Source organism: Mucilaginibacter flavidus (assembly GCF_024055575.1).
GTDB classification, from domain to species: domain Bacteria; phylum Bacteroidota; class Bacteroidia; order Sphingobacteriales; family Sphingobacteriaceae; genus Mucilaginibacter; species Mucilaginibacter flavidus.
The window spans coordinates 56,708-114,378 of sequence record NZ_JAMXOE010000013.1 but is presented as its reverse complement, the minus strand read 5'-3'; the positions used below and the strand labels follow the sequence as shown (position 1 = coordinate 114,378).

Sequence of the window (57,671 nt, the reverse complement as noted above, 5' to 3'; positions counted from 1 at the left end):
GCCCCTCGAATATCTTTTTATCGCCGCCGCCATCGGCTGTAGGAAGCTGCCTTACGGTTACGGTTATTGATTTGGTATCGTCATTACAGCCATCGTTGCTCACGTTTACAGCGTATGTAGCAGTCTCTAACGGACTGGCAACCGGGTTGGGGATATCGTCATGGTCGAGCCCGGTTGATGGCGTCCATTTGTAATATAAGCCGCCTGATGCGGTTAATTGCGTTTTATCGCCTGCACAAATGGGGACAGGGCCGCTTACTACTGCCACGACTTTGGGCACAACTTTAACCTGCACCTGCACGGGCGCTGCGGGGCAGCCTTTGTCGGACGTGGCAACAACGGTATAGGTACCCTGGTTTGCCGGTGTAGCGCTGTTTATTACCAATGGATTTTGCGTAGTAGGCTGCATGCCCGGCCCCGTCCATAAGTAAGTTGCCCCGCCGGTAGCCTCCAGCGTAAGGGGGTATCCCTCGCAAAAGGTCTTAGGCGGTATGGCCGCGACGACCGGCAGCGGGTTAACCGTGACCGTCAACGGCGTTGAATAAACCCGGCACCCAACCGATGCAATGTCAGACCCGTTGGCAACACCGATGCGGTACTGGTAAATGCCTTTTACAGCATTCTGAAAATCAAGGTCGAGGGTGTTGGTGTTTTTACCCTGGATATCTCCCCAACCTTGTCCGTTGTAATTTGCCTGCCATTGCAATACGGGACTTGGGCCGGTTACGTCAGCTTTCAGCGAATATTTGGCACTGCCGCCCTCGCACAACTCCTGCGTGCCTTGCCCTGTAGATGCCCCAAATCCCGATTGGATAAGCGGCCCGCAGGCGCGAAAGGTGATATCATCCAACGCCAAATCGTTACCGCAGCCGCCGGGGGCATTGTTTATCATTTTTACCACAACGGTGGTAACATTTGCCGGGGTGGTAAAATAGGTGCCGTATTCCTTCCATGTAAATTCGGGCGAGGTATCGATATCCCCGGTATTATAGGGCTGGTTCAGTTTTAGACCCTCCGGGGTTTCAATAGAAAAGGTAATGTTTGGTTTTGTCGCTGCGCCGCCGCAGGCCGAAGAGAGAATCAGATTACCTATAAATGCAGAGAAGTAATAAGTAGTGTTAGGGCATAATTGCCCGGCTTCGGCGGTTTGCGTGTAAAAAAGCCCGGGGTCGTTTGAGGCATTAACAATCATCATGTACCCGTTGGGGTTGCCGGTATGGTCGCTTGATACGGTGTGCCAGCTGCGGCCAAAACAGGCATTGGTGCTGGTGGCAATGGTATAGCTGCCGTCGTTGGGGCAATCGGCGTTATAATAATTATAGTTGGTTACACTGGTTGATAATGGCGCACCGGGGTTTACGCCCGAGCCAAAATCCTGGTTAATAACCGGGTCGCCAAGGCTGCCAGTACATACCTGTGCGTAGCTTTGCATAGCCAACAGGATACCAATTGCCGGTAAAAATAACTTAAGCCAAAACGGTTTCATCAATAACTAAAAGGCGCGAAGCATTGGTTTGAACCTCAAATGTAATTTAATTAGCTAACGCTTAAGGGTTAAATTACAAAAACAAACGGTTTTTTGGCCTTATTGCGCCGTTTGTTCAAACTTGTATCAAATTGTACTGCCTGTATAGCGTAAAGCCCCCTCTAAATCTCCCCCGGTAGGGGAGACTTTAGCTTCGCGCACTTTCATTTTTTCAAGTCCTCCCTACCGGGGAGGATTTAGGTGGGGCTTAAAATTTGCCCCGGAAAATTTAAATTTGTACTATGATTACATCCACCCAAAATGCCGAACATTATACCTGGGGCAACCAGTGCGACGGCTGGCACCTGTTAAAATCAAACACGCTAAGCGTTATACAGGAACGCATGCCACCCGGCACCGGCGAGCAGTTGCATTACCACCATAATGCACAGCAGGTATTCTATATTTTATCCGGAACCGCGACATTCGAGGTTGGAGGGGAAAGCAAAACAGTACAGGCAAATGAATCGATCCACATAGCCCCAAACACAAAGCACCGCATATTAAACAATAGCGATGCCGATTTGCATTTTTTAGTAATATCCGAGCCGAAGTCCCATGGGGACAGGGTGAACGTGGATGTTGTAACGTTGTAAAGTTGAAAGGTTGTAATGTTGGTGTTTTTAACCTTTCAACTTTACAACATTCCAACTTTTCAACAGTCCGTTCCAACCTTTCAACAATCCTTTAAAACCCTAAAGTAAATCCAAAGGATAAATTCTTTAACCCTTTTTGGTCGGGGCTGTTTTCAAACATATCGTTGAAGTAGTATTTGGCAAAGATGCCCATGTCGCCGTAACCAAAGCGTACAAAGCCACCATAACGGAATTTTGTGAAATGATAGTCGTCATCTATCTTTTGCTTCCCGTTTTCCTTGCTTATTTGCTTCACCCGGCCACCCAGCAGCAGGCCACCATCCGGACCGAACACGATATGCGCGCGTTTTCCTTCGTTATTCTCGTTGGTGCGAAAATCAAACGATAGCGGTATACGCAGGTAGGTTGATGAAAAGCGGTTTTTGCTGTAGTCGATATTATCGCGGCGATAAGTCAGCACCGGCTGGTTAGGCAGTATGGTGATATCTTCACGCAGGCGTATCAGCGTCCAGTCGAACCCGCCAGAAAGGTATATCTTAAAGTTGGGGCTAAACCTTACACCCATCTGCACCAGGTCGAAACCTACGTTGCTGGTTTTCCACGAGCGGTAGCGCAAAAAGTCGTTTTTAGGCGAGAGGGTAAAGCTGCCGTTATCAATCAAGGTAGCCAGTCCCAAATCAAACCTCGAGAACGTGATACCGAATGAGAACCGTGGGTACGACCTGTCGTTATAAGTAGTGGTATCTTTCCACCGGTGGGAGTCGTCGTCGCCAACACTTAGCGAGATGTTAACGCTTTTTCTTTTTACAGAATCGGGCACAGCCATGCTGCTGTCCTTTTTAGTTTGTGCAAAAGCACCGAAGATTGCTATACTTAATATTGTAGTAATTATTATGCGTTTCATTTTGTCTGTTGTTAATTTTAGTTGATTTGTTGATTCAGTTGGATTAGGTTGGTTGAGTTAGAAAAAGCAACATGTACACTATGCTTTAACCCAATCAACCTCTCATTTAGCCAAACTACTCACTTCTGCTTTATCCTTTTTAAATTTTAGTATCCCCAGGTTAACCGCTGTAATGTTCGACTCATCGTCATCATCCGAATCAGTAAACTCAATTATTTTATCTTTTCGCTTATCAACCGCAGCAATTACGGTGTTAAGGAAGCCGCCTATGCCATGTGCTTTATGTTTTGGCCTTGCCGACGCAATACTTTGTTTATCTACAATATTTGGCATCGCTGCGGCTATTACCGGTTTAATGGCAGCGGCCACGGGCATATCTACCGTTTGCGGGGCAACTACCTGCGTTTGCGAGCCCGGAGCTTCGGGCGAAATTACTTCTTTTGGCTGTACTGCTGCTATTATTTGTTGTTCGTGCGGTTGCGCTGCATTTACATTCGCCGGCACGGTTTCAGGTGCTGTGTTTGTAACAGGTGCTTGCACATTTGTTTTTACAGGTCTTACCTGTGCCATCCGGTTAACCGGTGCAGTTGCAACTGCAGGTATTTGCGCTATACTTTGTTGTTGTGGTATTGCCGGGCTTGGTTTAATAACCTGCGGCGTTACCTGTGTTTTAGCAATTTCGTGGCTAGCAGAAGGCTTAACGGCTGTTTTCTGCGGGATAAACAATACCCCTGAAGCTACCAAAACAAGTACGCTTGCGGCTATACTTAACCATGGCAACAATACAGCATAACGGCGTTTGCCATGCAGGCCCTCAACAATACCGTCCCATACCTGGCTGGTAGGTGCGGCCTCAAAGTTTTCAAGCTTCGAGCGAAACAGCGTATCAAATTCTTTATCCTGCATATCCATATCGTTTACCTTCCATTTTTACTATTTGTTCTTTTAATACCGACCGCGCCCTTGATAGTTGCGATTTTGATGCCCCCTCGCTTATCCCGGTTATTTCAGCTATTTCGCGGTGCGAGTAGCCTTCAATGGCGTATAAGTTAAATACTATGCGGTAACCCGGAGCCAGTTGCTGTATCAAAGCCATCAACTCATTAGCGGCCAGCGTTGACGTGGCCTGTGCATCAACCGATGTATGCCCGGCAGCATCCTCAATATCAACCAGCTGCACCATTTTATGATATTTGCGGTAGTACTCTATCGAACTGTGTACCATTATCCGCCGTATCCATCCTTCAAACGAGCCTTCTCCACGGTAGTCTTCTATCTTGTTAAAAACCTTGATAAACCCATTTTGCAGCATATCCTCGGCTTCCATACGGTCGGTTGCGTAGCGTAAACAAACCCCAAGCATTTTCGAAGCAAATTGTTTGTACAGCATTTCCTGGGCTTTACGCTCATTTGCCTTACATCTTTTTACCAGTTCGTCAATAGTATATTTTGGCTCCAAAAACATCATTTAAAGGTAAGATGAAAAGGGTTGCGAAATGGTTGCACGGGATTAAAAATAAATTTAATAACTTGCTTTACAACTACAAATACAATTATGAAAACTGTAAACCTAACCTTCACCTTAATCTTATCGCTAATAACGTCCATCATCGCGCAGCAAAAAACATTTGACAACTACATCCTGCTAAAGCCCGACCGCGTTTTTGACGGGCAACAAATGCATGCAGGCTGGTGGGTTTTAATAAAAGGCAGCCGCATTGAGGCCGCCGGCGAGCCCAACAGCATAACAGTGCCTTCATCAGTAAAAATTATCGAACTAAAGGGCCAAACAGTAATGCCGGGCATGATTGAGGGGCATTCCCATTTATTCCTGCACCCTTATAATCAAACTTCGTGGAACAACCAGGTGCTGAACGAAAGCCGGGCCGAACGTACGGCACGCGCGGTTAACCACGCAAAAGCTACGCTGATGGCCGGCTTTACAACCGTACGGGATTTAGGCACCGAAGGCGCAGCTTATGATGATGTAGGCTTAAGGGAGGCTATCAAAAAGGGCGTTATTCCGGGTCCGCGTATGTTGGTTGCCACCCGCGCCATTGTAGCTACCGGCAGCTATGGGCCTAAAAGCAACGTTGCCGAAGCAAGCGTAATTACAGGCGGCGAGGAAGCAGATGGCATTGATGGCATCACCCGTGTGGTGCGGTCGCAGATTGGCCATGGGGCCGATGTGGTAAAGCTTTATGCCGATTACCGTTGGGGCGAAAACGGCACCACCCAGCCCACTTTTACCGAAGCCGAATTGAAAATAGCAGTTGAGGTTGCCAAAAGCAGCGGCCGGATAGTGGCCGTGCATTCGGGAACGGAAGAAGGTATGCGACGTTCCATTGCCGCCGGCGTAACAACAATTGAGCACGGCGATGGCGGCACACCGCTACTATTTAAGCTGATGAAGGAAAAAGGCATAGCGCTGTGCCCCACACTTGCAGCAACTGAAGCCATATTTACCTATGCAGGCTGGAAAAAAGGAACCGACCCTGAGCCCGAAAGCGTTACCCATAAGCGCGAGATATTTAAAGAGGCGATGCAAGCCGGCGTAACTATTTGCATGGGTGGCGACGTGGGCGTGTTTGACCACGGCGATAATGCACGCGAAATGTTGCTAATGGTTGACTACGGCATGAAGCCAATTGACGTGCTAAAATCGGCTACAAGTGTAAATGCGACAGTTTTTCAATTAAATGACCTCGGGAATATAAAATCCACCTATATTGCGGATATTATTGCCGTTGAAGGTAACCCTGCCGAAGATATAAAAGCAGTGAAACAGGTGAAGATGGTGATGAAGGACGGGGTGATTTATTGAGAGAAGAGCCAAGAACCAAGAACCAAGAACAAGAAATTAACAGGCGACTGTCTGCTTTAAATCTGTTTGTGTCCGATAAATAGCATAGCGCCTTGTGGCTAAAGCCGGCCTTTTACTGTTGGCAATCCGTCGGTTAAAACCGACGGCAATGAATTTAGATTAACAACCCATCATTGCCGTCACTTTTAAGTGACGGACAATAATATAAGTTGACAAGGGCTTTAGCCGAAAAATAGACGCGCGACAATTTGATTTGCTGGATTAATATCATCCGCTATAATAAACCAATTATGAATAAATCATACTTAAACACTCTCCTCACTGGTGCATTTTTGTGCCTGTTTACTGTTATTAGTGCAAAAGCACAGGACGTAGTTATCCCCGTTGAAACAAAAGACAATGCCCTTGTTTTGCAGGTAACCCCGGATAAGCTGCTGAACATGGTTTATTTTGGCAGCAAGCTTACCGATAAAAACGAATACGGCTCGATTGCCAAAATGTACAACTTTAGTGGGACTATTGGCAGCTATAACAACGCTTACACTTCTTCCGGCACGCGCAACCTGTTGGAGCCGGCCATCGCAGTAACTCATGCTGATGGCAATAAATCGTTAGATCTGAAATACGTTAATCATACTGTTACTAAAATTAATGACGATGTAAGCCTGCTGAGCATTAAGCTGAAGGATTCGGTTTACGATTTTGAGGTTACGCTTAATTATCAGACCTATTATAACGAGGATGTAACCGAGCAATGGAGCGTTATTACCCATCACGAAAAAAAGGATGTGGTGCTTAATAAGTACGCGTCAGCCAACCTTTGCATAAAAGCAGGCGGATATTGGCTTAAACATTACCATGGCGACTGGGCGCAGGAAATGCAGCCCGAGGAAGAGGCCCTTAACCATGGCATAAAAACCATCGACTCGAAACTTGGTACCCGCGCAGATTTGTTTGAACCGCCCGTATTCATGGTATCATTGAACAAGCCCGCCGGCGAGGATGAAGGCGAAGTAATGTATGGCAACCTTGAATGGAGCGGTAACTTCCGCATTGATTTTGAAGTCGACCCGGCGAATAACCTGCGGTTGATAGCTGGTATAAATAACTTTGCTGCCGATTATGTACTGAAACCCGGTGTTGAATTTACAACGCCAAAATTTGTTTATACGCTAAGCAATAAAGGCAAAGGCGAAGCCAGCCGCAACCTGCAAAGCTGGGCACGTAATTATAAAATTGTCGACGGCAACGGCCCGCGGCTAACCCTGCTGAATAACTGGGAGTCTACCTATTTTGATTTTAACGAACCGAAGCTGGCCGGGCTTTTAAAGGACACCAAAAAGCTTGGTGTTGATATGTTTTTGCTGGATGACGGCTGGTTTGGCAACAAATACCCCCGCAACGGCGACCATGCCGGCCTGGGCGACTGGCAGGTAAACAAAGCCAAACTGCCTAATGATATTGCCTATCTGGTTAAAGAAGCAAAAGCAAATGATGTAAAATTCGGGATATGGATTGAGCCGGAAATGGTGAACCCCAAAAGCGAATTATACGAAAAACATCCGGATTGGGTAATAAAACAACCGCAACGCCCCGAACTTTACATGCGCAACCAGCTGGTGCTCGATTTAACCAACCCAAAGGTGCAGGATTTTGTATTCGGTGTGGTTGATGATTTGTTTACCAAAAATCCGGAACTGGCTTATATTAAATGGGATTGTAACTCGATTATTTTCAACGCTTACTCGGCGTATGAAAAAAACCAATCGAATTTTTATACCGACTACGTTTTCGCCTTGTATAAAGTACTCGACCGTGTGCGGGCCAAATATCCTAAGGTGCCATTGATGCTATGCTCGGGTGGCGGTGGCCGGGTTGATTATGGCGTACTAAAATACTTTACCGAATACTGGCCAAGCGATGATACTGAACCTGTGGAAAGGATATTCATCCAGTGGGAAAATTCTTATTTCTACCCGGCCCTAACCAGCTCAAACCATGTTACCGACTGGGGCAAACAGCCCATTAAATTCAGGGTTGATGTGGCCATGATGGGCAAGCTGGGCTTCGACATTGTGATAGGCAAGTTAAAACCTGATGAGCTGGCATTTTGTCAGAACGCAGTTGCCACCTACAAACAATTCAGCGATGAGATATGGCACGGCGACCAATACCGCCTGCAAAATCCGCGCGAAAATGATGTGGCGTCCATCATGTATGTAAACCCTGCAAAAACATCGGCGATAATGTTTAACTACCTGGTAAGCACAAGATACCATGCTGGCTCAAGCGCTATAAAACTTAAGGGGCTAAACCCGGATAAAATGTACACAATTAGCGAGTTGAATGTTTTCCCGGGCAGAAGATCAACCATTGCCGAGGCTAATTACTCCGGTAAGTTTTTGATGACGGTTGGGGTGAATCCTGATGTGCGGGATGGCAGGGCAAGCGTGCTGATTGCGGTTAAAGAAACTAAGTGATATAGACACAATTACAAACCTTATGTAACGTGCCCTGCTTAATCAACCATCATGAAAACAACATGTGGTTTTTCGACCGTTTTTTTTAGCTAAAATAGAAGCCGCTATTATAAATGCGCTGGTTATTTTATATTAAAATTCCTTGTGCAACAAATGTTACCAAACATCCATTTTGTTGTACCCACCTTTGTATTATCAAATATTCAAAAAGGAAAAAATGGACGACATATCGCAATTAATAACATTACCCGGAACGGTAATAGTAGATGTAAGAACGCCGGCAGAATTCAGCACCGGACACGCGGCAAAAAGTGTAAACATTCCGTTATTCGATTTAAGCAGTCATCTTGATGAACTTAAGCAAGCGAAACAAATTATAGTATGCTGTGCCTCGGGCGTGCGAAGCTTAAAGGCCGGCCAACTACTAAAACAACACAATATTGGTTGTTATGATGGTGGCACCTGGGTAAACATTGATAAATTTTTAAACAACTAAGTATGGGCCTGGTAGAAAAAATAAAACAGTTTTTTAAGATTGGCAATAGCATTAACATTGGCGAAATATTAGCTGCCGGCGCCAAGGTTATTGACGTACGCAGCCCCGGTGAATTTGCCGGTGGGCACCTCAGGGGCTCGATAAATATTCCCTTGAATATGTTGCACGACAAAATGGGTAAATTAAAAAAAGAGGACGTAATTGTAACCTGTTGCGCCTCGGGCATGCGGAGCCGCTCAGCAAAAGCAATATTGCAGTCAAAAGGGTATAAGCACGTTTACAATGGCGGCAGCTGGCACAATTTAACCACCTACGTAAAATGAATACGATAAAACAACGGCTTTTTACAAACTGGCACTTTGCCCGCGTTTTGCGCCTGGCATTAGGCTTATTTATGGTTTTTTGGGCGATACAAGCCCATGACTGGAGCCTCGGCGCAATTAGCGGCTTGTTTGTTTTTATGGCCCTTTCAAACACAGCCTGCTGCGGTGCGCAGGGATGTAAAATTTAAAATAGCGATAAGCGTCAACTGCCTGACGCATTAACAATAAAATATTAACATTTATAACTAATAATATGAACACAGAACACCTATACGAGGTTGAGTTGGAATGGACCGGCACCCGCCTGGGCACACTTAGCTCACCCGAACTTACAGATAAACTGGATGTGGCAACACCGCCGCAATTTGCAAATGGGATAGAAAAAGTATGGTCGCCCGAGCATTTATTTACCGCGGCAGTAAACAGTTGCCTGATGACTACATTTTTGGCGATTGCAGAAAATTCAAAGCTTGAGTTTGAAAGCTTCACTTCCACTGCCCTTGGTAAACTGGAGATGGTTGAAGGGAAATACCTGATGACCGAAGTAACCTTAAAACCAAGGCTTACCATCATTAACGAAGACATGAGGGACAGGGCAATACGCGTACTTCAAAAGGCGGAAGCAGCGTGCCTGGTATCAAATTCGATAAAATCTAAAATTGTTTTTGAACCCGAGGTGACGGTCAAAGTACCGGTGGCGGCGTAATGTACTATTTCGGGGCTAACTTTAAAGGATGATAGTTATCTGCAACAGAACTATTGTCCTTTTTTTGTGCGGGAATGTTTGTACAGTTTAACAGCAAACATTAACACAACCGCCAGGCCAACAAGCCCAATAAGGCCATAGATCCAGTTCACAGCATCCTTTAATACGACCAAAAACACTATTGCAAACAAGAACAGCGTAGCCACTTCGTTCCATAAACGGAGCTGGGTTGATGTCCATTTATAAGTCCCGGCCGCCATCTCTTTCATTTTGTGCTGGCAGATGTAGTGATATATTATTAAACCCACAACAAAGCCCAGTTTTATGTGCATCCATGGCTGTTGCAGCCAGACTGGCGCGAGGCATAGCATGGTTATACCCGCAGCCAAAACAATAAACATTGATGGTACCGTGATAATGTACCACAGCTTGCGCTCCATTATTTCAAACTGTTTTGACAGGATGGTGCGATCAGGCTCGGGCCTTTCCTGCGCCTCGGTATGGTAAATAAACAGGCGCACCATGTAAAACAGCCCCGCCATCCAGCAGACTACAAAAATGATATGTATGGAAAGAATGTATGGATACATAACGTCGAGCCCCCTAACCCCCTAAAGGGGGAATTTTTGAGTTGCAGCTATTTTACCCCGCCTGCTATTCGCTCCCCCTTTAGGGGGCTGGGGGGCTTAGCTATATTCTTTTATCAATTCCACCGCATACTTCACATTATCAAACGGGATATCGGGCATAATGCCGTGGCCAAGGTTAAAAACAAACCCTTTTTCACCCTTCATCCTGTCGAACAGTTTATGAATACGGTCTTTAATTACTTTTTTATCGGCATATAAAATATGCGGATCAAGATTGCCTTGTACCGCTATGCCTTCCGGTAAACGTTTTTTAATGTCGAGCAAATCAACATTCCAGTCGATGGAGATCACATCCGGTTTTGCTTCGGCCATCAATGGAGCAAAAACTGAACTGCCTTTGCAAAACGATATTACCGGGATGTCCTTGCGATTTAGCTTACTGATAATCTCGCAAATGTAACGGTGCGAAAACTCTTTATAATCATCCCATGCTAATGCCTGCGCCCAGCTGTCGAATATCTGTACGGCATTTACTCCGGCTGCAATCTGCAGATTTAAATAATCTGCTGTTACTGTCGCAATTTTTGATAACAACTGATGAGCTAGTTCCGGCTCGTTGTGGAGCATTAACTTAGTCAGCTTAAAATCTTTCGACGAGCCGCCTTCAACCAGGTAGCTCATCACCGTGAACGGTGCGCCGGCAAAACCTATTAATGGAATGCTGCCGTTAAGCCGTTGCTGTATCACTTTAATAGCGTCGGCTACGTATTGTAGTCTATCGCCCACATCTGTTTGCAGGTTGTCTACATCGGCTTTGGTGCGTACAGGATTGGCAAATTTAGGGCCTACACCCTGGTTAAAGCTTAAATCGCCACCCATGGCTTCACCCGTAACCAATATGTCCGAAAATAAAATGGCAGCGTCGATCCCCAGCAAATTAACGGGTAACATGGTAACGTCGGCCGCAATTTCGGGCGTTTTGCACATTTCTAAAAACGAATACTTGTTTTTAATGTCCCAGTATTCCTTCATAAAACGGCCTGCCTGGCGCATCATCCATACTGGCGGGCGTTCAGTGTTTTCAGAAAATGCTGCTTTTATAAATAACGAATCTCTCATAATTTGGAAGAGAGTCAAGAATCAAGAGCCAAGAATCATTAACTTTTCCTGGTTCCGGCTATTTAAACTTGCTCTGTTTAATGTGGTTATCTTATTTTGTATCAACAGCAAGGCTCTTTTTATCTCGATTCTTGACTCTTGATTCTTTGTTCTATTTTTTGTTTTTTTTCAATTCCTGCCGAAGGCGCTCAATTACATCCTTCATTTTGGAGTTTATGTCTTCTGTGTGCTTTTCGGTGAGTTGTATATAAGCGCCCGCCTTTTCAAAATTACCCTGCCTTATGCTGATGTTGGCTACATGCACCAGTGCTGCCACGTGGTCATTCACAGACCGAAGCGGGTATTGTGCCGCTACTTCGTAATGTTTTTCGGCATCCTCAAAATCCTGCTTTTGCAGGCAAACGCCACCCATTAAAAACTCGTAGTAGCCGCGGCGCTTTCTGCTAAGCCAGCGCGGGTTAAAAATCTCCAGCAGGGTGCGTTCTGCTTTGTCGTATTCTTTATGGTGAAAGTACTTTGCAGCCACAATTAGGGTGCCCTGCCGTATGTAATCCCAGGCCAGCAGCACTATCAGCAACATGGCAAACCACGCAAACTCATACATGTGCCGGTAGGCCAGCAACATCAGCGACAAAAAACACAGTGTGCCGATAAATAAGCGTGTCCGGTTTGTAAACATTAATGATGCGTATCGGTAAACTTATAACCTACTCCACGGATTGAATGGAAATAAACCGGGTTTTTAGGATCTGGTTCAAAATACTTGCGGAAGGTAAGGATAAAGTTATCGATGGTGCGGGTTGAAGGGTAAACGTCGTAATTCCAAACGGTTTCCAATATCTGCTCGCGCGACACGGCATCATTACGGCGCTCAATCAACAGCTTCAGCAGCATGGTTTCCTTTTTGGTTAAAGGCGTAATAGAACCATCCTCGTTCACTAATTCAAATGAGTTAAAGTGAATAGTTTTTTCGCCTATTTTGTAGCTGTTAAACTCTTTAAGCTCTTCGCCCTTTAATCCGCGTTTCACCAGGTTATTTACCCTTAAAATAAGTTCTTCAAGATTAAATGGCTTGGTAAGGTAATCGTCGGCACCTTTTTTAAGGCCGGCGATTTTATCCTCGTTGGTATTTTTTGCGGTAAGAAACATGATAGGCACTTCCGAGTTTTCCAGCCTGATGGTTTCAGCAACCACAAAGCCGTCAATTTCGGGCATCATAACGTCAAGTATTACCAGGTTAAAACGCTCTTCTTTAAATATTTGTAATGCCTTTTTACCATTATGGGCGGTCGATACCTTGTACCCTTCAAGCTCAAGGTTAAGCTTAATAGCCTCGAGCAAATGGTCTTCGTCTTCGGCTAATAAAATTCTTTTTTTAGTTTGCATGATATGAAATTATTTAAACACTAATTTTCTCGAATTTAATCGAATTTCACGAATTGAATTTTGTACGAATTTCACAAATTACAAAGGCAAATGTAAAAGCAGATTTGTGAAAATTAGTTTTAATTAGTGCAATTTGTGCGAACTCATTCAAAAACCACTTCAAATATACTACCTGCGGGGCGGTTATCCTTCACTTTTATGCTCGCGCGATGTTTATCAAGCACTTCTTTTACAATATACAGACCTAAGCCCGTTCCTTTTGTGTTGCGCGTATCTTCGCTGCCCACGCGGTAGAATTTATCGAAAATACGGTTTTTTTCCTGGTCGGATATGCCGATACCGTGGTCCGCTACCTCTAAAAATACTTTTCCTTCTTTCGAAAACAGTTTTACGCCCACCGTTTCACAAGGGCCTGAATATTTTATTGCATTTTCAACCAGGTTAGTAACAACCGAAGTAAGCGCAAATTTATCGCCGGTTATTTCAATTTTCGGCTCAATTTCGGCATCAATAATTTGTTGCGTGCCCTCACATTTGGTTATCTGCAAGCGGTTAACAATACTATCCACCAAAACCGAAAGATTGAATTTATCTTTAGGGAACGAATAACTGCGGTTATCGATTTTTGACGCCAGGAGCATGTTTTCCACCATATCATCCAGCCGCTCTATGTCCATCAGTGCCTTGCCGATAAAATTCAGTGTTTGTTCTTTCGACAGGTCACGTTTTTGGATGGTTTGTAAAAGTATTTTGATAGACGCGAGCGGTGATTTTAGTTCGTGTGTTACCGACAGCAAGAAGTTTTTCTTCTGCTCCTGCAGCTTGCGCTCCTTGTTAATCGACTTATGCAGCGAATACGCCCCAACAAAAAACACGAATATGAAAACCGAGCCCTCGCCCATTATCATGCCGATATCGCTTGGCATATGCTTTGCCAGCAGGTAGCCCCACCAAATCAACTCCGCTAAAGCGTAAGTGATGAGCGCATAAAATATTACGAATGTTCTTCTCATTTGTTAAGGTTGCAAGCCCCTCTAAATCTCCCCCGGTAGGGGAGACTTTTATTTTTACTTTTTAAAGCCCTCCCTACCGGGGAGGGTTTGGGTGGGGCTTATTTTTCCCGGAATACCACTTCCAAACTATCAAATATAGCACGTTTTGCTTTCTCCAGGTCAATTTTGCTGTGCGCTGATGATATAAAGCCGACCTCGTAACCACTTGGCCCCAAATAAACACCACGGTTAAGGAGTTCGCGATGTAGTTTTTTAAATTTCTCCATGCTGGCTGCGTCAATATCATCTGCAGAGCGGATGGCTTCTTTATCAGTAAATGCGAACCAGAAAATCGAGCCAATGGTAAAAACCTTAAACTTATAATTGCGTGCTGTAGCAAAGCGCTGAATGGCTTCGGTAAATTCTTCGGTTTTTTTGTTGAGATCGCGATAAAAGCCCATACGCAGCAATTCGCTTAACTGGGCAATGCCCGCACCCATTGCAACCGGGTTACCTGACAATGTGCCGGCCTGGTAAACACCGCCATCCGGCGAAATATGGCCCATAATTTCGGCAGATGATCCGTAGCACCCTACAGGCATGCCCCCGCCAATTATTTTGCCGTAAGTAAGTATATCCGGCTTTATTTGGTAATGCCCGGCAGCACCTTCAAAGCCAAGGCGGAAGCCTGATATCACCTCGTCAAATATCAAGAGGGTGCCGTTTTGCGTACATATTTCGCGCAGGAATTGCAGGTATTCTTTTTCCTGCAACAGCAAACCGTTATTGGCCGGTACCGGCTCAATTATTACTGCTGCTATTTGGTCTTTAAATTCGTCGAAGGCTTTTTTAAGGGCTTCCTTATCGTTCAATGCAACAACGATGGTTTCATCAGCAAACGATTTGGGTACACCGGCAGACGATGTTTCGCCAAAAGTCACCAGGCCGGAGCCTGCTTTTACCAGCAGTGAATCGGAGTGGCCATGGTAGCAACCCTCGAACTTTAATATTTTGTCGCGTTTGGTATAGCCACGGGCCAGCCTTATGGCCGACATCACCGCTTCTGTTCCCGAACTTACAAAACGCAGCTTCTCTATAAACTTGTTGTTTTTTACAATCAGTTCGGCCAGTTCATTTTCCAAAGCTGTAGGTGCGCCAAACGACATGCCGTTTTGCATAACCTCGATTACCTTTTCGCGAACTTTTGCATTGTTGTGCCCCAGGATAAGTGGTCCCCATGAGCAGCAAAAATCAATAAACTGGTTGTCGTCGGCATCCCATAAGTGGCAGCCATCGCCCTTTTTTATAAAAAGCGGCGTACCATGCACTGATTTAAACGCCCTTACCGGCGAGTTAACGCCACCCGGAAAAAAGGTTTTTGCCTTCGCAAACAGCTCCGCCGACTTATCCCGGCAGATATCAGGTTTACCGGTAGTAGCCGCCGGCTCATTCCCTTCTGATGTAAATTTCTTTTTTATTGAATCAAACATTTAGCCCCCTCTAAACTGCGCAGCACTCATGAATGCCACACAAATTATATTTATTTTATGAATAATCTCCCCTAAAGGGAGGAGACTTTTAATTTTAGTTAATATCTTGTTCGCTGACAATCCTCTCCTGTTCCCCCTTCAGGGGGCTAGGGGGCCTCTACAGCCACTTGTTCTCTAAAACCTCTTTAGCATGATACGTTAATATCGCACTGGCGCCTGCCCGCCGTATGCCCATAAGCACCTCGGTTATGGCGCGTTGCTCGTTCAGCCAGCCTTTTTGTACGGCCGCCTTTATCATGGCATATTCGCCACTCACATTATACGCCGCAACCGGCAATTCAGTATTATCCTTTAATAATTTTATTACGTCGAGGTACGCAAGGGCAGGTTTTACCATTAAGAAGTCGGCGCCTTCCTGCTCATCCAAAGTGGCCTCAATTAATGCCTCGCGCTGATTGGCGGGGTTCATCTGGTAGGTTTTTTTATCGCCGAATTTTGGCGCCGAATTCAAGGCATCCCTGAAAGGCCCGTAAAAAGCGCTGGCGTACTTTGCCGAATACGACATGATAGATACATTGGTAAATTTATTATCGTCCAATACCTTGCGGATATAGCCCACACGGCCATCCATCATGTCGCTTGGTGCTATAATATCCGCACCGCATTGGGCATGGGCAAGCGCCATTTTGCCAAGTATCTCCAGCGTTTCGTCGTTCAATATCTCGCCGTTCTCTACAATGCCGTCGTGACCATCGCTGCTGTAGGGGTCCATGGCAACATCGGTTATCACACAAGCTTCCGGGAAATTCCTTTTTACTTCGCGGATGGCACGCAGGTAAAGGCTTTCCTCGCGGTGACTTTCGGTAGCGTATTTATCTTTTAATGATTCTTCGATATTTGGGAACAGGTCGAACGATGTTAACCCCAGTTTTAAGCAGCTTTCTATTTCGCGCAGCAAATTGTCAATCGAATATCGATAGATACCGGGCATTGATGCCACCTCTGTTTTTTGAAAAGTACCATCAACAATAAACAGTGGAAATATAAGGTTAGCTGCGCTGATGTGCGTTTCCTGCACCATTTGGCGTATCGCTTCGCTTTTGCGGTTTCTTCTTGGTCGTTGTAACATTTTTTATTTCAACATTTTTGGAAGGGCGATTTCCACCCCGCCTTTTGGGAATCCCAAAGTTAGGGAAACTGCGACAATTATGGGCGATGTTATAGGTTTAAAGAAATTTTATGTCTTACAAATGATGTTTTGTGGAGATATTGTTCAAAATGCTATTAATAAGCGGTTTAAAATATTAAATGTTATTATTTTTACTAAGCCTTTGTCGAAATAACATGAAAAAACATACCCCTGCCCTTTGTATAGCGTTGCTGTTCATGGTTGTTACTGCCTGTACGCGCGTCAATGATCCGACACCCGGAACCAAGAACATTGTATTGGCGCCTTTAAATAATCCTTATGAAACCAATGTGGGCATATATAACGGTGCCGATGCAAGTAACCATGTATCGCCAGAGGAGCCTTTGTGTGCCTGGACCATCGGCGGGTTGCCGATTACCGTGCGAAACCTGTTAAAATTCGACATCAGTAAAGTACCTGCCACCGGCAGCATAGTGTCTGCGCGCCTTATTTTATATGCCGATACTATTCCGCTGAACGGCGATTTGGTACATGCAAATTATGGCGCGGATAATAGCATTGTTATTCAACAGGTTGCCGAACCGTGGAGTACGCCAACTGTGACATGGTTTAACCAGCCGGGTGCATTTCCTGCAAACCAGGTAACTATACCCAGTACATTTCAACCTTTCGGAAACCTGGATGTCGACGTAAAAGACATGGTTAGCGCAATGGTAAGCAGCGGTAATAATTATGGCTTTAAACTATCGCTCCGTAACGAAGTAATTTACACAAGCCGCATTTTCTGCTCCAGCTATTACCCGGATACATCAAGAAGGCCAAAGCTGATGATTACCTACAAATAGTTTCATGGTTAATCCCGCACGTGCGGGATGGATCATGGCCGGTAGCGAAAAAAGTCAATAGTCATTCATTGCTGCGGCTATGAACTATGAACCATCAACTATGAACAAAATTTAGCACCTGTGGCTCAAACAAATAGTCCCGAATACCGCTTCGGCAAGCCCGGTTTCGTCGGGCGAATACGGTAGCGTATATTTTACGCCCATTTCGTCCAGTTTCTTGCCGGTGGAAACACCTATGGCAATAATTTTCTGATCAGGGTCCAGCAGGTTATCTACAAAGTATGCCTCAACGTTTGATGGGCTGGTAAATACCATTATCTCGGCGCCACTGCGCTGCACATTGTCTTCCAATATCGTTTCGTAAACCGTAAGGTCGATGATTTTTGTATCGGGCGATAAGGCCTGCTGTATGCTCCGCATAGAATTCTCGGCAGAAGGGAATACTACGGTTTTGCCGTTGGCCAGTTCAGCAAATTCGGCTGCAACATCGGCAGGGTCAATACCATCGCCGGTGTAGTCAACAAAAAAACCTTTGCGCCGCAGCATATCTTCCGAGCCACTGCCCATTACGCCGAATTTTACTTTTTTAGGTAATACCGGGTCTAGCTGGAAAAAATATTCTACCGCGTTTTTGCTGCTGAAAAATATCCAGTCGGCATTTTTCAAAATATAGCTATCGAGCTTGGTAATAACGGCCACAGTACGGATGAGCGAACGCGCCTCAACCTCGATATCGTGTTTCTCCAGCGCTTTGCGGAAATAGCTGTTTTCAGAAAGCTCGCGCGATATAAATACCTTCATCGGGAACTTGCGGTCGGCGCTGAAGAACAAAGCAACTTTTTGAGCCAGCCCTTCAGTTGTAGGGGCTTCTAAAAATAACCTGTCGGGGAATTCCTCGCTATCATCCGCCTTCGAGGTAAACACCTGGTACACGCCATCTTCTTTGCGGCAATAACAGCCTAATGGCAAATGGCAACCACCGCCAAACAACTTCAACACAGTGCGCTCAACGGCCAGTTCTTCCGCAACATTTGGGTGATTCAGCGGCTGCAGGGCTTCAAATATTTCTTTGTCGCTTTCGCGGACTTGTATAGCCAGTGCACCTTGCGCCGGCGCAGGAATTAACTCCGTCGGCGTTAGCTCTTCTACATAAAAATCGCTCAAGTCCAGGCCAAGCCGGCTCACACCCGCTTTTGCCAGCATGATGGCATCATAATTTTCTTCGCGTAGTTTGTTTACACGGGTGGGCACGTTGCCGCGTAGATCAATAATATCCAAATCTGGGCGGTAGGCCAGCAATTGCGCCTTGCGGCGGTTTGACGAGGTGCCTACAATACCACCGTATTTAACCGACAGTTTTTGGTGCACATCAACACAATCCTTCAGTATCAGCAGTAGTTCAGCGGGGTCTTCCCGTTCTGAAACTGCTGCGATAATGAGTCCCGGAGGGTTTTCGGTAGGCAGGTCCTTGTGCGAATGAACCGCAAGATCGATCGAACCTGCCAATAATTCTTCTTCAAGTTCTTTGGTAAAAAAGCCTTTACCTTCCAGCTTATCAAGGCTAAGGTGAAGGATGCGGTCGCCCTGCGTTTTGATGATTTTAAGTTCAACATCAATATTAAGCGCGGCCAGGCTATCTTTCACAAAGTTTGCCTGCCAAAGCGCCAGGTCACTGCCGCGGGTTCCTATAATAAGTTTTCTGTCCAAAGGGCTATAGTGTTTGCATTGCAAATTTAACTTTTTAACGCAATGATTGGAGGAATAATTAACGATATGAAAGTGAGGTGACTGAGAGACGATATCCCATTATGGCTTTACATCTTATTAAGCAACTCTTCTATAGGACGACCCTTTAATTTGCCGGCCTTTATTTTTCCGACGTTATTCAAAGCTTTTCTAATTTCTTTGATTTCGTTTAATATTTCGACCTCTCGTTTATTTGAAGTAATAATACCAGTTGCCTTCATAGTTTTTATCAAAGTTTTCTTTGCTGTCTAAACTTATCGAATAATCCTGTTCTTTGAAATAGTTAAATTCATCAAATGGCTTAAGTAAAGGAAAAAACAACTTACTTAAATGTTCTTTAACTCCATTATTTGCGTTCTCCTCGACCTGATTTTCAGTGTAAAAAAAGAAAATTGCCGTGTGACATGCAGTAATAACTTCCCATATATCTGAATTACCAATCTGTGCTTTAAGCTCTTTAATTCTCGACTTGGGAATTTTTTCAATCACTTCAACTTTGGCAATTGGTTCAAAAGCACTAAAAACAACAAATAGGCCTTCAGTTTGATATTCATCTTTTTTAAAAAAGTTTAAGATTGACCACTTTCTGGCATCCCTTTTACTTGAAACTATTTCTTTAAATTGATTACCAATAGCGTGTTGTTTTTCTTCATTGAAATTAAAAACTTGCTTTAAATTATCGCTGAATTTATTTACAGCGTTTTCAAATATAATCTGAAGCCTTGGCCTATTATCAGCCTTAATGGTATCATAAATTATATTCATGGTTTTGACATCATAGGTTTCGTCAATCCAATTAGCGAGTTGTACAAAGTCGCTATTAATGGCTTCTTTGCCTTGCTTAATAAGTTTGGTTGCTTTGTATTCTATGTCGGAGTACATGACCATATCATGAGAGTGATTTAGTTAATAACTGCAATAGATAAATCTATCAAAACTTATCGGCAAATCAAGAAATGCGTTGAGAGAGTTTGTGAATACAGACTAACCGGTTAGTCGTAATTTCTTTGTGAGCTTTATGCTGCGCAAGCAGAAAGCTTGCCACATGCCATACTACTAGTTACGCTTCACTAAACTCGCGGCAGCGCTTTAATTATTATTGATCAATATATCCTTCGCCATTATCATAGGCACGCTGATATATTTTTTCTCCATGTAGTTGATCACCTTTTCCAGTATCTCCCGGCTGGCCTGGTCCATGCCCTGCACTTCTTCGGCAAAAACGGAGTTAATGGCGGTATTGCGGATCTCCTTTATTTTTTCGGGCACCTGGCGCATGGCCAGTTCGATACGGCGTTGCTTAAGCTCCAGCAAAAAGCCGTTTATGTTTTCGTCGATAATGGCTTCGGCGTGGGTAAGTTCTTCGTAACGTTCCTGCAGGTTCTTTTTGGCCACTTCATTTAGCGAATGCACCTCGATAAAGTTTACCGGGAATTGCAGCAGCACATCCGGGTGAGTATCGTTAGGCACGGCAAGGTCGACTATGGTTTTACGGTCGGTGTCGCCGTTTAAAAGGCCTTTGTAAATCTCTGGAGTGATGATGGGTTCGGTTGATGAGGTACAGGTTATGATGGCATCGAAGCCTTTGTTGTATGTTTTTAATGCTTCCAGGTTAAACGCTTCGCCGCTTAAATCGGCAGCCAGCTGGGTGGCATTGGCAACAGTTCGGTTAAAAACTGCAAAGTTGGTAAACTTATGCTTTTGCAGGTATTTCGAAATGTTGCGGTTGGTTTCGCCGGCGCCAATAATCAGTACGCGGGCGTTGGTGCAAAGCTTTAAGTCCTTCAGCTTGCGATAGGCAAGCGAGACGACTGAAATAGGATTTTTCGAAATATTCGTATTCGTATAAACTTCTTTGGCGGTTTTAACTATACAGTTCATAAACATGCGCAGCCCGTCGCCGGTAAGGCCGGCCTCTTTGCAGTTTTCGTAGGCTTTGCGCAGTTGGGCTAAAATTTCTTTTTCGCCAACTATAAGGCTTTCGAGCGAGCAGGAGGTGCGCAGCAAATGTTCAAGCGCTTCGCGGTCTTCATAAATAGATGCCGCATCTAAAAAAGTACCGGTTGATATCGGGCATAGGCCCATATCAAGGGCATCCATAAACTGTTTGGCGAAAGCTTTATCGACTACCTGCTGAGTAAGCATCACAAACTCAACGCGGTTACACGTGGCCAGGTAAAAAATTTCGGAAATACCGAATTGCGATTTTACTCTTTGCAGTTTATCTGTTAAGTTCTCCTGGCAAATCACCAATCGTCCCAACTCCTTCAACTCAATCTGTTTATGCGTAAAAGCGATTACCTTTAGATACTTCAAAGCTATTTTAAATTTGAACCCAACAAAAGTAACAGCTTTAATACGATGCAGTGTCAACACTTTGTCATACAGTTGTATTTAGAATGTTTATAAATAAATAGTGTTTGTTAAACAATTAAATCGATTTTACCTATAAATACGTACCTGAATTATGACAAAATTAAAAAAAGTGATGCTCGTCATTTTGGTAATTGGCTACGTTTTGGCCGGTGCCAACCATTTCCGGGCGCCGGAATCGTACATACGCATCATTCCGCCATATATTCCGTTGCCAAAACTTATGAACTTATTGGCGGGTGTTTTTGAAATATTATTTGGCTTGCTGCTAATTTTCAAACAGACCAGGGTTTTAGCCGCCTGGGGTATAATATTAATGCTGATTGCCTTTTTGCCGGTACATATTGATATGGTCACCCATGCGCCGTTTCAGTTGGGCAGTCTGCATGTAACGCCATTAATTGCGTGGGTAAGGCTGGTGATTTTGCAGCCTTTGCTGATATGGTGGGCGTGGTGGTATACCCGGAATGACAAGATTTAAACGATTTTTTCTAGCAATATTTATTACCTTAACACATTTAAATAACTATAAAAAGATGTTGAGTTTTTTTAAGAAAAAAGAAACGCCCGCAAATGAATTTAAGTTTACGGAATCGGAAAATACCGCTTGTTTTGTTTGTGACCACGTAATGACCAAAACACGGCCTATCCTATTTGCAACTCACGAAGCAGAAGACGGTTACTGGCAATTTTTATGTGGACAAGCAGACCATGATGACTCGAATCTAAAAATCATCTCTCTTAAGCAAGCTACAGAAATAGATACATCAATTAACGATTTATATGAGATGCCCTTAGGCATTGGGGCTGATAGAAAGTCGACAAATGATAAATGGGAGCCATTTGCATTAGACCCATCATAGCTTTGGATTTGGGGGTTGTCACTTATATGGTCTCTTGGAGGTCCGAACTGCCCCCAAATGTCATTTCGACGAGGAACGAGGAGAAAACTTAAACGCGGGAGAGGCAAGCCGGATAGGTTTTCTCACCATAGAAATGACAGGAATGGTTGATTATCGGTAAATGTTTGTTCTATATTTGATGTATCATGCTTAAAAAACAAAACTTCAACATACCCGGCGCCAAGGGCCGTGGCATGCTGATGGATTTAACTTATAAAACCTCGCTTAAAAACGCCCCGCTGGTAATTTTTGCCCATGGCTTCAATGGGTTTAAAGATTGGGGCGCGCATAACCTGGTAGCCAATTACTTTGCAGAACAGGGCTTCCGGTTTTTAAAATTCAACTTTTCGCACAACGGCACCACAGCTGATAAACCTGAAGATTTTGTCGATCTGATAGCTTTCGCTGACAATACTTTCACTATCGAACTGGAGGATTTAAAAGCGGTTATAGATTTTGCCTGCGGTGGTTCAGGTATCGCTGCAGCCAGTGGCGTTTATTTAATGGGGCACAGCATGGGCGGCGGCCTGTGCATTATTAAAGCAGCCGAAGACAGGCGGGTTAAAAAACTTGTTACCATGGCATCCATTTCCGGGTTCAGGAATTTATGGCCCAAGGAGATTGAGGAACAATGGCGATTAACCGGCATAACGTATATTGCCAACAAACGCACCGGGCAACAAATGCCCCTAAAGGTTAGCCTGCTTGATGATCTGGAACGCAACCCTGGTCGATTGGATATACTGGCGCATGCAGCTCAAATAACACAACCCTGGCTCATCGCCCATGGCGATGAAGATACGTCTGTCGTGTTGGCACATGCAGAAGAACTTAAAGCAGCCAATCCAAACGCTGAATTTTTAGTAATAACGGGTGGCGACCATGTATTTGGTGCAACACAACCCTATGCCGAACCGGAATTACCTGCTGAGCTGCTCGAGTTCTGCGAACAAACCGTTACTTTTTTAACAAAATAGTCAGCCAAATGCCACCATTGGTGTTTTATTGACTTAATGTAACAATTCGGCTTCAACCCGGTTGTAATAAAACGCCAGGTGTATATTTGGGCAGGTAATTTGATATTTATTTATGAGTTTAACCGGGGCGCGCAAAAAGGGAAAGAAGTTTTTAAACCCCATACCTACCGATGAGGTCGGGTTTGGTAAAATGATCCCGATACTTAAAGAATATTATAATAACAAAGCAGAGAATACCCCAAAAAAGCAGTTAGGTCCGTTTAAAACTGATGTGTCGGTATTTAACACCCCTCCTGCCACTGGTTTAAGGATTACATTGATTGGGCACTCGAGCCTGCTGATAGAAATTGACGGCAAACGCATCCTTACCGACCCGGTTTGGAGCGAAAGGGTGTCATTCAGTTCGTTCTTCGGGCCAAAGCGTTTTTTTGAGCCGCCGATTGCACTTGAAGATTTACCCCCGCTGGATGCCATCATTGTATCGCACGACCATTACGATCACCTGGATAAAAACACCATTAAGTATTTCGCCGGTAAACATGTCCCTTTTATTACATCCCTCAAGGTTGGGCAGCATTTGGTAAGCTGGGGGATCGAAAAAAACTTTATAAACGAACTGGATTGGGGCGACAGCACCATGCTTGGCGACGATTGCAATATTACGGCAACCCCGGCACGTCATTTTAGTGGTCGCGGTATTATAGGCCGCAACGAAACCCTTTGGTCGTCGTTTGTGATAAAAGGGCACACGCATAATATATTTTTCGGGGCCGATTCGGGTTGGTTTCCCGTTTTTAAAGAAATCGGTGAGACCTTTGGCCCTTTTGATTTAACCATGCTGGAGATTGGCGCTTACGGCCAATACTGGCCCGATATACACATGGGGCCTGACAATGCCTCGAACGCCCACCTTGCACTAAAAGGCAAACTGATGATGCCCATACACTGGGGAACGTTTAACCTTGCACCACACGCCTGGGATGAGCCCATTGAGCGCTTGTTGAAATACGCTAAAGAAAAGAATATTGACCTTTTTGTGCCGGAGCCGGGTATGCCTGCTGAGGTTAAACCGTTTGTTTCGGGCTGGTGAAAGAAATATCGTTGATTTTTTATATTTGACTGTGAAATAAGAAGTAAGCCATTTGAAAACTTGTTGTACCCAATATTTACAAAACAATAACTTAGGCCATCAAATAATATCACTCAACCACCGTAAAATAAATGAGTTTTTTTAAAAACATATTTCAAACAAAAGAGCCACCCATAAAATCAAACGAAGAGTTTTGGGATTGGTTCAAAAAAAATGAAAGCACTTTTGCAAAAGTTGTAAAGGAACAAAATGATATTGAAAACAACTTTTTTGCAAAACTTGCACCTAAGCTAAACGAACTTAAAGACGGCTTTTATTATTTAACGGGTATGTTTGACAAAAACACTGTTGAATTGGTTTTAACACCTGACGGGGTTATCAATAACATTGTGTTTGTTGAGGAACTTGTTAACGCAGCCCCCAAAATTGACGGCTGGCGATTTACAGCCTTAAAACCAGCGTTAGATATTACTGATGTGAGTATACAGATGGGCGGCTACAACTTTAGCAGCGAAAATATCAGCTTTTACCAGAACGACGATACAAACTTTCCTGACGAAATAGACATAACCATTGTTCACGATGATTTTAATGAACAAAACAAACCTGCCATTGCAAACGGGGTATACATCTTTTTAGATAATCTTCTAGGCGAATTAAACGCGATTACAACAATCGACCGCGTGGTTTTGGTTAGTAAAAAAGCTGCAAAAAAGCCACTTGTGCCGATAGGAAAATTAAAAGATTTTTTGGCATGGCGGCAAGCTGAATTTGTTGAAAAATATGAAGGGGTAAGGCATGATACCGAAAGCGATAGCTATTCGGGATTGGAGGCCAAATTGGCGAACGGGAATATGTTGCTGGCGATTATAAATATGGATTTGCTGGCCTGGGACCGTAAAGCTTCTCATCCCTGGATTTTAAATATCGAAATTAAGTATAACGGAGCCGGGACAAATGGTATGCCTGATAATGACACCTATCAGCTGTTGGAAAAGATTGAAGAAGAAATCACAAAAGAACTGAAAGACATTGACGGGTACCTAAATATCGGCCGGCAAACGGCCGATGGAGTAAGAGACATTTATTTTGCCTGTAAAGATTTCAGGCTGCCATCTAAAACAGCATATACAGCGCAGCAAAAACATTCAAGACAAATTGAGATCAGTTATGATATTTATAAAGATAAATACTGGCGATCATTCGATCACTTTGTCAATTAATTATGTCCTATTCGGCGAGTGGATAGCCTTTTGCAATCCAGTTCGTTTTTAAATTGGTTGACAGATTCAGCAGCTTTACGTTAGTGAACCCGGCTTTTGCAAGTTCGGAAAAGGCCGGCCGGATATTAGGGCATTTGGCAAAAGGGCAGCAACCGCAATAAACTACTATAGCTGTGTTTTTAGGTAGCGCCGCTACAGTACTCTTCAATTTTTCCATGTTTTTTGCATCGTTTACCGCGCCAATATGGGTTGCTGCTTTAATATCTTCTACCGCACCGATATTTAATATCAGGGGCAGGTTTGTTCCGCCGGTTTTTATTTGAGCTGCTAAAACGGAGGGCTCCAGTAATTGGCTATCAGTCCACGGGTTAGTTGCAGTCAGCGAAGGCGTAACGGGGTTGGAAATTTGTGCATTCGTTTTTAATGCCGCGAAAGATAAAACTATCAGTAAGCAAATGGTTAATGAATATATCTTTTTCATATTGAATATTAATCCTGACTTTTATACCAGCAAAGGTGGAGAAAAAAAGCATGAAAGAAGATAAAAAGGCTTACTGGGAAAATATATATCAAACAAAAAAAACAGAAGAGGTAAGCTGGACTCAGGCCGTTCCGCACAGTTCGCTCGGCTTTATTAAAAGCTTCAACCTGGCAAAAGATGCCAAAATTATTGATATTGGCGGTGGCGACAGCACCCTGGTTGATTATTTGCTAAAAGAAGGTTTCTCAGATATCACAGTGCTTGACATATCCGAAGCCGCTTTGGACAGGGCCCGGCTAAGGCTGGGCGAGAAAAGCAGGCAGGTAAAATGGATAGTATCTGACATTACAGATTTTAAGCCAAATGAACATTATGACCTTTGGCACGACAGGGCCACATTCCATTTTTTAACAGAGCGGAAACAAATTAAGCAGTACATTGCCTCGGCTGCGATGGCGATTAATAACTACATGATTATCGGCACGTTTTCAAAACAAGGCCCCGAAAAATGCAGTGGATTACATGTGAAACAATATTCAGAAACACTGCTACAACATACGCTAAGCAAACAGTTTAAGAAATTAAAATGCATTAGCGAAGACCATTTAACACCGTTTAAAACGATACAAAATTTTTTGTTTTGCAGCTTCAAAAAGCATCCGCTTAATGTCTGATGGCTTAAACAACCGTTATCAGCGGCCCGTAGTTTTGTGGCTTTAACCTGCCGAATGGTTTAAAATCTAATCCACGGTCTTTTAACGTCAACTCAAAATCTGCACAGCTTTCCTCAGCTACTGCTATCAGCAAACCGCCGCTGGTTTGCGGGTCGGCAAGTATGTAGCGCTGCTCGTCGGTTAGGGTGCCGATTTTATCGCCATAGCTGTTCCAGTTGCGTTGTGTGCCACCGGGAAAACATTTTTGGGCGAGGTACCACGGCAACGAAGCAATTACCGGCACTTTGTCAAACTCTATTTCAGCCGACAAACCGCTGCCTTCGCACATTTCGCTTAAATGGCCCAGCAGGCCAAAGCCTGTTACGTCGGTCATGGCTTTTACAAAACCCATGCTGCCAAAAAGTTCGCCCAGCTTATTCAGGGTGACCATGCTCCGCAAGGCTATGGCGGCGTCTTCGGGTTTAAGTACCCCTCGTTTTTGGGCTGTTGATAATATGCCAACGCCCAAAGCTTTGGTAAGGTATAACCTGCAACCGGCAATTGCGGTTGAGTTTTGTTTTAAGTTGGGGATATTCACCATGCCATTCACCGCAAGCCCAAACACAGGTTCGGGGCAGTCAATACTGTGGCCACCGGCAAGGGTTATACCGGCTTCGGCACAAACGGCACGCGAGCCTTCCAAAACTTTTTGCGCAACCTCTGGCGGCAGCTTATCTATCGGCCAGCCCAATATGGCAATAGCCAACACTGGTTTGCCACCCATCGCATAAACGTCGCTGATGGCATTTGCCGAGGCAATACGGCCGAAATCGTAGGCGTCATCCACTATCGGCATAAAAAAATCGGTGGTTGATATTAGCGCGGTACCGTTGCCTAAATCCAGTACTGCCGCGTCATCACGTTTATCGTTGCCAACCAGTAAACGGGCATCGGGTATAGCCGCTACCGGGCTGTGTAATATTTTATCGAGTATAGCCGGACTGATTTTGCAGCCACAACCTGCGCCGTGCGAATATTGGGTAAGTTTAATTGTCTCCATTAATGTTGAGTGACTCCCGGTTGATTAACCTGGCGTATAAATTTCAATAATATCTTTGAATTTTTGTCGGCATCCGTACTTTCAAGTTCCACCGGAAACACCTGTTCCGCATTGCGCTTAAGCAGGCCGCCACGGTATGTTTTATCGTAGTATACCAATACAAACCGGATAAAATCGGCCATGCGGTTTTCATTTATGGCGGCTATGGCGTGTTTGGTTTGTTCGGGGCCGAGGCGTTTGTGGATGCGTTGGGTACATTCAATTAAAAAATCTTTGTCGAGTTTCCCGTATTCATCAACCAGCATCGCGGTACGCTGTTCAACCCCTATCTTTAAATCAATCAAAACTGCATTACGCATCTGGCGCCAAAAAGGTGGAGGTACGGCACATTTGCCGATGGTGATACTCTCGTCCTCTACCCAAACACGATGCGCAGCGTCCATATCTTTTAGCAGAAAAGCAAAGTTATTTTCAAATTGTTCCTGGGTTGGCTGCACCAGCTTATTCATGGTACCATAAGATGATCCCTGGTGTTGGGCTAAATCTTCCAGGTCGATCACCTGTTCTCCGGCAATGCTGAGCTTATGCAATATTTTGGTTTTCCCCGAACCAGTCATCCCGCCTAAAATACAAAGTGGGTATTGCCTGTCGAATTGCTGGTGCGCCCAGCGGCGGTAGCTTTTGTAACCACCTTTGATGACCAATACCTCGAAGCCATACAAATCGAGCGCCCAGGCCATTGCCCCGCTGCGCATACCACCGCGCCAGCAGTGCACGGCTATTTTTTTGTCGGGAGCAATTTCCAGAGCGCGCTTTATAAACCCCGACCATTTGCCGCCAGTTAAATCAAATCCAAGTAAAATGGCTTCTTCACGACCAACCTGCTTGTAGGTTGTGCCGACTTTAACCCGCTCCTCGTTGCTAAACAACGGTACATTAAAAGCGCCAGGAATATGGCCCTTTTCAAATTCGGCAGGTGTGCGCACGTCAATTAAGGCCACAGGCGTGCTTAACTGCAGGAATTCGGAGATGCTGATTTGACGGGTCATTTGATTGGATAAAGATACGGGAGATTTTGGTTACCCTGTTGAATGTGCTAAAACTAATAAAGCCATCCTTACCCGGGATGGCTTTGAAGGTTTAATGTTCCCTTACAAGGACTCGAACCTCGACAGGCTGAACCAGAATCAGAAGTGCTACCATTACACCATAAGGGAATTTAAATAACGCGGAGGCCTGGTTCTCTCCGGCTGCAAATATACAAATTCTATGCGTTTATAAGGCTAGCCCCTGCCACTGTTTTGTAAAAACGCTCTTTCAAGCAATTCAAGGGCATAAAGAGCGTCGCTATAATCGCGGATATAAAAGCTAATCCATCCTGATTTTTTAAAAATATGGTGTTCTGTTGCCCGGCCTTCGGTCAATAATTGTTCTTTTGTTGTGCGGCTAAACCGCATATCAAGCAGGCCGTTACTGTGGATGTGCCCCAATTCCCGCCCGTTAAAATTAAATTGCAGCCCGCCGTATTTGTGTACGCTTTTATCAACGCCCGGCCATCTTAGTACCTCGCCCTCAATATCATCAATATACTTTGGCACCGGCGAAAGGGTTAGCAGTTCCCAAAATCTCAGTTGCGTGTCAAACAGCTGCGCCGCAAATGGCACCACCTTTAAAATGCCGAAATATTTTACAAAAAAGTTAAACATGATTTTAAGTTCTGAGTCGAAAGTCTGAAGTCCCGAGTCAAAAACACAATTTAATTAATATCAGCGACTTAAGACTTTCGACTCAAGACTATTGGCTCCCATCTCGCTCAACTCCTTAATATGCTCCATTACTCTTAAATGCACGTTGCGGGTAATACTTTCGGCCCAAATATCGTAATACCAAACCGGGAAAACGTATAGCCTGTACCAACTGTTACCGGTAAGCGTGGTAGTGCCGTCATGATTGTCTTTCAATAAAAACTGGCCGCGTAAAATGTCTATGTGGTTCATTATCTCCGGGTCCCGGGGCTGGTGGGTAACATCAAACGTAAGATTAACGCCTGGCTGATAGGTCGCTATTCTTTCATCAAAAATGTAACCGTTGCTAAAAATGCATTTGCGGCCGGCACCCTCATAATATCCCGTAACGGTCGACTCCACAGGGCTCGGCATCCCAATGCGGAACAACCAGTATTTATTTGGTTGCTTAATCCTTTTAAAAGCTACTACGTTTTTCCAAACCTTGTCGGGCGGGGCATTTACGGTGATGGTATCAGATACCATATTTTCGTAATGGTGAGTTGATAGCGAGTCGGCGACAAAAATAAATAGTAACGCCGCAATAATGCTTACGTTTAGTTTTTGATTGTTACGCTTGAACATACTGGCGCCAATAAAAGCGCCCATTACCATAAAGCCAAAAATAAGCGGCGAAACAATAAGCAGGCAAATAGAACCTTCGCCCAAAAATACCGCACTGGCGAAGGCGGCAATAAAAGTATTATAGATGACAAACAATGATAGCTTCCGCCCCGGCAACGCTAAATTCCGCCAAAACCAGGCGCTTATTATCCCCATCACCACCGGAACAATGATAAATTCGGAGAATACGAGCACGCCACTTTCAACCCAGGTATATTTGGTCAAGCCGATGACAGCCATGGCAAATACATGAGGCACCAAAAAACCCAGCCGTTTGGGGGTAAAAACTTCGTTCATTATATCTAGGTTATATTATTTCGAATTTTCAGTAATTTTTGAAATATATCATCATAAAAAAAATCTACTTAAAGATTTTTAAAACCGAACTCCAAAACCAGTTTTCATCTGCCTTAATCATAGTCTCAAGGGTTTTGTCGACGTTTTTGGCCAGTTTATTTATATCGGTAACCGATTTATTAAAGGTTTTAAAAGCGGGGTCTTTAGCATCTCCTTGTACTTTCGAAAGTTCGTCCAAAATTTTAATTACCGGGTCAAGCTCGCGTTTGCGGCGTTCTTTGGCCACCTGCCGGGCAATGTTCCACACGTCTTTATCGGCAAAAAAGTATTCTTTACGCTCGCCGGGCTTGTGCTGTTTTTCAACCAGGCCCCAGTTTATCAGGTCGCGCAAGGTCATGTTTGCATTGCCGCGCGATATACTGAGCGATTCCATGATCTCCTCTGTAGTTAAAGCTTCCGGGCTAATCAGCAGCAGGGCATGCACCTGGGCCATAGTGCGGTTGATGCCCCATTCAGAACCTAACTTGCCCCACGCCTCTATAAATTTCTGCCTTGCCTCGGTTAATTCCATACACAAAGGTATATATATTATCGAACTTTCAAAATATAATGAAAGTTTATTTTAAATTTAGTAATTCTGTCACGCTTGCCGCTGATATATCGTCAACATCTAATAAAATCGTTACCAAACCACCTTGGGCTTTGGTAATAAATAAACTAAATTTGATCACCAAATAAAACCAAACCAATAATTCATTAACTATTATAACCCGTTATGAAAACAGAAAACTTTTCGCGGCGCCGGTTTATCGGCACCGGTATGCTCGCGGCGGCAGGGATGGCCCTCGCCTCAAAAACATCGTTCGCCAACTCAATTTTTGCCGACAAACCAAATTCACTGATAAACGGCGTGCAAATCGGCGTTATTACCTATTCCTTCCGCAGTATGCCGGGCAGTGTTGAGCAGTTGTTGCAGTACTGCAAAGATTGCAATATTAACGCCATTGAGCTGATGGGCGATGCAGCCGAAGCCTATGCCGGCGCACCAAAGTATACAAGTGGCAGCACTGATTTTGCCGCTAAAATGGCCGACTGGCGCATGAATGCACCAATGGATAAGTTTGCAGAGATACGCAAAATGTACAACGATGCAGGCATTAAGATATACGCCTGGAAACCCAACGCACTTGGCTCAAAAAACACAGATGCCGAAATTAACTACGCATTTAACGCAGCCGGCGCCCTTGGCTGTACCCATGTTACTGTAGAATTGCCCGAAGATGATGAATTAACCCAGCGCCTGGGCGACAAAGCCACCGAGCATAAAATATATGTCGGCTATCATGCCCATACACAGGCTACTCCAACGTTATGGGACACGGCACTGCGTCAATCGGACTACAATGCCATTAACCTTGATATCGGGCACTATGTTGCGGGCACCAGCAGCAGCCCTGTAGACTTTATTCTGAAAAATAGCGACAGGATTGTGAGCATGCACATCAAAGACCGCAAATTTAAAAACGGGCCGAACGCGCCATGGGGCCAGGGCGATACACCGATCAAGGAAGTATTAGCGTTGATGAAAAAGAAAAAATATAAATTCCCGGCTACTATCGAGTTGGAATATAACATCCCTGCCGGCTCGGACGCGGTTAAGGAGGTTATTAAATGCCGCGAGTACGCTAAAAATGCTCTAGCTTAGTTTGACCCGATGCCTTTTGATTTGACAACTTTTAAAAAGTTGTCAAATCAATCGTGTATAATTTGCCCCTAATGGTTGTTTTTGTGCCAAATGAATTGTTATATTTGAATTATACCACAATAACCTATGAAAGAAGTTGCGATTTTAATTCATGAAGATGCCGTGCTGTCGACAGTGTCGGGAGCCATGGATATGTTTATCCATACCAACCGCCTGTTTAAAGAAACAGGCAAGGCGTTGCCTTTTAGAGTTAACCTGGTAGGCGAAACCCCGGAAAATAATTTCATGCGTAATCCCGAGCCCTATATCGGGTACAGCGATTTTAAGAGTGTAGCCCAGCCAGGTCTTATCATCGTTCCGGCATTTTATGGTGACAGGGGAACAACTCCGCAAAAGCATCAAAAACTTATCGATTGGGTAAGCAGCATGAACAAAAAAGGAGCAGAAGTGGCAAGCTTATGTTCAGGCAGCTACTTTTTGGCTGAAGCGGGCTTGCTTAATGGCCGCTCATGCACATCGCACTGGTTTGATAAGGATGATATTACCAGCCGCTATCCTGAAGTGAATTTCCTGTCGGACATGGTGATAACAGACGACAGGGGTATTTATACCAGCGGCGGCGCATTTTCGTCGTTAAACCTGGTATTGTACCTGCTGGATAAATTTCTGGGGCGCGATATCGGTGTTTGGGCCAGCAAGATGTTCAGCCTGGATATGGACAGGACGAGCCAATCGCACTTTGCGGTATTTAAAGGCCAGCACCAGCATAACGATGCTGATATATTGAAGGCTCAGCATTACATCGAACAAAACCACCAGCAACAGCTTAACATTGATGAAATTGCAGATCATACCAACATGAGCAAGCGTAATTTTATCCGCAGGTTTAAAAAAGCGACCCAAAACACCCCTTTTGAATACCTGCAGCGTGTAAAAATAGAGGCTGCCAAAAAAGCCCTCGAAAAAGGTGCGCAGAATATTAATATTTTGATGTACGATGCCGGCTATAACGATATTAAAACCTTCCGTGAGGTATTTAAAAAGATAACCGGCCTAACCCCGCAGGACTACCGTAAAAAATACAGCCGCGACATTCCCGAATACATAGGTGTTGATATTTATAGTAACAGCGGGATGCTTAATTAAAAAAAGAAGAGCCCCCGGAGGGCGGGAGCTCATTCTAACCAATTATAAACCTAAATTATGAAGAGTGGTTACAGGGGATGGATTCGAACCATCTCCGGGTAACCATCTCAATTGCAATTAAAAGATGTTTCCCCGGCAACCGGCCCCCTGTGCTGTAATGGTCAGTCATTACACTGGCAAATATAGAAACAATTTTAAATACTACAAAGTATATAGATTTAATAGGTATTATTTACATTGCTATTACATTTATAGGTAAACCGAGTATCCGGAAAAAAATTTAAGGCGTATTCTGGCCATACCTAATGGTAATTACGTGTTCTTAAACAGCGAATCTATCGTGTACTTGCCACCGCCCCAATACATAAATACAATAGCAAATAAACAAAACGACACCGCAATTGTGCCATCAAAGGTCTTGTTTCCTTCCACATTGGCTGTTAGCGTTATGATCAGTATAGTAAGGGCAACCAGCCCAGCGCCGAAACGGGTAAACAGGCCTAAAAAAACGAATAACCCACCAAAAAACTCGGCTCCTTTTGCTTCGAAAGCTATTATTAACGGAAGCGGGAAACGCATGTTGTTACCAACAAACAGGCTCTCAAAAAATTGGCGGTCGCCATTTGATGCAAACAACTCAAAAAAAACCTTTCCGTTTTTCATCATTACGTACCCGAACCAAACACGAAGAATGAGCAGGATAACATCCCAAAACGTATTGGTTTTAACAACCGGCTTGTTACGGTATACATCACTCATAATAGTCATTGGACAAAGGATTGCTTTTCCAACGCGCTTTAAATCAATAGCTTAAAGTTAAAGTATTGGACCAAAAAGACGCTAACCCTAAACGGGGGATTTAATTTGCAGCACACCGGAAATTTCGCCCATTTAATTCATTACGATAATTTAAATAGTTATGTGTTGTATTTTGCCGATATTTGATCGCTATTATTATTCATTCCTGCAGTAAAAAAAGCGCTATAAGTATATCTATTCCGCGGCAAATTACGTAAGAATGGTTATTGAAATTTAAACTAATTACTAGTTGATTTTAACTGCTTTTCGCTTTCATTGGAAAAAACAGGCGGATTTGATTAACTGATAGGACCTGTTGATTTAACTCAGGGAGTTAATCTGGCCTATCGGTTTATTTTATTGATTTTGAGGGGGGCGGTCGTGATTTGAAAAAAAATCCGACAAATGGAAGACCATTTTAAAAAAAGCACGCCCGAATTAAGGCTTCGGGCCTTTAGGGCAATTGACGAGCCGGAAACCTGTGAGCTATTTATTGAAGGGCACACAGCCGTTTTAACGAGTATTGGTGTTACAAAGGTTACCTCTTCAAAAAATGGGTGGGCAAAAAACCCTGCAGTTTTTGTAATAATTGTAGAATCGAAAGACGGGAAAACTTTATATGGAGGTGCAAGGGTACATGTTGCCGGCGGGTCTGAACCATTACCAATAGAGCAGGCAACAGGCACAATGGACCCCGGAATATTTAAACTTGTTTGGGATTTTTCAAAACAAGGTACCGGTGAAATTTGCGGGCTATGGAATTCGCACGAACTTGCCGGGTACGGAATAGGGACGCCATTGCTTATACGGACACTTATAGCAATTTCATCACAAATAGGGTTACAATCACTTTTTGCATTATGTGCACCATATACTGTAAAACCTGTTGTAAATTGCGGAATGGTGCTGGTAGATAATATCGGCAATAACGGAACCTTTTATTACCCTAAACTCGACCTTATTGCAACAGCCATGATTTTAAAAGATGTTTCGGATTTAAGCCTGGCTGCTGAGGAGGATAAGCTTGCAATAATGCAAATGCGGGCTAATCCCGATAGCTTAAGGATACATGAATTAAAGAAAAAAGAGATAACAATAGATTTTGAACTCGGTATCCCTCATCTTAACAGGTGGGATTTATTCCATACTATAGCAGCAGCAGAAAGTGCGTTTTTAGAATCAGAAATTCAAGAGGAAAGCATCAGTTTTTAATACCTTAACTTCATCATACCATGGCAAACAAACACTACGATATCAACTATCTGCAAAATTCAAGGCGACTGTTGCTAAACTTAAAAGAGCACTCTTATACTTTTTTTCAAAAGATAAACAGCGGAACTATTATCGACCTTGGGTGCGGGGCAGGGAATGATGTTATTGAACTGGCGAAAATAACGGGCAAGGATGTTAAAGTAATCGGCATCGACCACGACCCAGTGATGCTTCAACAGGCAAAAGAACAATCAAAAGAAGTCAGCAATGTTGATTTTATATTATCCGAGGCTTATCCTTTGCCATTCGGGGATGAAACAATATCGGGGCTAAGGACCGAACGGGTGATACAGCATCTGACTAACCCGGAGCAAGTAATAGGCGAAGTCAGCAGGATACTAAAAAAGGACTGCCCTTTAGTTATTATTGAAACCGATTGGAGCAGCTTATCTTTTTACACGAAGTTTGTTGATGTACAAAAAAAGGTAAATGCCTATTATACCGATGTCAAAATAAACAACGGTTTTGCGGCCGCAAAACTCGTCAGCTATTTACAGCAAAATAATTTCAGGAACATCCAATTTGAAATACATCCTTTTGTTACTGATAATTTAAAAACGGCAAACGAACTTTTCAAGATAGAGCAAATGATAACTGAGGCAGCCGAAAAAGGCCATATCCGGGAAGAGGACGGCCGGGCTTTCACCGACGCGTTGCAAAAAGCAGACGACGGGCACTATTTCGCCTGTTCTGTTAACCTTGTAATCGCGTCATGCATTAAATAATAACCAATATGGCTACGCATTTTTTCAGGTTATTAATTTGTCTTTCTTTCCTGTTTGTCAATACCCGGGCAAGCGCTGATGTAATCATCCATGAATCAGACGGAAGGATTATGATTGGCAGGCAAATTTCAGTATTGCAAAGCACACAGGAACTTACCTTTGCAGATGTAGTCCGGTCTGCAGGGTTCAAACAATACGATAAAGATGTCCCCAATCTTGGATTCTCTGCAGTTAGTACATGGTTACGGTTTACAGTTACCAATCAAACTAAAAACGCTGACCTGCTTTTGGATGTAGCTTACCCGATACTTGATGAAGTGGAGTTTTTTGCGCCGGACGCACAAAATCATTACCAGGGCATTTTAATGGGCGAGATCAGGAATTTCGATACCCGCCAATACCAGCACCCCGATTATATTTTCGACCTTAATGCCCCCTACAATACCAGCAAAACCTATTACCTGCGGATTAAAAGTTCCGAGCAATTGATCTTGCCAATATCGATAAACCAAAAAACCGATTTATGGCAATTCCTAAGTAAAGAAAACCAGTTGTCGGGGATCTTTTTAGGTGCGGTATTAATAATGTTTTTGTATAACCTTTTTATCTTTTTTACAGTTAAAGATAAAAGTTACCTGTACTATGTTACCTACGTTGCGTCGGTTGGCCTTACCCAGATTGGAATTAAAGGGTTTACCTTCCAATACTTGTGGGGGAATTTTCCCGCGTTTGAACTAAAAAGCGTAATACTTTTTGCCTGCCTGGGAGCGATAGCAGCGACCCTGTTTACCAGGTCGTTTCTCTCAACAAGGCAACGAGCCAGGAAATTTGATGTTGTCCTTATTATAGTTATCGTCCTGCTATCCACAGCGCTATTGCTTACACTTGCCGGCATGGTGCAAGTTGGCTTTCAACTTATGCAACTGTCGACCACTTTGTTTGCTTTTAGCATCCTGATCGTTTCTGCCATTGTGATGCGGAAGGGGTACCGGCCGGCTAAGTTCGTTTTCTTTTCGTGGTCAGTTTTACTTATAGGGGCCATCATATTTGCACTGAAAGATAACGGCGTTTTACCCTATAATACATTTACCAGCTATTCTATGCAGGGCGCCTCGGTAATAGAAATGGCCTTGCTATCCTTTGGTTTGGCCGACAGGATAAATATTTTAAAACGCGAAAAGGCAGAATCACAAGCCGAGGCCCTGAGTATTGCCATGGAGAATGAGCGTATAATAAGAGAACAGAATGTAATATTGGAACTAAAGGTGACGGAACGCACAACTGCATTAAGCGAATCAAACCTGGAACTGAACCAAACCCTTGAAGATTTAAAACAGGCCCAAAGCCAGCTGGTAGAGGCAGAAAAAATGGCTTCGCTGGGCCAGTTAACTGCAGGTATAGCTCACGAAATTAACAACCCGATAAATTTTGTTACCTCGAACATAAAGCCATTAAACCGCGACATTGAAATAATGCTGGAGGCACTCACGGTTATTGAAAATGTAGGCATATCAGATTCCTCACCGGCTGATAAACAAAAACAGATAAAAGAATATAAGGAAGAACTGGACTTTGATTACCTAACCCACGAAATAAAACATTTGGTAAAGGGAATAAACGAAGGCGCCACCCGTACTGCCGAAATTGTTAAAGGACTGAAAATATTTTCGCGGCTGGATGAGGACGATCTAAAGAAAGCCGATATTAATGAAGGGCTTGAATCGACAATGATTATTGCAAATAATATGCTGAACAAAATAAAGGTAATTAAACACTACGGCGATCTGCCAAAGGTAGAATGCTATGCCGGCAAGATGAACCAGGTGTTTTTGAATATTATCTCGAATGCAGTTTACGCAGTACATAAAAAATTCGGAGAGAACGAAGGTGGCGAAATAAACATTTTAACCAATCGCGACGAAAAAAATGTATTTATCACCATAAAAGACAATGGAATGGGTATGGATGACAAGACTCAGAAAAAGCTGTTTGAGCCTTTTTTTACTACTAAAGACGTGGGAGAGGGTACCGGCTTAGGGATGTCAATTGCATATAATACAATTAAAAAACATAATGGAACAATACGCGTTGACAGTATACCCGGCGAGGGAGCTGCGTTTGTTTTACAAATACCCATAAATCATTAAATATTGGGGACCGGCTAAAGCAAATCCTATATGATATTACACTTGTTAATACCATTAGGTTAATGCCCAGAGCCTGATAACCAGGCAAATGCTGACAGAAATCATTTATTTATACCGTCCCGATCATTTTTAATCGCTACATATCCGTTATATTTGATAGTAAATTGAAGTAAATTGGTTTACCTGTAAATCACCTAAACTGTAACACAGTGGCTGAGAAAATAAAAATTTTGTATGTAGATGACGAGCCTGGTAACCTTATAGGCTTTAAAGCATCATTTAGGGTGGATTATCATGTACTGACAGCGGTAAACATTCCACAGGCAATAAATTACCTGGACAATAATCCTGATATTAAAATTATTTTTTGCGATCAACGCATGCCCGGTAAAACCGGGGTTGATTTTTTTGAGGAGATCCGGATCAGCCACCCCCTTCCTGTTCGCATCCTGCTCACGGCTTATACGGATGTTGAATCAATAATTGAAGCTATAAACAGGGGCAACATATTCAGGTACGTAAAAAAACCGTGGGCCGAGGCCGACATCCTTTCATCGATAGATGAGGCCAATAAATTTTATACGGCCAACTCAATGCTAATGGTTAAAAATGAGGAGCTACAAAAAGCGTATGCCGAATTAACCAAGTTTGCCTATAGCGTTAGTCACGACATCAGGGGCCCGCTTTCGGGTATGCTGGGGGCCATCAACCTGGCGGGCGAGATCGACGATATTGAGGAGATAAAGGAGATGTTGTTTTTGATGGGAAAATCGTTGACAAAGCTCGATACTTATATTTTAAGTATGCACGACTACTATAGTTTACAAAGGGGTGAATTAAAAATAACAAATATTGATTTTAATAAAATTATTGATGATTTGAAAGCCATGTATATGGTGATTTCAAAATCAAATAAAATTGTGTTTACCACAACCGTCGACCAGGGAGAAGTTTTCAGGAGCGATGAGGTCCCGCTAAGGCTTATTCTTAATAATTTATTATCAAACGCGTTTAAATACCAGGATAAAAAAAGCACTAATAAATCTGTAGAAGTAAGTATCGAGGTGCATAAAAACCAGGCAATAATTTATGTAAAAGACACAGGTATTGGCATTTTGGGAAATCATATCGGGGAAATATTTGACTTGTTTTACCGCGCAAATTTCCAGGAGGCCGGATCGGGCTTTGGCTTGTACAATGTTAAAAGTGCAATACTAAAGTTAGGCGGCAATATCGAAGTTAACTCTGTTCTGCACAAGGGAACAACATTCAAAATAATAATTCCTTCTATCTGATGGATAAAGAATTTTCATTTATTATTATTGACGACAGCGAACTTGATTGCTTTGTTATTCAAAAGGTTATTGAGCGCGCTTTTAAAAATCTGGATATAATATCTTTTCAAAATGCAAATAATGCTCTTGAAGCAATAAAAGAGCAAGGCGTTAAGACCAAGCCTACTATCATTTTGCTTGATATACAGATGCCGCTAATGAACGGCTTTCAGTTTATCGAGGAGTTTGAAAAATTCAGCCCGCAAATACAGGATTGCTATACCGTTATTATACTATCTATCTTATCGGCAACAAGGGCCCCGGCTGATATACATACGGAATTTAATAAAAGAATAGTAGGGAGCATTATTGAAAAACCCTTTACAATTGAAAAACTGTTGTCGCTATTAAAAAACATGGGGTTAGCTGATGAAAAAATAGTTCTGTCAGGAAAGAAGCTTTTGCCGTAGTAAAAACTCCAGTTGTTCATTTGATACTTCCAGCTTTGCATTTGTCTCTTTTAACTGTAGTTTTTCCAGGTATTTTGCGTAGGCCGACTGTATAGTTAAATCCAGCTCTTCTTCATCCCACGGCTTTGCCAGGTAATGAAAAATTTTTCCTTTGTTAACCGCATCTACCACTGCATCCATATCCGCATAGCCCGTTAAAAGAATCCGCATCGGGTCGGGGTATTTTTCCAGTACTTTTTCTAAAAACTCAACGCCCGTCATTCCCGGCATGCGCTGGTCAGTGACAATAATATGCACCAAAGTTTTCTCCAATATTGCTAAGGCACCATCGCCGCTGAGTGCGGTAAGAACATTGTATTTAATCCTGAAAGTTGCCTTGAAAGAAAACAAATTGTTTTCCTCGTCATCTACATAAAGTATAGTTATTTTATCCGCCGACATGCTATTTAACTTATTATACAACTATAATACTAAGTTAACTATAATACTTTTATGTACCTAATATCCGTCTGTGTTTTGAAGTAAAACTGCTTACTCCCCGTTATCCTCTGTCTCCTTAATTTCATCATCTTTTTTGGCCTTGCCTAACCGTATTTTAGGGTTAGCCTGCGTACCGGTTATCGTCATCGGGATACCGAAAATACCAAATGGCGGCAGGCCCAGCCTGAATTGCAGGTTCAGCACATTATCAAAACTAACCTGACCCGAAAACTTTAACCGGAAGCCGGCCATACGCATTTTAGTTTGTTTTATGGTGATGATATTGTTGGCGATAGTAGTTTCGATATTCACTTTTTTGGCATCTCCGCTATCTATTTTATGGTCGGTTTCTTTGGCAACTGAGCCAAAAAGTTTAAACCCGTGGAAAGCTACTTTTTCGGCTGATAGCACACCGCCGCCTTTTATCGACGGATAAACGGGTTGCATATTGCTGTTTAACCTGCCGCTTAGCTTATAATCAAGGGATACCATGCCCTGCGCACTCTTTGCCGAGGTGGCCATATCGCGGAACAATTTTATTTGTTTGTAGGCCTTTTGTATATCGAAATGTTTGGCGCTGATGTGGTAATCAAATGTAGCTTTCTTTTCGCTCTGGCTGCTGTAAGTGGCATCCATGGTTACCGGGGCATCAATAATTGTAAAGCCTGTTTGCGTTAATACGATGTTGCCATTTGTGATGGCCATTTGCCCTTTGGCATCTTTAATATCGAGGCCGTTGTATTTAACGCTTTTTACATCGGCAGTAAAGGTTAAATCAAGCGTTTTAGGCACCATAATTACGCCAGATGTTGCCGCGCCGGGATGCCCGCTTTGGGTTGGCGAAGTACTAGCAAAGGCCATAAAATCATCAGCAATAAGTAATGGACTGCCAAAGTTTAAAGTCCCTTTAAGTACCGAGCCTGGCTTGGTGGCATACTCAATAACATTCGATATCGAACCGTTTAGGGAAATTGTTGATTTACCGTAGGTAGCTTTAAAGGCATCAAACATCATCTTGTCGTCCTTAAAGCTAAACAGGCCGTTATTAATTAAGAATGGTTTGGGGAACAGCGCCGATGTTACCGCCAGGTTTTTCACATCCATGGAACCGGAATTATGAAGCTTTGCATAATTGCCTGCCGCGGCGTCGCTCTGCCTGCCGTTTAATGACAGTTTGGTTTTTATCAGCCCGTGCACATTATAATCTTTAACGGCAAACACCTGGTAAATTTTGCCCACATCAAGCGTTCCCGATGAGTTTACTTTATAATTTATGTTATCAAAGTTTTTTAAATCGGCGCTAAACGCAAAAGGCTTGCCTTCAAACATAAACGATACCGGTTTGATAAGCACCTTCATCCCGGCCAGCGTGCCTGTGCTGTTGGTGATGTTGGTGTTTACCTGTATATTTTCAATTGGGTGCGGGTAATATTTTGTTTTTATCTGCCCATTTTGCAGGTTGATATTGATTTTAGTAACCGGGAATACTTTTTTAGCGGGTAGGTATTTGCCTTTTGTCTCCAAATTGGCCGCCAGGTTACCGGCCAATGAAACACCCAGGCTATCGATAGGATAAACTTTCCGGATATCTGCCATATTAAACTTAGCCTGTAAAGCAGCATCCATCGGGAAGCCGGGCGCCGCCGTCATTTTAAAATGGCCTTTTATAAAGTTTTCAAGCACGTTAGCATTCAAATCATTTATGGCGAAGCTGGTATGCTCATAATTGTTATCCGGGCAATCGGCGGTCATGTTAAAGCTGATATTTTTAACCGCCTCGGGTACGCTTGCATATTTGATATACCCGTTGCTGAAAGTTGATTTTACGCTGAATTTTGGGATGCTGGTAATAACCGTATCTACCCTTTTGTGTATAGTACCCGTGCGTTTTATGGCGGTAGTATACCTGCCCTGCGCCAGCATGTTTAAAGCAAACCGGCCCTTTAAATCCACCGCTTTTATGCCGAATGCCTTGTTCCATTTTTCAAGGTCGAGCTCGGTATTCAGCTTGGCGTAAATAAGTGGCTTTGACGCGCCTTTAATGTGGAGCACCGAGTTTAAATAATCCTTGCCCATGTTAAGGTGCAACGAATCCAAATTAACCTGTAAACTATCAGGGTCCAGGCCAGGCAACTGGGTGTCAAAATCCATATACAGGTTGCTGATGGGCGACGGTGCTTTTTTATTGTTGATATAGCCGTCGCGTATCTTAATGTTAAGGCTTAAACTGGGCAGGGTGCTGTCGGCTGCATTGTAAAGACCGGCCAGCTTTAGCTTAATATTGCCGTTGCCTTTTACCTCGGTATTATCCAGCCGTTTTAAGTATTCTGGCGGAAGTGCGCTTACAATATCCTCCAGCCGGCTGTCTTGCGAGTTTATGGCAAAATCCATACTATAGCCAGTCTTTAAAAACGCAAACTTGCCTATAAAATTAACAGGCAGCTTATTCAGCAGCAGGTCGTTTTTCTGGAAAAAGAATGCCAGCGATTTGGTGTTTATCTCGGTTACCAAATCGGCATTCAGCGTTTTGTTGATTACATAAGGCACGTCAAAATAATAAAAATCAACCGACTTCATTTCGGTGTGGGTATAAAGATCGAACACATCCTTGCTCAAATCCCCCTTGCCCGAGTAGCTTATCCCTCGCGCCACAAACTTCATGGGCAGCGAGCGGTCATTATAAACCAGCCGGCTGTTTTCAATTAATATCTGGTTAATACCTAATGATGCACTGCCGGTATCCGTTGGGGCTGCGTTATTGCCTTTGCCTTTATAAACGTTGTAGTTCACATGGCCGGCAGTGTCAGACTGGATATTTATAAAAGCATCGCTCAAAAATACTTTGTTAATCGTCAGCTTTTTTTCAAACAGGGTGGTCAAATCAATCCCGAATGAAACCTCTTTGGCGGCGACAAGTGTGTCTTTATCAAAGGGCGCGCTTCCGTGCAGGTCGAGGTCGTATAAAGTAAGGGTAAGGTTTGGAAAATGCTTAAAAAACGACAGGCTTGTTTTGGAAAAATCCAGCTTGCCATTAATGCTCCCGTTTGCAAATTGCTTTATTTTATTGCTTACCGTTTGCGGGAACAGCCAGGGCAACGCAAATAAAAGAATAAGCAGCGAACCGATAGTAATGCCGGTTATTTTCAGCGTTTTGAATATGACTTTTTTGGCGGATAGGCTCATAAATATCAATTGTGAAGGGCAATTAAAGATTGACACAAACCCTATCATGGATTCGGTACTGCAAAATAACTAAACAATATGGAATTTTTTGGATGGAAGGGTGATATTTAACGGCAGGTTAATATGACAGAGGATGAGGGTTTTTTATTGTGTTGAAATTAGAAAAGGAAACAGCCGCAATTTCAATTACTCCATTCGCATTGTAACTTTAGCAAACCGGCGCAACGATTGGGAGATAAAAATAATTCATTGCCGTCGGCTTTAGCCGACGGACTGCAAGAACGCATCATTCGGCTTTAGCCAAATTACGATATGCATGTTAAATCGGTTATAAGCATTTGAATAGGTACATGGTAAACCACGCTAAAATATTTTATATTTAACATTATAAATTTAACCTGTCACACTATGTCATTTGTAAAAATATGGGTGCATTTGGTGTTTGCTACTAAAAACAGAGAACCCTATTTGAAAAAAGAAATCAGGAATGATGTTTATAAGCATATTTCTGAAAATTGTTTGGAAAAGGGCATTTTTTTACAAGCCATTAATGGGCATAAAGAACATATTCACTGCCTTATTTCATTAGGAAAAGATCAAACAATAGCAAAGGTTAGCCAACTCATAAAAGGTGAATCGTCGTTTTGGATTAATCAAAATAAAATGATTGCCGAAAAGTTTAGCTGGCAGGATGATTATTTCGCGGTTTCGATAAGTGAGTCACAGGTGCCAGCGGTAATTGGTTATATCAAAGGCCAGGAAAAACATCATTCAAAAAAGTCATTTGATGCCGAGGTTGATGAGTTTATGACAAAGTATGGGTGGGAATTAATAAAGGGGTAGTTCGCTACACTTTCGTGGGATGACCGGTCGCCCGGTTATTTTGGCTAAAGCCAATTTGGGGAATTATATTATCCGTTGGCTAAAGCCAACGGCAATGAAGTTGAAATAACGGTGGAATTTATAAGGGATTAATGTGAAATGTAATCCCTGGCTAGCCGGTTGTAAGGCTATTTTGGCTAAAGCCAATCTTTCGTTTTTACTACCCGTTGGGTAAAGCCAACGGCAATGAAGTTAAGGGTTTTCTTATAAAAGCAAAATGGGGCTTTAGCCAAATTCCGCTAAACATCCCCATCAAAGTGTCCTAGATATTTTGTTTATATTATAACAGCGCCAACTCGACGTCTTCGCTTTTTACCTCGGCTGTTTTAGCCAGGTGCGAAACTTTTAAATCTTTAGTAGTTAAGTTAGCTGTGATGTTTGCTTTCAGGCTGCCTTCATTAACATCGCCGGTTAAGTTAGCTTTTGCATTGTCGTTAACTTTAACGTTAGCAGAGAATGTATCCATATTTAATTGAGCCGATGCATTGTTGTAAAGTTCGACGTCAAGGTTGATGGCAGATAATTTTCCGAATGATTTTACAGTTGCGTTATCGTATGCGCTTAGTTTTGCCAATTGGTTAGCAGTAACCCAAACGGTTAATTTTTGTGTGCTGTATGATGCAATGCGCAACACGCCTTTGTCATCCTGAACCAATGCATTGTTTGAGTAGTAGTTGTTGTAAACTTTTACCTGGTCGGCAGTACCGGCTGATACGTAAAGCTCAACATTACCGCGAATTTCGATTTCGCTGATATTGCTTACGTTGGTTAAAGTAGTGGTGGCGGCTCCTTCGGTTTTACCGGTTGCTGCTTTTGCTGATTGGTTGAAACCTAATATAGTGGCTGTTAAAAGGGCGATGGTTAGTATTGTAGTTTTCATGACTGTATGTTTTAGCGGTTAAATTTTTTGTTTGTTTGTTGTTTTCAATGACCAAAGGAACAGCGATTTTTTCACCCCGTAAAACTTATTAGACCACAGGCGCACCAATGTAGACATACAAGCTTTTTTACCCGTCGAACCCTTTTTTGCCTGTTTATCCCTGTTTTTTACCCATTTATACATCAAAACAGGGGGTTTATCGGTGTTTCAGGGCAGGTTGTCGGTTATAGCGGCTAAGTCTCAGCAATTTACCTGTTGATTTTACACTTCTTAAAATATTTTAAAAAGTATCGGATTTTTTATAAATCGCTTATATTTACTACCTCAATCCAACCTAATTTTATTTGTATGCGATATTTTCTTGTGGCTGTAATGGCAGCCTTTTGCTTAAGTGTAGCCGCCAAGCCTGTTGACGAGCCAAAGTTTAATACCCGCGACCTCAGTATTACCTGGGAGGCGCTGCAAAACGATAGCCCCAAAAAGGGGCAGGCACTAAACGCAATTACCATCACCAACAATGGTAAGGCGACATTCCCGGCTACCGGCTGGAAAATGTATTTTAACTCGGCCCGTCTAATTGCCGAACAAACCGTTACCGGCAATGCCACCATTAAATTTGTGAACGGCGACTTATTCAGCCTCACGCCAACCGCAACATTTACCGATTTAAAACCCGGTCAGTCGGTACGCATAGAGTTTATCGACGAAGACCCGGTAATTACCATAACCGATGGCCCTGAAGGCTTTTATGTAGTTTGGGATAACCAGCCCGATAAAGGCTACAATACCGGCGCGTTTACTATCAAACCATTTAAGCCAAACTATGCGGGCTTAATTACCCCGGCAATAGTTTACGACCAGAATAAAATCATTACCGATGTACCGGAGACGCAGTTGACTAAGGTGTTTCCTACGCCCGTGAGTTATAAGGAAGGCGATGAATCGGGAAACAAGGGCTATTTTGTTTTAGATAAAGGAGTGACGTTTAATACCCTTGAAATCAAAGCTAGTAAGGTTCAAGGCAACTTTGAACCAGAATTCAATTATTTAAAAAGCTATTTCGAAAACATCCTTGGTGAAAAATTATATCACGATCCAAAATCGAGTAGCCTGAAAGTTCTAAACATTAATCGGGTAGAAGGATTTGGAGCAGAGGGTTATCATTTAACTGTATCAAGTTCGTCAATTATCATTGAGGCTTCTACCTCCGCAGGGGCATTCTATGCTATTCAATCTTTAAAAACGCTAATACCACCATCCGCACTTGCTCGTCATCAAAAGCAAATTCAAATACCTTACTGTGAAGTAAAAGATGAGCCCCGTTTCGCCTACCGTGCTTTTATGCTCGATGTTGGCCGCAACTTTCAGCCTAAAAAAGAAATCTTCCGCGTGCTTGATGTGCTAGCGCTGTATAAAATAAATGTGTTCCACATGCACCTTACCGAGGATGAGGGCTGGCGTTTGGAGATACCATCGCTACCTGAATTGACCGAAGTTGGCGGTCGTCGCGGGCATTCGCTGGACAGCAAGCATTTTCTGCCTGCCTCACACGGCTCAGGCGGCGAGTTGGACAACAAAACCGGCACCGGCTTTTATACCCGCGCTGATTTTATCGAGATATTAAAATATGCCGATAAGCTGCATATTATGGTGATGCCCGAAATTGAGGCCCCCGGCCACGCCCGTGCAGCCATAAAATCGATGAACGCCCGGTACGATAGGTTAATGGCCGAAGGCAAAAAAGCCGAGGCCGAAAAGTATTTGTTATACGATGCCGGTGATAAATCAGCATACAGCACGGCGCAATACTGGACGGATAATGTAATTGACGTATCCCTGCCATCAACCTATAACTTTGTGGAGACGGTTATCAGCGATATTGTGAGCATGTACAAAGATGCCGGCGTCCCCTTAAAAACCATTAACTGGGGTGGTGATGAAGTGCCTGCCCATGTTTGGGAAAAATCGCCGGCTTACCTGGCGCTTAAAGCTACCCACCCCGAAATAAAAAGCACCGCCGATTTATGGTATTACTTTTATGGCCGTGTTAACCAGCTGATAAAAGCAAAAGGGCTTTATCTCTCAGGATGGGAAGAAATGGCGCTGCGCAAAACCGCGCTGGACGGGCAGCCTTTTTATGTTCCTAATCCCGATTTTATGCCCGAGCACCTGCAGGCCGAAGTATGGAACAATACACTTGGCGGCGGCATCGAGGATTTGGCCTATAAGCTGGCCAATGCCGGTTACAAAACCGTATTGACGCCAGTTACCAATTTGTATTTCGACATGGCGCACTACAAATCATTCGATGAGCCGGGCTATTATTGGGGTGCGTTTTCTGATATCGACAAACCTTTCTCGTTTATTCCGTTCGATTATTTTAAAAACGCAAAGGTCGACAGGGATGGCCTGCCGCTCAACCGTAATATCTTTATTGGCAAACAACGCCTTACCGAATATGGCAAAAGTAATATCCTCGGTATCCAGAGTGCCGTTTGGGGTGAGAACATAAAAAGCACCGAACGTTTGGAATATATGCTGCTGCCCCGCCTGTTAGGCTTTGCCGAGCGGGCTTGGGCTAAAGACCCTGATTGGGCAACCGAGAAAAACACCGCAAAAAGCGATTCGCTGTACAATATTGCCTGGTCGAACTTTTTAAATGTGCTGGGCAAACGCGAGTTGCCCAGGTTGAGCTATTTTAACGGCGGCTATAATTACCGAGTTCCCAAGCCGGGGGTTGTGTTACAGGATGGAAAGTATGCAGCGAATGTGCAATTTCCGGGCTTAATTATCAGGTATACCACCAATGGCAAAGACCCCGATGAAAAAAGCAAACCGTATAACGATGCTGTTACAAACGATGGAAATGTAATAAAGTTCCGAGCTTTTGATACTAAAGGGCGTGGTGGTAACGTTTCAGAGGCTGTTACTCCCTAACAACATATTGTAGCATGGGCATGTGAGGTTGCCTTTGTTATGAACCGTTTTAAAACCCTGCGTTAAAACCAATGTAAAAATTGCGTGGCGGCGCGGGGTTATAAAACCGGCTTCCGATAGCATTTAAATCATTCCCCAGGCTATATTTTTGGTTCAATAAATTACCCGCACCGGCGTATATGTCAAGCTTGGTTTTGCGGTTTAGTTTAATGGCCCAGCCGGCTTTTGCTTCTAACAAATTATATTGCGACGCAAAAACAGTGTTATCATCTTTTAGCGGGATACGGCCGGTAAAGTTATGCTCCAAAAACAAATAAGTATTTTCCGGGAACCTGAATTGTAAGCTTGATATGACTACCTGCGGCGGCACCCCTGTCAGCTTATTGCCATTGTTATTACCTGTAAAAGTAAATTTATCAAGCGTTACCGATTCATTAAACTGCAGCCCGCGTAAAAAGCTAGTGCTATTGAGGCGTACCAGCCAATCTGAAAAATACAACTCGACACCCGGCTGGTGCGTGCCACCGGAATTAATGTAATAGGTGGTTTCATTTGCATTGTTCCGAACCACAATGGCATTTTTCAATACATAATAAAATGCCGAAATATCAAAGTACAAACTCCCGTCAGCATTGTGCAAGCGGAAACCTGTTTCGTAGTTCCATCCATGTTCGGCCTGCAGGTTGGTGTTAATGATGTTATCCGTCGGCCTTATCTCGGCAGTAGTTGGTGTCGAATAACCCCGGCTTACAGATGCACGCCAGATAAAATCCTTCGTCAAATTGTAGGAAAGGGCTATTCTCGGCATCAGTTGAGGCGTAAAATGGCGGTTGGTAAACGCGGCTTCGTCATTGGGGTATACATTCCTGAATTTGTAATCGTAAAAGTTTAAGCTGAGTGCAGCTTCAACATGGAAGCGGTTATACAAATCAAGCGCATAACGGGTGAAGAAGAAATGCTGGTTGGTGTTTATCTTATCCAGCGTTTGTGCGGTGTCCCTTACCCCTTTGCGGTTGCCGTAGTTGTTATCGTCGGAATTGGTTTGTTGCCATTCAAGTCCCAAATCCAGGTTCCACGAGTAGTTTGACAAAGGTTCGCTGCTCAATTCAAAATAGGTACGCATGCCGAAAGTTCCTTCGTAACGCTGCTCGTAATTGGTAATAAATGGGTTCGAAAAATCAACATAAGTGCCATAAACCGACAACACATTGCGCAACTGGTGGGTAATGTGCAACTCGTTAACCACGCCGCCCAATAATACTTTTGTAGTGATGCCGATATTTTGGTCGATAGCGCCTGGCGTAAACTTTGTAGCCAGCCTGGCCGATTGCGGGTTGGCCTGGTATTGCGCCAGCGTTAAGCCGCCGGGCGTTTTATAATTTAAATCGGAGTAAAAGCCGAGTACGCGCACCTCGTCGTTAAAATTATATTTCCAACGGTTTCTCATTTGTATAAAATGCCGCTGCATATCGCTATGCTGGCGGTAACCGTGGTATGTTTCGAAGCCCTGGTTTAAATTAAGCTGGTAGTTACCGCTACTATCCTGCACGGCGGCATTTTCATGTATCAATCCGTATGAACCCCCGTTAAGCCCCACAGTGGCGTGATTGCCGTGGTCGTTTAAATTAACAGGGTTCAGCAAAACTACGCCGCCCGAGTTTGCACCAAACAAACTGCCATCCGGGCCCTTTAATATTTCAATATGATTGATGCTGTTAAAATCAAGCGCATTGAGGTAGGTGTTGCCGCCTGCATCGGTGAGTGGTATTTCATCGTTATAGATCTTTACATCGCGTATACCAAATGGCGATCGCAACAAACTGCCCCTGATTGATAGCCTGTAGCTTCCCGGCGAACGCTCTTCGGCCCGGACACCCGGCACTGTATTTAGCACCGAAACAAATGAATTATCGGGCTGCCGGCTCAGCTGCCCCTTACCAATATAGCTTACCGATGCGGGTACATTTGGCAGATATATGGGTGACAGGTACCCGTGAATTGTTACAGGCTCGGTAACTATATCAATGACAAGCTTACCGGTATCAGGCAAATGCTGGGCATTAGCAGTATGCACCAAAATAGAAGCAAAAAACAGGCAAAACAGGAGTCGAGTCATTGAGTAAGCAGGAAAACAAAAATAGTTTATTTATTATAAAAACGGGTTAGTGTTTACTGTGAGATTTTGATAAGCTGCTGAGATGAGGCGATTTGTAGGGGCGATTTGCATTCCATGCCCTGGTAACTCGAGGAAAAAATTAAATAATGAATAGTGAACGTCGAAGTTTTTCACCTTATTATTCGACGTTAAAATTCTTAAAGCAATTGGCGTTCGAAATAAGGCTAATGTCTTAGTAATTGACCAGCGCCACTTACATCTATTGGTTACCCGTAAAAATAAAACCACTGATAATAAGCATGTTTCACAGCGTTCCGGGTGTTCCGCGTGCAAAAATGGAACGCTTTGCTGGCTTGTATTCAGAAACTTGTACTGCGCCTCGCCTAAACGGCGCCCGCCCGGGATTATAGACCCCTTTGACTACAACACCAACTGCGCCAGGAAGGGCAACAACCGAAATAATATTAAATCCCGATATTTTTCAATTAATTTCGCAACGGAATTGAATTAGAAGTAGTCTTAATGAAAAAAGTTTATTTATACCTGCTTATTGGCATAGCTGCAATATTACTGATGACGGTGGTGGTATTTAATTTCGACCCCAAGACCGAAACCTGGAGCAGCCTGCTTATCGGTGCCTTGTTTGGCTACGGCCTCTACAAGATGCCTACGATAATAAGACGGTTAAAACAAAAACCTTAACCAGGCTATACGCATGTTTTTTAATTTCAGGTATCCCATTATACTCTTTATCCTAAGTTTTGCCGGTATATTACTAGGCCTTGTGCTCAAAATACTCCACTGGCCCGGTGGGCAGCTGATTATCGGCAGTATGATAATGGTGCAGGCGTTTTCGATTATTTGGCTGGTTATTATTCTAATAAAAGAGCCAAAGGGGGAATAAGGTGAAAGCGGAAAACTAAAAACTAAAAGACCAAAGCCGAAAGCTTTAAAGGAATGAATAAAAACATTACATAAAGGCTTTCGGCTTTAAACACTCGTTAAAATCCCCTTCTTCTCGTAATCCCAGCCTTTCGGACTTTCGGACTTTTCGGACTTTCAGACTCTTTTTCCTCCCACACCTCATCCGCTCCATACTGTCTTGCCATTTTTGCGATGCGTTCTTCCAGCGTTTCGGTAGTTAAACGTTCACGGCCCAGGCTATCAACCATTATCGGGAATGCAAACGGCGTAGGGCGCTCAATAGTTTTTAAAATGATAGTTTGGGTTGCAATGCGCTGCAGGGCCATTCGTAGCCTGAATTCTTCCAGCTGAAATGCCAGCGCCTCATTATAGGCCTGCCTCACCAGCAGGTTATCCGGCTCGTATTCGCTGAACACTTCGAACAGCAGCGAGGTTGATGCTTGCAAATGTTTGTTTTTTACCTGCTGCCCGGGATAACCGGTAAATACAAGCCCACCGATATGGGCAATATCCCTGAAACGGCGGCGGGCCATCTCATTGGCATTTAAGCTGTTTTGAATATCCTCCAGTAAGTTATCTATCGAAAAAAAAGCAACATCTTCCAGGGCCTGTTCAATTGGGATATCCTCATCGGTCAGCAACTCAAAACCATAATCGTTCATGGCGATGGAAAAGCTGGCCGGCTTTATTTTGCTGAGTCGAAAAGCTAGCAGCGAGGCCATGCCCTCGTGAACCAAACGTCCCTCGAAGGGATAAAACAATAAGTGGTGCCCTTCGCGCGATTTAAACGACTCAATCAAAAACTCGTGGCTTTGCGGCAGGTGTGAAAGCTGCGCCTGCAAATCAAACAAGGGTTTTAATGCGATGACTTCTTCATCGGTCTCAATACCATGTGCCACCTCGTCTAGCTTAACCCGGAACATTGCCGATAACTGCGACGATAAAGGCATGCGTCCGCCTGCCCAGCTTGGTATCAAACCCTTTCTTTTGTTCGATTTCTTCACATAGGCCGACATCTCTTTTATCTTGATAAACTCCAAACTCCGCCCCGCAAACCAGAATGTATCGCCCGGCTTAAGTTTCGATATAAACGATTCCTCCAATGTGCCCAGGCTGCCACCGCTGAGCCATTTCACGCGGATGCTTAGCTCACTGGTTATGGTGCCTATGCTCAGCCTGTGCCGCATGGCAACGCGGCGGCTGTTTACTTTAAACAGCCCGTTTTCTACCTCTACCTTTAAAAATTCATCGTATTGCGCCAGGGTTTTACCGCCGGTAGTAATAAAATCGAGCAATTGGTTAAACTCGTTGCGGGTAAGGTCGGTAAAGGCGAAGGTGCTTTTTATTTCTTTAAACAACTCATCCGCGCGGAAACCATCGGACACGGCCAGCGTAACCATGTATTGTATCAGCACATCCATGGTAAGCAGCATCGGGTCGCGGCTTTCAAAAATGCCGGCTTTTATGGCTTGTTTAAGGGCAGCGCCTTCCAAGAGCTCCAACGAGTGTGTGGGCACAAAATAAGCTTTTGATACCTCGCCAGGGGCATGCCCGCTGCGGCCGGCACGCTGCATAAAGCGGGCCACACCTTTGGGACTACCTACCTGCACCACGGTATCCACCGGGCGAAAATCGACACCCAAATCCAAACTCGATGTGCATACGACTACCTTCAGCGCTTCGGCATGTAGTGCTGCCTCCACCCAGTTGCGCAACTCGTTATCAAGCGAGCCATGGTGCATCGCCATAATGCCGGCATACTCCGGATAATTATCTAAAATGGCGTGGTACCAAATTTCGGATTGTGAACGGGTATTGGTAAATATCAGCGTGGTTTTGCTTTTGGCCACCAGTTCCATTACCTGCGGCAGCAACTTTAAACCGATATGTCCCGCCCAGGAGTAATTTTCAATATTTTCGGGGATGATGGATTTGATGAGCAGTTTTTTCTCCAAATTAGCCCGCACCATTTTTACCCGCTCCGGCGGAAAATCGTTTCCCAGTAAAACCTCTGCAGCCTGCTCCAGGTTGCCGATGGTTGCGCTGATACCCCAGATGCGGAGTCCGAAGTCTGAAGTCCTGAGTCTTGAGTCTGAAGAATCCTGACTTAAGACTTTCGACTCAAGACTCAGGACTTTCAATTTACTCAAACCCAACTCTACCTGCACCCCTCTTTTCGTTCCCAGTAACTCGTGCCATTCATCAATCACCACCACCTGCAGGCCTTTAAATATCTTGGGATATTCCTTTTGGGCCAGCATCAGGTGCAAGCTTTCGGGGGTAGTGAGCAGCACCTCGGGCAGTTTCCTTTTAAGGGCGGCTTTTTCGGACGCGGATGTATCCCCGGTGCGGGTCATGATGCGCCAGGGCAGGCCCAGTTCATCGCATACTTCCTGCATGGCTTTGCGGATGTCGTTGGTTAAGGCGCGCAGCGGGGTAATCCAGAGCATCAGCAGGCCGTTATCTGCTTTGGTGTTATAAGTATCGGAATGTTTGTTTATAAAATCGGCCAAAAAAGGCAGGAACAGCGCAAAGGTTTTACCGCTGCCGGTAGGGGCATTGAGCAGTCCCGAAAAGCCCTGCAAATAAGCCGCTTCCATTTCGCGCTGAAAGGCAAATTGTTCCCATTTTTTATTTTGGTACCAATCCTGTATTACCTGCTGCCCCTTTGTAATCATGCCAATAATATACAACGGAAAATGGAATAAGTTAGGATAGGGGTGAAATAATATGGTGGGAATTATCGCTGAATGGTTTTATTATTAGCACCATGGCCATAATGAGGTTTGCAATTCAGCATTTTAGCCCTGCTTTTAAAAAGAAGTTCGGGGTATCGCCGATGAAGTGTAATTGAGTAGAAAACTATAAACTTGTCATTGCGAGCGCAGCGCGGCAACCGCACGCCGTGTACAACCGCAATGCAAGTCCTGCTACTTTTCAACTGGCTCTGTAAAGTTCACGGTTGCCACACTCGTTCCTCGTTCGCAATGACAAAATTGCTATTTGCTAATCGTGTCCAACACCTGTTCCGCCGTCACTTTCTCCTGCACACCTGTTTGCATATTTTTTATAGTCAACAACCCGCTTTCAATTTCATCGCTGCCGATGATGATAGTGTAAGGGATGTTTTTGTTATTGGCATAATCCAGCTGCTTTTTTAGCTTGGCGCCGGCGGGGTAAAGCTCGGCGTTGATATCCTGGTTGCGCAATTGCTGCAGAATAGGCAGGGCAAATTTTTCGCCCTCTTTATCGAAACAGCAAATTAACAGTTGGGTGGATTGATTGGCTGCTTCTGGGAAGAGGTTAAGTTCGTCCATCACATCATAAATACGGTCGGCGCCAAAGGAGATGCCTACACCGGTTAGGCCTTTTAAGCCGAACATACCTGTAAGGTCGTCATACCGGCCGCCGCCGCCAATGCTGCCCATGGCAACCTCGTTGGTTTTTACTTCGAATATGGCGCCAGTATAATAATTTAAACCACGGGCGAGGGTGATGTCCAGTTCTAAGTTGGCAGTTATCAGTTGGCAGTTGGCAAGATAATTGAATACTACTTCAATTTCATCACAGCCTTTTAGCCCGGTTGCTGAATTTGCGAGTGCACTGCGCAGGCTTGCCAGCTTTTCAGTATTACTGCCTTCCAATAATATAACAGGCTTTATTTTTTCAATATCATCTGCGGTAAAGCCACGTTCCATCAGCTCTTTTATCACCCCATCGAGGCCGATTTTATCCAGCTTATCAATCGCGACAGTAAGGTCGATGATGTTATCAGCTTTGTCAATAATTTCGGCTATGCCGGATAATATTTTCCTATTATTGATTTTTATGGTGAAATCTTTCAGGCCAAGCTTGCTTAAAGCCTCATCATAAATCAATACGAATTCGGCTTCGTTTAGTAAACTATCCGAGCCAACCACGTCCGCGTCACACTGATAAAATTCACGATAACGGCCCTTCTGCGGTCTATCGGCGCGCCAAACCGGCTGAACCTGGAAACGTTTAAACGGAAAGGTAATTTCGTTTTGGTGTTGTACTACATAGCGGGCGAAAGGAACGGTAAGATCGTAGCGGAGGGCTTTTTCGGCGATTTTAAACGAAAGCGTCTTGCTGTCGGTATTTATATTTGATGAATCAAGACCTGCTTCTGCTAAGAAATCACCATTATTTAATATTTTAAATATCAGCTTGTCGCCTTCTTCCCCGTATTTCCCGGTTAGCGTTGACATCTTCTCCATCGTAGGCGTTTCTATCTGCTGATACCCGTATTTGCGAAAAACGCTTTTAATTGTATCGAAAATAAAATTACGTTTCACCATTTCGGTTGGTGAAAAATCGCGGGTGCCTTTAGGTACAGATGGTTTGATGGATGCCATAGCCCGCAAAGATACAATTTTGAGTGAAAGGGGGTTGTGACAGGAGCAAATCAAATTGTCGCTCTTACATTTTTGGCTAAAGCCATCAATATGCCTGTCGAATACCGTCACTTAAAAGTGACGGCAATGAAGTTGTTTATATTTTACTTCATTGCCGTCGGTTTTAACCGACGGATAAAGAGCAATGGGTTTCGGCTTTAGCCAAATCTTACCACACTTTATGATAAATAGATAAATCCTAAAATCAAAAAAGTCCTACAAATCTTAGTTATTTTTGGTTAATGAATATCCTTACCCAAACACCGCGCCTCATCATCAGGCGGTTTAAAGCCGAAGAAGAAGAAATGTACCTGGCGCTTTATGATGACGAGCGCGTAATGCAATACCTGCCCTTCCGCACCCGCGAGGAGCATATCCAGATTTTTAGGGAGCACCTTCCCGAAGGCGAGCCCGGCAGCATTACCGGGCGCTGGGGTTTGTTTAACAAAGCCGATAACGATTTTATAGGAATGTGCCTGCTGCGCCCGTTTGATAACGATAGCGGTGAAATTGAGCTGGGTTATGCCATGAAGTACGACTACTGGGGCAAAGGCATAGCATCCGAAATGGCGAATGCACTTTTGGGTCATATGTTAACCGTACAGCCGGGTGCCAAATTTGGCGCGGTGACTGATTTGGATAATATCCCCTCACAGCGTGTGCTCGAAAAAGCCGGGATGCAAAGGCGGGAAAACTACTGGCGGGCGGGGACGGAACTGGCGTACTTTAGGTTTGTTGGAATTTCACCGATTGAAGAATAAAAAAGGGTGTCATGCTGAGGCACTCGAAGCATGAGCGCAATGGCCTGTACTACTTGCTTAGCACGCGGGCAAGGGCCTCTACGCGCACCCTTCGAGCGCCTCAGGGTGACATGCCATCACACGTTCAACAAATCATCCTTCCTGTGCAGAGATTGGTTCGTTCCTTAATAACGGGCTTTTATTTATCTTTCAACTCTTTCAAAATTTCCTTACAACCCTTCTCAATCATCAAAAACACTGGCTCAAATTGGGCGTCATCATAATACGGATCGGGTACTATTTTATCGCCAAGCAATAATCTCACTTTCTCGCGGTCTTCCTCGTTACGGGCCATAGCTAAAACATCGGCTAGGTTACTTTTGTTCATTACAAAAATATGGTCGTAATAATCAAAATCGCTGATGCGGAATAAACGGCAAATCTGGCCGCTTATATCTATGCCGTGTTCGCGGGCAGTACGGATTGAGCGCCGGTCGGGCCCTTCGCCAATGTGCCAGTTGCCGGTGCCCGCCGACTCTATCTCCCAGTCGAGTCCCTGCTCTTTAGCCAAATGCTCCATTATACCATGCGCCAGCGGCGAGCGGCAGATATTGCCGAGGCAAACCATTAGGATTTTCATGTTTTTGTTGTTGTAAGGTTGAAGAGTTGGAATGTTGTAAAGTTGCCGTTTAAATTAAATAACATTCAAACATTTCAACCTTACAACCTTTCAACAGAAATCAACTATTTAAATATACCATTCAGCACCCCTGCAAGCCTTACGCCGGCTTTCAGCATTTGCTGGTTCAGGGTGTCGATATGTGTGAAATTGTACTTGTAATTTAACACATCATTAGGCTTTATTTCGGTATACAGCTTTTCGGCAATCTGGTTCGATTCATACAACCATTGGGCTATCGGCGCTTTTTGCCATTCGCGGC

At 43.8% G+C, this 57,671-nt stretch carries 54 protein-coding genes and 1 tRNA gene (2 of these 55 running past the window's edge); 25 read left to right on the top strand and 30 right to left on the bottom strand.

Translation table 11 applies throughout. From position 1 onward, the window contains the following. Window positions 1–1,486, bottom strand: partial view of a T9SS type B sorting domain-containing protein gene (locus NAF19_RS18635; RefSeq protein ID WP_252791841.1) — the 5' portion only. It extends 458 nt beyond the left edge of the window; only the first 1,486 of its 1,944 coding nucleotides appear in the window; it begins with the start codon at window positions 1,484–1,486; its stop codon lies beyond the left edge, outside the window. Window positions 1,487–1,767: 281 nt separating this feature from the next. On the opposite strand from NAF19_RS18635, the gene NAF19_RS18630 reads away from it, so the two are divergent. After that, complete coding sequence (locus tag NAF19_RS18630; protein ID WP_252791840.1) at window positions 1,768–2,121, top strand: cupin domain-containing protein; 354 nt, start codon at window positions 1,768–1,770, stop codon at window positions 2,119–2,121. 91 nt (window positions 2,122–2,212) lie between these two features. Here the strand turns inward: NAF19_RS18630 and NAF19_RS18625 are convergent, their stop codons facing one another. From NAF19_RS18625 to NAF19_RS18615, 3 genes are all read right to left on the bottom strand, one after another. Beyond that, window positions 2,213–3,025, bottom strand: coding sequence for an outer membrane beta-barrel protein (locus NAF19_RS18625; RefSeq protein WP_252791839.1), 813 nt, complete (start codon window positions 3,023–3,025; stop codon window positions 2,213–2,215). A 102-nt stretch (window positions 3,026–3,127) separates the two neighbouring features. After that, complete coding sequence (locus NAF19_RS18620; protein ID WP_252791838.1) at window positions 3,128–3,931, bottom strand: hypothetical protein; 804 nt, start codon at window positions 3,929–3,931, stop codon at window positions 3,128–3,130. Further along, entirely contained in the window at window positions 3,921–4,490 is a 570-nt protein-coding gene (locus NAF19_RS18615) for an RNA polymerase sigma factor (RefSeq protein WP_252791893.1), read from the bottom strand. The genes NAF19_RS18620 and NAF19_RS18615 overlap by 11 nt, the downstream gene beginning before the upstream one ends. Before the next feature lie 90 nt (window positions 4,491–4,580). Here NAF19_RS18615 and NAF19_RS18610 point away from each other — a divergent pair, with 90 nt between their 5' ends. The 6 genes from NAF19_RS18610 to NAF19_RS18585 all read left to right on the top strand — a co-directional run bounded on the left by NAF19_RS18610 (window position 4,581) and on the right by NAF19_RS18585 (window position 9,854). Continuing rightward, on the top strand, window positions 4,581–5,849 hold the full coding sequence (locus tag NAF19_RS18610; RefSeq protein WP_252791837.1) for a metal-dependent hydrolase family protein: 1,269 nt from the start codon (window positions 4,581–4,583) through the stop codon (window positions 5,847–5,849). Between the two features lie 290 nt (window positions 5,850–6,139). Next, a complete protein-coding gene (locus tag NAF19_RS18605; RefSeq protein ID WP_252791836.1) occupies window positions 6,140–8,329 on the top strand; it encodes an alpha-galactosidase in 2,190 nt (729 codons plus the stop codon). Between the two features lie 217 nt (window positions 8,330–8,546). Continuing rightward, window positions 8,547–8,825, top strand: coding sequence for a rhodanese-like domain-containing protein (locus NAF19_RS18600; protein WP_252791835.1), 279 nt, complete (start codon window positions 8,547–8,549; stop codon window positions 8,823–8,825). Window positions 8,826–8,827: 2 nt separating this feature from the next. Next, a complete protein-coding gene (locus NAF19_RS18595) occupies window positions 8,828–9,148 on the top strand; it encodes a rhodanese-like domain-containing protein (RefSeq protein ID WP_252791834.1) in 321 nt (106 codons plus the stop codon). Then, window positions 9,145–9,336, top strand: a complete 192-nt coding sequence (locus NAF19_RS18590; RefSeq protein WP_252791833.1) for a hypothetical protein — start codon at window positions 9,145–9,147, stop codon at window positions 9,334–9,336. Before NAF19_RS18595 ends, NAF19_RS18590 begins: the two co-directional genes overlap by 4 nt. 65 nt (window positions 9,337–9,401) lie before the next feature. After that, the gene (locus NAF19_RS18585) at window positions 9,402–9,854 is read left to right on the top strand and encodes an OsmC family protein (RefSeq protein ID WP_252791832.1); all 453 of its coding nucleotides are present in this window, start codon (window positions 9,402–9,404) and stop codon (window positions 9,852–9,854) included. A 50-nt stretch (window positions 9,855–9,904) separates the two neighbouring features. Here the strand turns inward: NAF19_RS18585 and NAF19_RS18580 are convergent, their stop codons facing one another. The 7 genes from NAF19_RS18580 to hemB form a co-directional block, all read right to left on the bottom strand. Then, window positions 9,905–10,444, bottom strand: a complete 540-nt coding sequence (locus NAF19_RS18580) for a CopD family protein (protein WP_252791831.1) — start codon at window positions 10,442–10,444, stop codon at window positions 9,905–9,907. 96 nt (window positions 10,445–10,540) lie between these two features. Next, window positions 10,541–11,563, bottom strand: a complete 1,023-nt coding sequence (hemE, locus tag NAF19_RS18575; protein ID WP_252791830.1) for a uroporphyrinogen decarboxylase — start codon at window positions 11,561–11,563, stop codon at window positions 10,541–10,543. 151 nt (window positions 11,564–11,714) lie between these two features. After that, entirely contained in the window at window positions 11,715–12,242 is a 528-nt protein-coding gene (locus NAF19_RS18570) for a SusR-related protein (protein WP_252791829.1), read from the bottom strand. Then, on the bottom strand, window positions 12,242–12,949 hold the full coding sequence (locus NAF19_RS18565) for a response regulator transcription factor (protein WP_252791828.1): 708 nt from the start codon (window positions 12,947–12,949) through the stop codon (window positions 12,242–12,244). Before NAF19_RS18565 ends, NAF19_RS18570 begins: the two co-directional genes overlap by 1 nt. A 143-nt stretch (window positions 12,950–13,092) precedes the next feature. Next, window positions 13,093–13,962: a sensor histidine kinase gene (locus NAF19_RS18560; protein ID WP_252791827.1), complete on the bottom strand. Its 870-nt coding sequence runs from the start codon at window positions 13,960–13,962 to the stop codon at window positions 13,093–13,095. A 98-nt stretch (window positions 13,963–14,060) separates the two neighbouring features. After that, on the bottom strand, window positions 14,061–15,431 hold the full coding sequence (hemL, locus tag NAF19_RS18555; protein ID WP_252791826.1) for a glutamate-1-semialdehyde 2,1-aminomutase: 1,371 nt from the start codon (window positions 15,429–15,431) through the stop codon (window positions 14,061–14,063). Window positions 15,432–15,588: 157 nt separating this feature from the next. Beyond that, window positions 15,589–16,560: a porphobilinogen synthase gene (gene hemB, locus NAF19_RS18550; RefSeq protein WP_252791825.1), complete on the bottom strand. Its 972-nt coding sequence runs from the start codon at window positions 16,558–16,560 to the stop codon at window positions 15,589–15,591. A gap of 215 nt (window positions 16,561–16,775) precedes the next feature. Here hemB and NAF19_RS18545 point away from each other — a divergent pair, with 215 nt between their 5' ends. Beyond that, the gene (locus NAF19_RS18545) at window positions 16,776–17,426 is read left to right on the top strand and encodes a DNRLRE domain-containing protein (RefSeq protein ID WP_252791824.1); all 651 of its coding nucleotides are present in this window, start codon (window positions 16,776–16,778) and stop codon (window positions 17,424–17,426) included. Window positions 17,427–17,537: 111 nt separating this feature from the next. Here the strand turns inward: NAF19_RS18545 and hemC are convergent, their stop codons facing one another. From hemC to hemA, 3 genes are all read right to left on the bottom strand, one after another. After that, the gene (gene hemC, locus NAF19_RS18540) at window positions 17,538–19,133 is read right to left on the bottom strand and encodes a hydroxymethylbilane synthase (RefSeq protein WP_252791823.1); all 1,596 of its coding nucleotides are present in this window, start codon (window positions 19,131–19,133) and stop codon (window positions 17,538–17,540) included. 228 nt (window positions 19,134–19,361) lie between these two features. Then, window positions 19,362–20,054, bottom strand: a complete 693-nt coding sequence (locus NAF19_RS18535; protein WP_252791822.1) for a hypothetical protein — start codon at window positions 20,052–20,054, stop codon at window positions 19,362–19,364. A 207-nt stretch (window positions 20,055–20,261) separates the two neighbouring features. Continuing rightward, the gene (gene hemA, locus NAF19_RS18530) at window positions 20,262–21,488 is read right to left on the bottom strand and encodes a glutamyl-tRNA reductase (RefSeq protein ID WP_252791821.1); all 1,227 of its coding nucleotides are present in this window, start codon (window positions 21,486–21,488) and stop codon (window positions 20,262–20,264) included. Between the two features lie 151 nt (window positions 21,489–21,639). Between hemA and NAF19_RS18525 the strand changes: the two genes are divergently transcribed. From NAF19_RS18525 to NAF19_RS18505, 5 genes are all read left to right on the top strand, one after another. Beyond that, on the top strand, window positions 21,640–22,026 hold the full coding sequence (locus NAF19_RS18525) for a DoxX family protein (protein WP_252791820.1): 387 nt from the start codon (window positions 21,640–21,642) through the stop codon (window positions 22,024–22,026). Next, the gene (locus NAF19_RS18520; protein WP_252791819.1) at window positions 22,013–22,408 is read left to right on the top strand and encodes an immunity protein Imm33 domain-containing protein; all 396 of its coding nucleotides are present in this window, start codon (window positions 22,013–22,015) and stop codon (window positions 22,406–22,408) included. Before NAF19_RS18525 ends, NAF19_RS18520 begins: the two co-directional genes overlap by 14 nt. Before the next feature lie 185 nt (window positions 22,409–22,593). After that, window positions 22,594–23,424: an alpha/beta hydrolase family protein gene (locus NAF19_RS18515; protein ID WP_252791818.1), complete on the top strand. Its 831-nt coding sequence runs from the start codon at window positions 22,594–22,596 to the stop codon at window positions 23,422–23,424. A 112-nt stretch (window positions 23,425–23,536) separates the two neighbouring features. Beyond that, window positions 23,537–24,514: an MBL fold metallo-hydrolase gene (locus tag NAF19_RS18510; protein WP_252791817.1), complete on the top strand. Its 978-nt coding sequence runs from the start codon at window positions 23,537–23,539 to the stop codon at window positions 24,512–24,514. A gap of 131 nt (window positions 24,515–24,645) precedes the next feature. Continuing rightward, window positions 24,646–25,737: a DUF695 domain-containing protein gene (locus tag NAF19_RS18505; protein ID WP_252791816.1), complete on the top strand. Its 1,092-nt coding sequence runs from the start codon at window positions 24,646–24,648 to the stop codon at window positions 25,735–25,737. 7 nt (window positions 25,738–25,744) lie between these two features. On the opposite strand, the gene NAF19_RS18500 is transcribed toward NAF19_RS18505, so the two are convergent. Next, window positions 25,745–26,218 carry a rhodanese-like domain-containing protein gene (locus NAF19_RS18500; RefSeq protein WP_252791815.1) on the bottom strand — a complete coding sequence of 158 codons (474 nt, stop codon included), beginning with the start codon at window positions 26,216–26,218 and terminating at the stop codon, window positions 25,745–25,747. A gap of 50 nt (window positions 26,219–26,268) precedes the next feature. Here NAF19_RS18500 and NAF19_RS18495 point away from each other — a divergent pair, with 50 nt between their 5' ends. After that, the gene (locus NAF19_RS18495) at window positions 26,269–26,892 is read left to right on the top strand and encodes a class I SAM-dependent methyltransferase (RefSeq protein ID WP_252791814.1); all 624 of its coding nucleotides are present in this window, start codon (window positions 26,269–26,271) and stop codon (window positions 26,890–26,892) included. A gap of 4 nt (window positions 26,893–26,896) precedes the next feature. Here the strand turns inward: NAF19_RS18495 and selD are convergent, their stop codons facing one another. From selD to NAF19_RS18465, 6 genes are all read right to left on the bottom strand, one after another. After that, a complete protein-coding gene (gene selD / locus NAF19_RS18490) occupies window positions 26,897–27,931 on the bottom strand; it encodes a selenide, water dikinase SelD (RefSeq protein WP_252791813.1) in 1,035 nt (344 codons plus the stop codon). Continuing rightward, window positions 27,931–28,980, bottom strand: a complete 1,050-nt coding sequence (mnmH, locus tag NAF19_RS18485) for a tRNA 2-selenouridine(34) synthase MnmH (protein WP_252791812.1) — start codon at window positions 28,978–28,980, stop codon at window positions 27,931–27,933. The genes selD and mnmH overlap by 1 nt, the downstream gene beginning before the upstream one ends. 97 nt (window positions 28,981–29,077) lie before the next feature. Further along, a tRNA-Gln gene (locus NAF19_RS18480) sits at window positions 29,078–29,148 on the bottom strand. A gap of 66 nt (window positions 29,149–29,214) precedes the next feature. Beyond that, window positions 29,215–29,637 carry a luciferase domain-containing protein gene (locus tag NAF19_RS18475; protein WP_252791811.1) on the bottom strand — a complete coding sequence of 141 codons (423 nt, stop codon included), beginning with the start codon at window positions 29,635–29,637 and terminating at the stop codon, window positions 29,215–29,217. A 60-nt stretch (window positions 29,638–29,697) separates the two neighbouring features. Beyond that, window positions 29,698–30,636: an SRPBCC family protein gene (locus tag NAF19_RS18470; RefSeq protein WP_252791810.1), complete on the bottom strand. Its 939-nt coding sequence runs from the start codon at window positions 30,634–30,636 to the stop codon at window positions 29,698–29,700. Between the two features lie 64 nt (window positions 30,637–30,700). Then, window positions 30,701–31,207, bottom strand: a complete 507-nt coding sequence (locus NAF19_RS18465) for a GbsR/MarR family transcriptional regulator (protein ID WP_252791809.1) — start codon at window positions 31,205–31,207, stop codon at window positions 30,701–30,703. Window positions 31,208–31,411: 204 nt separating this feature from the next. On the opposite strand from NAF19_RS18465, the gene NAF19_RS18460 reads away from it, so the two are divergent. Together NAF19_RS18460 and NAF19_RS18455 are read left to right on the top strand one after the other, a co-directional pair. Continuing rightward, window positions 31,412–32,341, top strand: coding sequence for a sugar phosphate isomerase/epimerase family protein (locus NAF19_RS18460; RefSeq protein ID WP_252791808.1), 930 nt, complete (start codon window positions 31,412–31,414; stop codon window positions 32,339–32,341). A gap of 126 nt (window positions 32,342–32,467) precedes the next feature. Further along, window positions 32,468–33,487, top strand: a complete 1,020-nt coding sequence (locus tag NAF19_RS18455) for a GlxA family transcriptional regulator (protein WP_252791807.1) — start codon at window positions 32,468–32,470, stop codon at window positions 33,485–33,487. A 312-nt stretch (window positions 33,488–33,799) separates the two neighbouring features. Here the strand turns inward: NAF19_RS18455 and NAF19_RS18450 are convergent, their stop codons facing one another. Beyond that, window positions 33,800–34,246 carry a DoxX family protein gene (locus NAF19_RS18450; protein ID WP_252791806.1) on the bottom strand — a complete coding sequence of 149 codons (447 nt, stop codon included), beginning with the start codon at window positions 34,244–34,246 and terminating at the stop codon, window positions 33,800–33,802. A gap of 444 nt (window positions 34,247–34,690) precedes the next feature. On the opposite strand from NAF19_RS18450, the gene NAF19_RS18445 reads away from it, so the two are divergent. The 5 genes from NAF19_RS18445 (at window position 34,691) to NAF19_RS18425 (ending at window position 40,173) form a co-directional block, all read left to right on the top strand. Then, window positions 34,691–35,497: a hypothetical protein gene (locus NAF19_RS18445; RefSeq protein ID WP_252791805.1), complete on the top strand. Its 807-nt coding sequence runs from the start codon at window positions 34,691–34,693 to the stop codon at window positions 35,495–35,497. A 20-nt stretch (window positions 35,498–35,517) separates the two neighbouring features. Beyond that, window positions 35,518–36,282: a methyltransferase domain-containing protein gene (locus tag NAF19_RS18440; protein WP_252791804.1), complete on the top strand. Its 765-nt coding sequence runs from the start codon at window positions 35,518–35,520 to the stop codon at window positions 36,280–36,282. Window positions 36,283–36,290: 8 nt separating this feature from the next. Beyond that, a complete protein-coding gene (locus tag NAF19_RS18435) occupies window positions 36,291–38,429 on the top strand; it encodes a sensor histidine kinase (RefSeq protein ID WP_252791803.1) in 2,139 nt (712 codons plus the stop codon). Between the two features lie 209 nt (window positions 38,430–38,638). After that, complete coding sequence (locus NAF19_RS18430; RefSeq protein ID WP_252791802.1) at window positions 38,639–39,724, top strand: hybrid sensor histidine kinase/response regulator; 1,086 nt, start codon at window positions 38,639–38,641, stop codon at window positions 39,722–39,724. Further along, the gene (locus NAF19_RS18425) at window positions 39,724–40,173 is read left to right on the top strand and encodes a response regulator (protein ID WP_252791801.1); all 450 of its coding nucleotides are present in this window, start codon (window positions 39,724–39,726) and stop codon (window positions 40,171–40,173) included. The genes NAF19_RS18430 and NAF19_RS18425 overlap by 1 nt, the downstream gene beginning before the upstream one ends. On the opposite strand, the gene NAF19_RS18420 is transcribed toward NAF19_RS18425, so the two are convergent. Further along, on the bottom strand, window positions 40,150–40,614 hold the full coding sequence (locus tag NAF19_RS18420) for a response regulator (RefSeq protein WP_252791800.1): 465 nt from the start codon (window positions 40,612–40,614) through the stop codon (window positions 40,150–40,152). The two genes, NAF19_RS18425 and NAF19_RS18420, sit on opposite strands and share 24 nt — an antisense overlap. A 90-nt stretch (window positions 40,615–40,704) precedes the next feature. After that, window positions 40,705–43,836, bottom strand: coding sequence for an AsmA family protein (locus NAF19_RS18415; RefSeq protein WP_252791799.1), 3,132 nt, complete (start codon window positions 43,834–43,836; stop codon window positions 40,705–40,707). A gap of 408 nt (window positions 43,837–44,244) precedes the next feature. Between NAF19_RS18415 and tnpA the strand changes: the two genes are divergently transcribed. Then, complete coding sequence (gene tnpA / locus NAF19_RS18410) at window positions 44,245–44,679, top strand: IS200/IS605 family transposase (protein ID WP_252791798.1); 435 nt, start codon at window positions 44,245–44,247, stop codon at window positions 44,677–44,679. A gap of 319 nt (window positions 44,680–44,998) precedes the next feature. Here tnpA and NAF19_RS18405 read toward each other — a convergent pair whose 3' ends face one another. Next, window positions 44,999–45,598: a GIN domain-containing protein gene (locus NAF19_RS18405; RefSeq protein ID WP_252791797.1), complete on the bottom strand. Its 600-nt coding sequence runs from the start codon at window positions 45,596–45,598 to the stop codon at window positions 44,999–45,001. A 348-nt stretch (window positions 45,599–45,946) separates the two neighbouring features. Here NAF19_RS18405 and NAF19_RS18400 point away from each other — a divergent pair, with 348 nt between their 5' ends. Next, on the top strand, window positions 45,947–48,535 hold the full coding sequence (locus NAF19_RS18400) for a family 20 glycosylhydrolase (protein ID WP_252791796.1): 2,589 nt from the start codon (window positions 45,947–45,949) through the stop codon (window positions 48,533–48,535). A 49-nt stretch (window positions 48,536–48,584) separates the two neighbouring features. Here NAF19_RS18400 and NAF19_RS18395 read toward each other — a convergent pair whose 3' ends face one another. Then, window positions 48,585–50,651, bottom strand: a complete 2,067-nt coding sequence (locus NAF19_RS18395; protein WP_252791795.1) for a TonB-dependent receptor — start codon at window positions 50,649–50,651, stop codon at window positions 48,585–48,587. Between the two features lie 522 nt (window positions 50,652–51,173). Between NAF19_RS18395 and NAF19_RS18390 the strand changes: the two genes are divergently transcribed. Continuing rightward, window positions 51,174–51,353: a hypothetical protein gene (locus tag NAF19_RS18390; protein WP_252791794.1), complete on the top strand. Its 180-nt coding sequence runs from the start codon at window positions 51,174–51,176 to the stop codon at window positions 51,351–51,353. Between the two features lie 299 nt (window positions 51,354–51,652). On the opposite strand, the gene NAF19_RS18385 is transcribed toward NAF19_RS18390, so the two are convergent. Both NAF19_RS18385 and hisS read right to left on the bottom strand, forming a co-directional pair. Next, a complete protein-coding gene (locus NAF19_RS18385; RefSeq protein ID WP_252791793.1) occupies window positions 51,653–54,253 on the bottom strand; it encodes a ligase-associated DNA damage response DEXH box helicase in 2,601 nt (866 codons plus the stop codon). A gap of 321 nt (window positions 54,254–54,574) precedes the next feature. After that, window positions 54,575–55,951 (bottom strand): histidine--tRNA ligase, encoded by a 1,377-nt coding sequence (hisS, locus tag NAF19_RS18380; protein WP_252791792.1) that lies wholly within the window; start codon window positions 55,949–55,951, stop codon window positions 54,575–54,577. 281 nt (window positions 55,952–56,232) lie between these two features. Here hisS and NAF19_RS18375 point away from each other — a divergent pair, with 281 nt between their 5' ends. Continuing rightward, window positions 56,233–56,751: a GNAT family N-acetyltransferase gene (locus NAF19_RS18375; protein ID WP_252791791.1), complete on the top strand. Its 519-nt coding sequence runs from the start codon at window positions 56,233–56,235 to the stop codon at window positions 56,749–56,751. 178 nt (window positions 56,752–56,929) lie between these two features. Here the strand turns inward: NAF19_RS18375 and NAF19_RS18370 are convergent, their stop codons facing one another. Next, window positions 56,930–57,370 (bottom strand): low molecular weight protein-tyrosine-phosphatase, encoded by a 441-nt coding sequence (locus tag NAF19_RS18370; protein WP_252791790.1) that lies wholly within the window; start codon window positions 57,368–57,370, stop codon window positions 56,930–56,932. A 104-nt stretch (window positions 57,371–57,474) separates the two neighbouring features. Further along, a protein-coding gene (locus NAF19_RS18365) for a S1/P1 nuclease (RefSeq protein ID WP_252791789.1) crosses the window boundary here: on the bottom strand, window positions 57,475–57,671 show its final stretch. It continues 598 nt past the right edge of the window; only the last 197 of its 795 coding nucleotides appear in the window; the start codon falls outside the window, past its right edge; the stop codon is at window positions 57,475–57,477.

Bases quoted from the DNA above. Each gene is read 5' to 3' on its own strand.
- NAF19_RS18620 (WP_252791838.1), bottom strand. From the start codon at position 3,931: ATGCAGGATAAAGAATTTGATACGCTGTTTCGCTCGAAGCTTGAAAAC.
- NAF19_RS18590 (WP_252791833.1), top strand. From the start codon at position 9,145: ATGAATACGATAAAACAACGGCTTTTTACAAACTGGCACTTTGCCCGC.
- NAF19_RS18420 (WP_252791800.1), bottom strand. From the start codon at position 40,614: ATGTCGGCGGATAAAATAACTATACTTTATGTAGATGACGAGGAAAAC.
- NAF19_RS18470 (WP_252791810.1), bottom strand. From the start codon at position 30,636: ATGAACGAAGTTTTTACCCCCAAACGGCTGGGTTTTTTGGTGCCTCAT.
- selD (WP_252791813.1), bottom strand. From the start codon at position 27,931: ATGGAGACAATTAAACTTACCCAATATTCGCACGGCGCAGGTTGTGGC.
- NAF19_RS18615 (WP_252791893.1), bottom strand. From the start codon at position 4,490: ATGTTTTTGGAGCCAAAATATACTATTGACGAACTGGTAAAAAGATGT.
- NAF19_RS18390 (WP_252791794.1), top strand. From the start codon at position 51,174: ATGAAAAAAGTTTATTTATACCTGCTTATTGGCATAGCTGCAATATTA.
- hemE (WP_252791830.1), bottom strand. From the start codon at position 11,563: ATGAGAGATTCGTTATTTATAAAAGCAGCATTTTCTGAAAACACTGAA.
- NAF19_RS18610 (WP_252791837.1), top strand. From the start codon at position 4,581: ATGAAAACTGTAAACCTAACCTTCACCTTAATCTTATCGCTAATAACG.
- NAF19_RS18535 (WP_252791822.1), bottom strand. From the start codon at position 20,054: ATGTACTCCGACATAGAATACAAAGCAACCAAACTTATTAAGCAAGGC.
- NAF19_RS18605 (WP_252791836.1), top strand. From the start codon at position 6,140: ATGAATAAATCATACTTAAACACTCTCCTCACTGGTGCATTTTTGTGC.
- NAF19_RS18440 (WP_252791804.1), top strand. From the start codon at position 35,518: ATGGCAAACAAACACTACGATATCAACTATCTGCAAAATTCAAGGCGA.
- NAF19_RS18465 (WP_252791809.1), bottom strand. From the start codon at position 31,207: ATGGAATTAACCGAGGCAAGGCAGAAATTTATAGAGGCGTGGGGCAAG.
- NAF19_RS18565 (WP_252791828.1), bottom strand. From the start codon at position 12,949: ATGCAAACTAAAAAAAGAATTTTATTAGCCGAAGACGAAGACCATTTG.
- NAF19_RS18580 (WP_252791831.1), bottom strand. From the start codon at position 10,444: ATGTATCCATACATTCTTTCCATACATATCATTTTTGTAGTCTGCTGG.
- NAF19_RS18425 (WP_252791801.1), top strand. From the start codon at position 39,724: ATGGATAAAGAATTTTCATTTATTATTATTGACGACAGCGAACTTGAT.
- NAF19_RS18435 (WP_252791803.1), top strand. From the start codon at position 36,291: ATGGCTACGCATTTTTTCAGGTTATTAATTTGTCTTTCTTTCCTGTTT.
- NAF19_RS18510 (WP_252791817.1), top strand. From the start codon at position 23,537: ATGAGTTTAACCGGGGCGCGCAAAAAGGGAAAGAAGTTTTTAAACCCC.
- NAF19_RS18500 (WP_252791815.1), bottom strand. From the start codon at position 26,218: ATGAAAAAGATATATTCATTAACCATTTGCTTACTGATAGTTTTATCT.
- NAF19_RS18475 (WP_252791811.1), bottom strand. From the start codon at position 29,637: ATGTTTAACTTTTTTGTAAAATATTTCGGCATTTTAAAGGTGGTGCCA.
- NAF19_RS18455 (WP_252791807.1), top strand. From the start codon at position 32,468: ATGAAAGAAGTTGCGATTTTAATTCATGAAGATGCCGTGCTGTCGACA.
- NAF19_RS18515 (WP_252791818.1), top strand. From the start codon at position 22,594: ATGCTTAAAAAACAAAACTTCAACATACCCGGCGCCAAGGGCCGTGGC.
- NAF19_RS18545 (WP_252791824.1), top strand. From the start codon at position 16,776: ATGAAAAAACATACCCCTGCCCTTTGTATAGCGTTGCTGTTCATGGTT.
- NAF19_RS18505 (WP_252791816.1), top strand. From the start codon at position 24,646: ATGAGTTTTTTTAAAAACATATTTCAAACAAAAGAGCCACCCATAAAA.
- NAF19_RS18415 (WP_252791799.1), bottom strand. From the start codon at position 43,836: ATGAGCCTATCCGCCAAAAAAGTCATATTCAAAACGCTGAAAATAACC.
- NAF19_RS18495 (WP_252791814.1), top strand. From the start codon at position 26,269: ATGAAAGAAGATAAAAAGGCTTACTGGGAAAATATATATCAAACAAAA.
- NAF19_RS18400 (WP_252791796.1), top strand. From the start codon at position 45,947: ATGCGATATTTTCTTGTGGCTGTAATGGCAGCCTTTTGCTTAAGTGTA.
- NAF19_RS18370 (WP_252791790.1), bottom strand. From the start codon at position 57,370: ATGAAAATCCTAATGGTTTGCCTCGGCAATATCTGCCGCTCGCCGCTG.
- NAF19_RS18460 (WP_252791808.1), top strand. From the start codon at position 31,412: ATGAAAACAGAAAACTTTTCGCGGCGCCGGTTTATCGGCACCGGTATG.
- tnpA (WP_252791798.1), top strand. From the start codon at position 44,245: ATGTCATTTGTAAAAATATGGGTGCATTTGGTGTTTGCTACTAAAAAC.
- mnmH (WP_252791812.1), bottom strand. From the start codon at position 28,980: ATGACCCGTCAAATCAGCATCTCCGAATTCCTGCAGTTAAGCACGCCT.
- hemB (WP_252791825.1), bottom strand. From the start codon at position 16,560: ATGTTACAACGACCAAGAAGAAACCGCAAAAGCGAAGCGATACGCCAA.
- NAF19_RS18450 (WP_252791806.1), bottom strand. From the start codon at position 34,246: ATGAGTGATGTATACCGTAACAAGCCGGTTGTTAAAACCAATACGTTT.
- hisS (WP_252791792.1), bottom strand. From the start codon at position 55,951: ATGGCATCCATCAAACCATCTGTACCTAAAGGCACCCGCGATTTTTCA.
- NAF19_RS18560 (WP_252791827.1), bottom strand. From the start codon at position 13,962: ATGAGAAGAACATTCGTAATATTTTATGCGCTCATCACTTACGCTTTA.
- NAF19_RS18630 (WP_252791840.1), top strand. From the start codon at position 1,768: ATGATTACATCCACCCAAAATGCCGAACATTATACCTGGGGCAACCAG.
- NAF19_RS18600 (WP_252791835.1), top strand. From the start codon at position 8,547: ATGGACGACATATCGCAATTAATAACATTACCCGGAACGGTAATAGTA.
- hemL (WP_252791826.1), bottom strand. From the start codon at position 15,431: ATGTTTGATTCAATAAAAAAGAAATTTACATCAGAAGGGAATGAGCCG.
- NAF19_RS18520 (WP_252791819.1), top strand. From the start codon at position 22,013: ATGACAAGATTTAAACGATTTTTTCTAGCAATATTTATTACCTTAACA.
- NAF19_RS18525 (WP_252791820.1), top strand. From the start codon at position 21,640: ATGACAAAATTAAAAAAAGTGATGCTCGTCATTTTGGTAATTGGCTAC.
- NAF19_RS18395 (WP_252791795.1), bottom strand. From the start codon at position 50,651: ATGACTCGACTCCTGTTTTGCCTGTTTTTTGCTTCTATTTTGGTGCAT.
- NAF19_RS18570 (WP_252791829.1), bottom strand. From the start codon at position 12,242: ATGTTTACAAACCGGACACGCTTATTTATCGGCACACTGTGTTTTTTG.
- NAF19_RS18405 (WP_252791797.1), bottom strand. From the start codon at position 45,598: ATGAAAACTACAATACTAACCATCGCCCTTTTAACAGCCACTATATTA.
- NAF19_RS18595 (WP_252791834.1), top strand. From the start codon at position 8,828: ATGGGCCTGGTAGAAAAAATAAAACAGTTTTTTAAGATTGGCAATAGC.
- NAF19_RS18585 (WP_252791832.1), top strand. From the start codon at position 9,402: ATGAACACAGAACACCTATACGAGGTTGAGTTGGAATGGACCGGCACC.
- NAF19_RS18445 (WP_252791805.1), top strand. From the start codon at position 34,691: ATGGAAGACCATTTTAAAAAAAGCACGCCCGAATTAAGGCTTCGGGCC.
- NAF19_RS18385 (WP_252791793.1), bottom strand. From the start codon at position 54,253: ATGATTACAAAGGGGCAGCAGGTAATACAGGATTGGTACCAAAATAAA.
- NAF19_RS18375 (WP_252791791.1), top strand. From the start codon at position 56,233: ATGAATATCCTTACCCAAACACCGCGCCTCATCATCAGGCGGTTTAAA.
- NAF19_RS18625 (WP_252791839.1), bottom strand. From the start codon at position 3,025: ATGAAACGCATAATAATTACTACAATATTAAGTATAGCAATCTTCGGT.